50 protein-coding genes (1 of these 50 cut by a window edge) are annotated in these 57,043 nt (G+C 72.0%); 22 read left to right on the forward strand and 28 right to left on the reverse strand.

The features are described 5' to 3' along the window. Positions 1-171 precede the first annotated feature (171 nt). Positions 172-936, reverse strand: a complete 765-nt coding sequence (locus tag ACF088_RS21575; RefSeq protein ID WP_392377396.1) for a GntR family transcriptional regulator — start codon at positions 934-936, stop codon at positions 172-174. 16 nt (positions 937-952) lie between these two features. Then, entirely contained in the window at positions 953-2,311 is a 1,359-nt protein-coding gene (gene hmgA, locus ACF088_RS21580) for a homogentisate 1,2-dioxygenase (protein ID WP_392377397.1), read from the reverse strand. Positions 2,312-2,540: 229 nt separating this feature from the next. Between hmgA and ACF088_RS21585 the strand changes: the two genes are divergently transcribed. Both ACF088_RS21585 and ACF088_RS21590 read left to right on the forward strand, forming a co-directional pair. After that, complete coding sequence (locus ACF088_RS21585) at positions 2,541-3,209, forward strand: TetR family transcriptional regulator (protein WP_392377398.1); 669 nt, start codon at positions 2,541-2,543, stop codon at positions 3,207-3,209. Between the two features lie 314 nt (positions 3,210-3,523). Continuing rightward, complete coding sequence (locus ACF088_RS21590; RefSeq protein WP_392377399.1) at positions 3,524-5,005, forward strand: CitMHS family transporter; 1,482 nt, start codon at positions 3,524-3,526, stop codon at positions 5,003-5,005. A 138-nt stretch (positions 5,006-5,143) separates the two neighbouring features. Here ACF088_RS21590 and ACF088_RS21595 read toward each other — a convergent pair whose 3' ends face one another. From ACF088_RS21595 to ACF088_RS21605, 3 genes are all read right to left on the reverse strand, one after another. Then, positions 5,144-5,974 carry a DUF6801 domain-containing protein gene (locus ACF088_RS21595; protein WP_392377400.1) on the reverse strand — a complete coding sequence of 277 codons (831 nt, stop codon included), beginning with the start codon at positions 5,972-5,974 and terminating at the stop codon, positions 5,144-5,146. Positions 5,975-6,143: 169 nt separating this feature from the next. Then, positions 6,144-9,014: an NACHT domain-containing protein gene (locus ACF088_RS21600; protein ID WP_392377401.1), complete on the reverse strand. Its 2,871-nt coding sequence runs from the start codon at positions 9,012-9,014 to the stop codon at positions 6,144-6,146. After that, positions 9,011-9,310, reverse strand: coding sequence for a trypco2 family protein (locus ACF088_RS21605; protein ID WP_392377402.1), 300 nt, complete (start codon positions 9,308-9,310; stop codon positions 9,011-9,013). Before ACF088_RS21605 ends, ACF088_RS21600 begins: the two co-directional genes overlap by 4 nt. Before the next feature lie 420 nt (positions 9,311-9,730). On the opposite strand from ACF088_RS21605, the gene ACF088_RS21610 reads away from it, so the two are divergent. Further along, the gene (locus tag ACF088_RS21610) at positions 9,731-11,125 is read left to right on the forward strand and encodes an aldehyde dehydrogenase family protein (protein ID WP_392377403.1); all 1,395 of its coding nucleotides are present in this window, start codon (positions 9,731-9,733) and stop codon (positions 11,123-11,125) included. A gap of 146 nt (positions 11,126-11,271) precedes the next feature. Continuing rightward, positions 11,272-12,354 (forward strand): Zn-dependent alcohol dehydrogenase, encoded by a 1,083-nt coding sequence (locus ACF088_RS21615; protein WP_392377404.1) that lies wholly within the window; start codon positions 11,272-11,274, stop codon positions 12,352-12,354. A 67-nt stretch (positions 12,355-12,421) separates the two neighbouring features. Here the strand turns inward: ACF088_RS21615 and ACF088_RS21620 are convergent, their stop codons facing one another. Next, on the reverse strand, positions 12,422-13,357 hold the full coding sequence (locus ACF088_RS21620; protein WP_392377405.1) for an alpha/beta fold hydrolase: 936 nt from the start codon (positions 13,355-13,357) through the stop codon (positions 12,422-12,424). Between the two features lie 75 nt (positions 13,358-13,432). On the opposite strand from ACF088_RS21620, the gene ACF088_RS21625 reads away from it, so the two are divergent. Beyond that, positions 13,433-13,975, forward strand: a complete 543-nt coding sequence (locus ACF088_RS21625; RefSeq protein WP_392377406.1) for a helix-turn-helix domain-containing protein — start codon at positions 13,433-13,435, stop codon at positions 13,973-13,975. A gap of 331 nt (positions 13,976-14,306) precedes the next feature. Here the strand turns inward: ACF088_RS21625 and ACF088_RS21630 are convergent, their stop codons facing one another. Together ACF088_RS21630 and ACF088_RS21635 are read right to left on the reverse strand one after the other, a co-directional pair. Beyond that, on the reverse strand, positions 14,307-15,044 hold the full coding sequence (locus tag ACF088_RS21630; RefSeq protein WP_392377407.1) for a hypothetical protein: 738 nt from the start codon (positions 15,042-15,044) through the stop codon (positions 14,307-14,309). 163 nt (positions 15,045-15,207) lie between these two features. Then, positions 15,208-15,855: a TetR/AcrR family transcriptional regulator gene (locus ACF088_RS21635; protein ID WP_392377408.1), complete on the reverse strand. Its 648-nt coding sequence runs from the start codon at positions 15,853-15,855 to the stop codon at positions 15,208-15,210. A 161-nt stretch (positions 15,856-16,016) separates the two neighbouring features. Between ACF088_RS21635 and ACF088_RS21640 the strand changes: the two genes are divergently transcribed. Both ACF088_RS21640 and ACF088_RS21645 read left to right on the forward strand, forming a co-directional pair. After that, entirely contained in the window at positions 16,017-17,168 is a 1,152-nt protein-coding gene (locus ACF088_RS21640; protein ID WP_392377596.1) for an acyl-CoA dehydrogenase family protein, read from the forward strand. Between the two features lie 188 nt (positions 17,169-17,356). Continuing rightward, positions 17,357-17,986, forward strand: a complete 630-nt coding sequence (locus tag ACF088_RS21645) for a TetR/AcrR family transcriptional regulator (protein WP_392377409.1) — start codon at positions 17,357-17,359, stop codon at positions 17,984-17,986. 433 nt (positions 17,987-18,419) lie between these two features. On the opposite strand, the gene ACF088_RS21650 is transcribed toward ACF088_RS21645, so the two are convergent. Next, positions 18,420-18,881 carry a MaoC family dehydratase gene (locus tag ACF088_RS21650; protein WP_392377410.1) on the reverse strand — a complete coding sequence of 154 codons (462 nt, stop codon included), beginning with the start codon at positions 18,879-18,881 and terminating at the stop codon, positions 18,420-18,422. 221 nt (positions 18,882-19,102) lie between these two features. Between ACF088_RS21650 and soxR the strand changes: the two genes are divergently transcribed. Next, positions 19,103-19,669, forward strand: a complete 567-nt coding sequence (gene soxR / locus ACF088_RS21655) for a redox-sensitive transcriptional activator SoxR (RefSeq protein ID WP_392377411.1) — start codon at positions 19,103-19,105, stop codon at positions 19,667-19,669. A 117-nt stretch (positions 19,670-19,786) separates the two neighbouring features. Here soxR and ACF088_RS21660 read toward each other — a convergent pair whose 3' ends face one another. From ACF088_RS21660 to ACF088_RS21670, 3 genes are all read right to left on the reverse strand, one after another. Next, complete coding sequence (locus ACF088_RS21660) at positions 19,787-21,229, reverse strand: amidase (RefSeq protein WP_392377412.1); 1,443 nt, start codon at positions 21,227-21,229, stop codon at positions 19,787-19,789. A gap of 349 nt (positions 21,230-21,578) precedes the next feature. Beyond that, positions 21,579-22,307: a 3-keto-5-aminohexanoate cleavage protein gene (locus ACF088_RS21665; RefSeq protein ID WP_392377413.1), complete on the reverse strand. Its 729-nt coding sequence runs from the start codon at positions 22,305-22,307 to the stop codon at positions 21,579-21,581. A gap of 119 nt (positions 22,308-22,426) precedes the next feature. Continuing rightward, entirely contained in the window at positions 22,427-23,047 is a 621-nt protein-coding gene (locus ACF088_RS21670; RefSeq protein ID WP_392377414.1) for a hypothetical protein, read from the reverse strand. Between the two features lie 253 nt (positions 23,048-23,300). Here ACF088_RS21670 and ACF088_RS21675 point away from each other — a divergent pair, with 253 nt between their 5' ends. Both ACF088_RS21675 and ACF088_RS21680 read left to right on the forward strand, forming a co-directional pair. Beyond that, a complete protein-coding gene (locus ACF088_RS21675) occupies positions 23,301-26,126 on the forward strand; it encodes a penicillin acylase family protein (protein ID WP_392377415.1) in 2,826 nt (941 codons plus the stop codon). A 263-nt stretch (positions 26,127-26,389) separates the two neighbouring features. Continuing rightward, the gene (locus ACF088_RS21680) at positions 26,390-27,412 is read left to right on the forward strand and encodes a LysR family transcriptional regulator (protein ID WP_392377416.1); all 1,023 of its coding nucleotides are present in this window, start codon (positions 26,390-26,392) and stop codon (positions 27,410-27,412) included. Positions 27,413-27,433: 21 nt separating this feature from the next. On the opposite strand, the gene ACF088_RS21685 is transcribed toward ACF088_RS21680, so the two are convergent. After that, positions 27,434-28,678: an MFS transporter gene (locus tag ACF088_RS21685; protein WP_392377417.1), complete on the reverse strand. Its 1,245-nt coding sequence runs from the start codon at positions 28,676-28,678 to the stop codon at positions 27,434-27,436. A 308-nt stretch (positions 28,679-28,986) separates the two neighbouring features. Next, positions 28,987-30,264 (reverse strand): exo-beta-N-acetylmuramidase NamZ domain-containing protein, encoded by a 1,278-nt coding sequence (locus ACF088_RS21690; RefSeq protein ID WP_392377418.1) that lies wholly within the window; start codon positions 30,262-30,264, stop codon positions 28,987-28,989. Between the two features lie 239 nt (positions 30,265-30,503). On the opposite strand from ACF088_RS21690, the gene ACF088_RS21695 reads away from it, so the two are divergent. From ACF088_RS21695 to ACF088_RS21710, 4 genes are all read left to right on the forward strand, one after another. Next, positions 30,504-31,277, forward strand: a complete 774-nt coding sequence (locus tag ACF088_RS21695) for an SDR family oxidoreductase (RefSeq protein ID WP_392377419.1) — start codon at positions 30,504-30,506, stop codon at positions 31,275-31,277. A 141-nt stretch (positions 31,278-31,418) separates the two neighbouring features. After that, the gene (locus ACF088_RS21700) at positions 31,419-33,080 is read left to right on the forward strand and encodes an AMP-binding protein (protein WP_392377420.1); all 1,662 of its coding nucleotides are present in this window, start codon (positions 31,419-31,421) and stop codon (positions 33,078-33,080) included. A gap of 26 nt (positions 33,081-33,106) precedes the next feature. Then, on the forward strand, positions 33,107-33,712 hold the full coding sequence (locus ACF088_RS21705) for a TetR/AcrR family transcriptional regulator (protein ID WP_392377421.1): 606 nt from the start codon (positions 33,107-33,109) through the stop codon (positions 33,710-33,712). A 444-nt stretch (positions 33,713-34,156) separates the two neighbouring features. Further along, entirely contained in the window at positions 34,157-34,777 is a 621-nt protein-coding gene (locus ACF088_RS21710) for a class I SAM-dependent methyltransferase (protein WP_392377422.1), read from the forward strand. Here ACF088_RS21710 and ACF088_RS21715 read toward each other — a convergent pair. The 8 genes from ACF088_RS21715 to ACF088_RS21750 form a co-directional block, all read right to left on the reverse strand. Beyond that, on the reverse strand, positions 34,765-35,406 hold the full coding sequence (locus tag ACF088_RS21715; RefSeq protein WP_392377423.1) for a MerR family transcriptional regulator: 642 nt from the start codon (positions 35,404-35,406) through the stop codon (positions 34,765-34,767). The genes ACF088_RS21710 and ACF088_RS21715 overlap by 13 nt on opposite strands. Positions 35,407-35,554: 148 nt before the next feature. After that, positions 35,555-36,787, reverse strand: coding sequence for an acyl-CoA dehydrogenase family protein (locus ACF088_RS21720; protein WP_392377424.1), 1,233 nt, complete (start codon positions 36,785-36,787; stop codon positions 35,555-35,557). 7 nt (positions 36,788-36,794) lie between these two features. Beyond that, a complete protein-coding gene (locus ACF088_RS21725; RefSeq protein WP_392377425.1) occupies positions 36,795-37,853 on the reverse strand; it encodes a phosphotransferase family protein in 1,059 nt (352 codons plus the stop codon). 178 nt (positions 37,854-38,031) lie between these two features. After that, the gene (locus ACF088_RS21730) at positions 38,032-39,093 is read right to left on the reverse strand and encodes an MBL fold metallo-hydrolase (RefSeq protein WP_392377426.1); all 1,062 of its coding nucleotides are present in this window, start codon (positions 39,091-39,093) and stop codon (positions 38,032-38,034) included. Positions 39,094-39,260: 167 nt separating this feature from the next. Beyond that, positions 39,261-39,623 (reverse strand): DUF202 domain-containing protein, encoded by a 363-nt coding sequence (locus tag ACF088_RS21735; protein WP_392377427.1) that lies wholly within the window; start codon positions 39,621-39,623, stop codon positions 39,261-39,263. A gap of 3 nt (positions 39,624-39,626) precedes the next feature. After that, complete coding sequence (locus tag ACF088_RS21740) at positions 39,627-40,037, reverse strand: YidH family protein (RefSeq protein WP_392377428.1); 411 nt, start codon at positions 40,035-40,037, stop codon at positions 39,627-39,629. A 43-nt stretch (positions 40,038-40,080) separates the two neighbouring features. Further along, positions 40,081-40,614, reverse strand: coding sequence for an NUDIX hydrolase (locus ACF088_RS21745; RefSeq protein ID WP_392377429.1), 534 nt, complete (start codon positions 40,612-40,614; stop codon positions 40,081-40,083). 125 nt (positions 40,615-40,739) lie between these two features. Beyond that, complete coding sequence (locus ACF088_RS21750) at positions 40,740-41,633, reverse strand: DMT family transporter (RefSeq protein ID WP_392377430.1); 894 nt, start codon at positions 41,631-41,633, stop codon at positions 40,740-40,742. A gap of 207 nt (positions 41,634-41,840) precedes the next feature. On the opposite strand from ACF088_RS21750, the gene ACF088_RS21755 reads away from it, so the two are divergent. The 6 genes from ACF088_RS21755 (at position 41,841) to ACF088_RS21780 (ending at position 48,562) form a co-directional block, all read left to right on the forward strand. Beyond that, the gene (locus ACF088_RS21755) at positions 41,841-43,496 is read left to right on the forward strand and encodes an FAD-binding dehydrogenase (protein ID WP_392377431.1); all 1,656 of its coding nucleotides are present in this window, start codon (positions 41,841-41,843) and stop codon (positions 43,494-43,496) included. Positions 43,497-43,855: 359 nt separating this feature from the next. Beyond that, positions 43,856-44,827, forward strand: coding sequence for a hypothetical protein (locus tag ACF088_RS21760; RefSeq protein ID WP_392377597.1), 972 nt, complete (start codon positions 43,856-43,858; stop codon positions 44,825-44,827). Between the two features lie 94 nt (positions 44,828-44,921). Then, positions 44,922-45,674, forward strand: coding sequence for a molybdopterin-dependent oxidoreductase (locus ACF088_RS21765; protein ID WP_392377432.1), 753 nt, complete (start codon positions 44,922-44,924; stop codon positions 45,672-45,674). Next, complete coding sequence (locus tag ACF088_RS21770) at positions 45,658-46,332, forward strand: cytochrome b/b6 domain-containing protein (RefSeq protein ID WP_392377433.1); 675 nt, start codon at positions 45,658-45,660, stop codon at positions 46,330-46,332. Before ACF088_RS21765 ends, ACF088_RS21770 begins: the two co-directional genes overlap by 17 nt. 299 nt (positions 46,333-46,631) lie before the next feature. Next, complete coding sequence (locus tag ACF088_RS21775; protein ID WP_392377598.1) at positions 46,632-47,204, forward strand: helix-turn-helix domain-containing protein; 573 nt, start codon at positions 46,632-46,634, stop codon at positions 47,202-47,204. After that, positions 47,201-48,562: an MFS transporter gene (locus tag ACF088_RS21780; protein WP_392377434.1), complete on the forward strand. Its 1,362-nt coding sequence runs from the start codon at positions 47,201-47,203 to the stop codon at positions 48,560-48,562. Before ACF088_RS21775 ends, ACF088_RS21780 begins: the two co-directional genes overlap by 4 nt. A 117-nt stretch (positions 48,563-48,679) precedes the next feature. On the opposite strand, the gene ACF088_RS21785 is transcribed toward ACF088_RS21780, so the two are convergent. The 3 genes from ACF088_RS21785 to ACF088_RS21795 all read right to left on the reverse strand — a co-directional run bounded on the left by ACF088_RS21785 (position 48,680) and on the right by ACF088_RS21795 (position 51,267). Beyond that, the gene (locus tag ACF088_RS21785) at positions 48,680-49,816 is read right to left on the reverse strand and encodes a sensor histidine kinase (RefSeq protein WP_392377435.1); all 1,137 of its coding nucleotides are present in this window, start codon (positions 49,814-49,816) and stop codon (positions 48,680-48,682) included. Then, positions 49,813-50,616, reverse strand: a complete 804-nt coding sequence (locus tag ACF088_RS21790; RefSeq protein ID WP_392377436.1) for a response regulator transcription factor — start codon at positions 50,614-50,616, stop codon at positions 49,813-49,815. Before ACF088_RS21790 ends, ACF088_RS21785 begins: the two co-directional genes overlap by 4 nt. A 249-nt stretch (positions 50,617-50,865) precedes the next feature. Then, positions 50,866-51,267 carry a (2Fe-2S) ferredoxin domain-containing protein gene (locus tag ACF088_RS21795; protein WP_392377437.1) on the reverse strand — a complete coding sequence of 134 codons (402 nt, stop codon included), beginning with the start codon at positions 51,265-51,267 and terminating at the stop codon, positions 50,866-50,868. A 302-nt stretch (positions 51,268-51,569) separates the two neighbouring features. On the opposite strand from ACF088_RS21795, the gene ACF088_RS21800 reads away from it, so the two are divergent. Further along, the gene (locus tag ACF088_RS21800; protein WP_392377438.1) at positions 51,570-53,018 is read left to right on the forward strand and encodes a cytochrome P450; all 1,449 of its coding nucleotides are present in this window, start codon (positions 51,570-51,572) and stop codon (positions 53,016-53,018) included. Positions 53,019-53,391: 373 nt separating this feature from the next. Then, positions 53,392-55,011, forward strand: coding sequence for an ABC-F family ATP-binding cassette domain-containing protein (locus tag ACF088_RS21805; protein ID WP_392377599.1), 1,620 nt, complete (start codon positions 53,392-53,394; stop codon positions 55,009-55,011). A 136-nt stretch (positions 55,012-55,147) separates the two neighbouring features. Here ACF088_RS21805 and ACF088_RS21810 read toward each other — a convergent pair whose 3' ends face one another. From ACF088_RS21810 to ACF088_RS21820, 3 genes are all read right to left on the reverse strand, one after another. After that, entirely contained in the window at positions 55,148-55,600 is a 453-nt protein-coding gene (locus ACF088_RS21810; RefSeq protein WP_392377439.1) for an NUDIX hydrolase, read from the reverse strand. Positions 55,601-55,618: 18 nt separating this feature from the next. After that, positions 55,619-56,293 carry an HAD family hydrolase gene (locus ACF088_RS21815; RefSeq protein ID WP_392377600.1) on the reverse strand — a complete coding sequence of 225 codons (675 nt, stop codon included), beginning with the start codon at positions 56,291-56,293 and terminating at the stop codon, positions 55,619-55,621. Positions 56,294-56,437: 144 nt separating this feature from the next. Further along, positions 56,438-57,043 carry the 3' portion of a pseudouridine synthase gene (locus ACF088_RS21820; protein WP_392377440.1) on the reverse strand. 336 nt of this gene lie beyond the right edge of the window, so the window shows 606 of its 942 coding nt (coding positions 337-942); its start codon lies beyond the right edge, outside the window — the gene reads right to left on this strand; the stop codon is at positions 56,438-56,440.

The following is a 57,043-nucleotide window of genomic DNA, read 5'->3' on the forward strand; positions in this document are numbered from 1 at the left end:
GAGGGGCAGGGGTGTGGGACGTAAAGCGAAGCAGTCCCACACCCCTGCCCCGGAGGCCCGTCACCGCACCCACAGCCCCGCGCAGCGGACCCGGCCCGCCGCCAGGCGCAACGGCGAGAAACCACCCACGGCGGGAAAGCCGAAAACGTGGGAAGGCAGCCAAGCGCAGCGTCACGCCTCAAGCGTGACCGTGAAAGAGAAGCGGTCGCCGCGGTAGTGGATCCGGGCGACATCGACCGGGCGGCCGTCCTCGTCGTAGGTGATGCCCGTGTAGTGCAGGATCGGGCTGAGCAGCGGAACCTGCAGCAGCCGGGCGGTCTCCGGGTCGGCCAGCCGGGCCTCGACGCTGTCGGTGATCCGGCTGATCCGTACGCCCGCCCCGTCCCGCAGCACCTTCGTCATCGGCCAGCGCAGCAGATCCGCCGGATCGATCAGCTCGGCGACCTCGGGGCGTACGTAGTTGTGTGCGTGGTTGGTCGGCTCGCCGGTCTCCTCGTCGCTGCGCAGCCGACGGAATCCGGCCACCTCCGTCATATCCGGGAAGTACTCGGACAGTTCGGACGGTACCGGGGTGGCGCCGTGCTCCAGCAGTTCGGTGCTCATCCCGGACTGCTGGGCCACGATCGCGTCCACGGAGCCCAGCAGCCGCACCGGCGCCACACCTCCATTCCGCCGGCCGTCCGGCCCGCTCGGCTCGATGAAGGTGCCACGGCGCCGGTGCCGGCTGATCAGGCCCTCCGTCTCCAGCTCCTTGAGGGCCTGGCGCATGGTCAGCACGCTCACGCCGTAGTGCGCGGCGAGCGCGTCCTCGGTGGGCAGCCGCAGCGGCGCCTCGGGCGAGCGGCCCAGTATGGAGGCGCGCAACGACTGCGAGACCTGGTACCACAGCGGCAGCTTGCGGTTCAGGGCGAGCGAGTCGGGAGCGAAGGCGGTCACGAGGCGTTCCCCGGTGTCACAGGCGGAAATGACGTTGCAGACCCTGCCATACGTCGTCGTAGCCGCGCTGCAGATGGCCGGCGTCCCGGGCCTGTTCGGTCAGCGTCAGCGGCCAGCGGGTCTCGAACATGAAGGCCAGCCCGTCGTCGATCTTCTGCGGCCGCAGCTCGGCGGTGCTCGCCCGGTCGAAGGTCTCCCGGTCGGGCCCGTGCGCCGACATCATGTTGTGCAGGGAGCCGCCGCCCGGCACGAAACCCCCTTCTCCGGCCGTCTTGGCGTCGTAGGCGCCCTCGATCAGCCCCATGTACTCGGTCATCACATTGCGGTGGAAGTACGGCGGCCGGAAGGTGTCCTCGCCGACCAGCCAGCGCGGTGCGAAGGCCACGAAGTCCACACCCGCCAGCCCCGGGGTGTCGGAGGGGGCGGTGAGCACGGTGAAGATCGACGGGTCGGGGTGGTCGTAGCTGATCGAGCCGATGGCATTGAAGCGCCGCAGGTCGTAGACGTAGGGGACGTGGTTGCCGTGCCAGGCGACGACATCCAGCGGCGAATGGTCGTAGGTGGCCGTCCAGAGGTTGCCGCAGAACTTGTTGACCACCTCAACGGGGCCCTCGACGTCCTCGTAGGCGGCGACCGGAGCGCGGAAGTCGCGGGCGTTGGCGAGGCCGTTGGCGCCGATCGGGCCCAGGTCGGGGAGCTGGAAGGGGCGGCCGTAGTTCTCGCAGACATAGCCGCGGGCGGTCGGGCTCTGCCCGCCGTCGGGCGCGGTGTCCAGCAGCTCGACGCGGAAGCGGATGCCGCGCGGGATCAACGCCACCTCGCCCGGTTCGGCGTGCAGCAGGCCGAGTTCGGTGCGCAGCAGCAGCCCGCCGCGTTCCGGCACGATCAGCAGCTCGCCGTCCGCGTTGCCGAACACCCGCCGCTCCATGGAGGTGTTGGCGCAATAGAGGTGGACGGCCATGCCCGTGCGCTGGGTGGCATCGCCGTTGCCGCCCAGCGTCCACAGCCCGTCCAGGAAGTCGGCCGGGCCGGCGGGCTCGGGCAGCGGGTTCCAGCGCAGCCGGTTGGGGTCGGGGACGCAGTCGGTGAACGGCGCCGAGCGGACGGCGCGCTGCCCGGCGCGGACGAACGGCGGATGCGTGGCCGACGGGCGGATGCGGTAGAGCCAGGAGCGGTGGTTATGGCCGCGCGGTTCGGTGAAAGCGGACCCGCTGAGCTGCTCGGCATACAGCCCGAGCGGTGCGCGCTGGGGGGAGTTGCGGCCTATCGGGAGCGCGCCCGGGACGGCCTCCGAGCTGTGCTCGTTGCCGAAGCCGGTGGTGTACTCCAGCCCCTCGGCCGCCTTCCTCGCCTGCTCGTTGCCCGTGCCTGCCATCGCGTGCTCCCGCCGCTCAAGGAATCCTATGCAAGACCTTAGGATTGCCGTCGGGGGTCGTCAACGGAGACTCCCGGCCGCGTCGGCCGGATCGCGGCGGCTCAGCCGGCCCGCCGCGGTCGGCAGGATGGCTGTGGTCGGCGGTCGGTGACCGGCGGACGGTGACCGGTGGTCGGCCGGATCGCGGCGAGGGCACTCTGCCCGTCCGGACGGCGGGCAGGATGGACGGGTGCAGCAGCCGAACCCCCGCCCCGACCCTCCGCCCGCCTCCCTGCGTCGTGCACCCGTTCAGCAGCGCAGCGCCCAGCGCCTGGCCAGGATCCTGGATGCCTGTGCCGAAGTCCTGCAGGAGACCGGGTACGACGAGCTGAGCACCCGGGCCGTGGCCGGCCGCGCCGGTGTCCCGATCGGCTCCGTCTACCGCTTCTTCCCCAACAAGCGCGCCATGGCCGAGGCCCTCGCCCGACGCAATCTGGACGCCTACGCGGACCGCATCACCGCCCGGCTGACCGCCCCGGCCGGCCGGCCGCTCCCGTGGCGCCACGCGATGGACGTGGTGGTCGACGAATACCTCGCCATGAAGCGGACCGTGCCGGGCTTCGCCCTGGTGGAGTTCACCGTCCCCGCCCCGCGTGCCTCCCGGCAGGCCAATGACGAGGTCGCCGACCGGCTGCGCGCCCTCCTCGCAGGCCCACTCGGTCTGGACACCGCCGACGAGCGGCTGCGCACCGCCTTCCTGGTCGGTGTCGAGACGGCCGATGCGCTGCTCCAGCTCGCCTTCCGCACGGACCCGGCCGGCGATCCCGCCATCGTCACGGAGACCAAGGAACTGCTCCGGGCCTACCTGGCGCGTTATCTGGACGGGGCGGGCGCGGGTACGGGGGAGGGGGAGGGGTGATGGGGGAGGGGTGATGGGGAAGCGTGCGGGGGAGGCGGAGGCGTGAGGGGCGGCCGGGCGACGCCGACGGCCCCGCTTCCCGATGGCCCCGCTTCCCGACGGCCCCGCTTCCCGACGGCCCCGCTTCCCGGCGCCCCGGTGGGCGGCGGGCTGCCGGTTGTGCGCACGCCCGTCCGGGGAGATCCGTATTGACCTGGGGTTTTGCTCGTATTGCTCGCGCGTCAAGACCTTGTTAACAAAAGTTGGAGGGACCTACCGTCGCCTGAACTGCCACCCCCCGGCAGATGTTCAAGGGCGAACGTGAGGTACCCCTAATGCTGACAATCCTCGGATTCGTCATGATCGCCGCCTTCCTGGCGCTGATCATGATGAAGAAGATGTCACCGATGGCCGCGCTGGTGCTCATCCCCGCGCTGTTCTGCATCCTGGTCGGACAGGGCGCGCACCTGGGCGACTACGTCCTCAAGGGCATCGGCGACCTGGCCCCCACGGCCGCGATGCTGATGTTCGCCATCATCTACTTCGGGGTGATGATCGACGTCGGTCTCTTCGACCCGGTCGTCCGCGGCATCCTGAAGTTCTGCAAGGCCGATCCGGTGCGGGTGGTGATCGGCACGGCCCTGCTCGCCGCGATCGTCTCGCTCGACGGCGACGGCTCCACCACCTTCATGATCACCGTCTCGGCGCTCTACCCGCTCTACAAGCGGCTGAAGATGAGCCTCGTCGTCATGACCGGTGTCGCCGCCACGGCCAACGGCGTGATGAACACCCTCCCCTGGGGCGGCCCGACCGCCCGCGCCGCCACCGCGCTCAAGCTCGACGCCGGTGACATCTTCGTCCCGATGATCCCGGCCCTGGCCGTCGGCCTGGTCGCGGTCTTCGCCCTCGCGTACGTCCTCGGCCGGCGCGAGCGCAAGCGGCTCGGCGTGCTGACCCTCGGCGACACCCGGCTGGTGGCCGAGGCCGCGGACGAGAAGGAGACCGAACAGGTCCTGGTCGGCGCGGGCGCCGGTGGCACGGGGGGCGCGGGCCGCGGTACGCAGCGAGGCACCGGCGGCGCGGGCACCGGCACGGACGGCACCGGGACCGACGCCGACCGCGATGCGGCAACCGCCTCCGGCGGCCGGGCCGATGCCGATGCCGACGACGACGGCCTCCAGGTCCTGGACCCGCAGCGCGCCACCCTGCGCCCCAAGCTCTACTGGTTCAACGCCGCGCTCACCGTCGCGCTGCTCACCCTGCTGATCCTGCAGGCCCTGCCGATCCCGGTCCTCTTCCTCCTCGGCGCGGCCCTCGCCCTGACCGTGAACTTCCCGCAGATGAAGGACCAGAAGGCCCGCGTCGCCGCGCACGCCGAGAACGTGCTCAACGTGTCGGGAATGGTCTTCGCCGCCGCCGTCTTCACCGGCGTGCTCACCGGCACCGGCATGGTCGAGCACATGGCCCGCTGGCTGGTCAGCGGCATCCCCGACGCGCTCGGCCCGCACATGGGCATCGTCACCGGCGTCCTCAGCATCCCGCTGACCTACTTCATGTCCAACGACGGTTTCTACTTCGGCATCGTGCCGATCCTCGCCGAGGCCGGCGCCGCCCACGGCGTGGCCCCCATCGAGATCGCCCGTGCCTCCCTCGTCGGCCAGGCCCTGCACATGTCCAGCCCGTTGGTCCCCGCCGTCTACGTCCTCGTGGGCATGGCCAAGGTCGAGTTCGGCGACCACACCAAGTTCACCGTCAAGTGGGCCGCGCTGACCTCCCTGGTGGTCCTGTGCGCCGGTGTGCTCTTCGGCATCCTCTAGCTGACCGTCCCCGACCCCGCGAGGCCCGGCAGGAGTTGGCTGCTGCGCCTGGTCCTCACCTTCTCCTTCGCCCAAGGAGTGGTGAGCACGGCCAGGCCGGCCGTCTCCCACCGGGCCCTCGCGCTGGGACCGGCCGCCTCAGCTGTCGTCGGCGGCGCGGCGGCGGTTCTTCAGTCGCCGGCCGAAGGCGAAGGCGACGAAGGCCGCGAAAAGAGCGCCCACGGCCGGCAGCAGCAGGTCCCTGCTCTCCCAGCCGGTGGTCGCGGTGGTACCCGCCGCCGTACCGTGGGTCCCGGATTTCGTCGGAGCCGACCCCGCGGCGGAGTTCGCCCCAGGCATGGTGCCCGAGGCCGTCGTGCCCTTTGCGTTCGTGCCCTTGGCGTTCGTGCCCGAGGCGCCGGAGGTGTCCGAGGTACCGGAGGTGTCCGAGCCGGTCGTCGTCCCCCTCCCCGTGATCTTGAACGACCCCACGACTTTCTCCCGCCCGCCGGCCGGCGTGCACCGCAGATCGAGTGTGTGCCTGCCCGTGCCGTTCGCGACGACGTGCAGGGCGATGTCGCCGACGGCGATCCGCCCCTTGCCCGTCTTGCTGAAGGGGAGCGGGGGTGCGGCCCCGGCTGCCTTGATGTCAACGGCACCGGATGCCGGGATCCTGGTCTTGGCGATGTCGAGGGGCACGCTGATGCGCCTGTCGCCCTGCGGCGCGGCCACGACGATCTTCGCGTCCACGGTGCCCTCAACGGTCTTCACGTCGAACCTGTGGAGCCACGGTGTGAGGTCCGCGCCCACCGTCGTCCTCGCATTGATGGCGAATTTCCGGCTGTTCTCGCCGACCGCGACGGAATCCGGGATATCCGCGCCGATCTTCGCCGTGAAGGGCTGGTTGCCGATCTTCGGAACCTTGCAGGTGTATTGCAGCGTGTGCGAAACCGGTTGTGCGGCCGCGGTTCCGGCGCCGGAAACTCCCACGACTCCGACGGCGGCTCCTAATGCCGTCCCCACCGCAAGAGTGATCCTCACCCTCGACCTTTCCCTCTTGTACCTGGAATTCATATGCCACCCCCGTGAGTTGTTCCACTGTGTTGTGCATCGGTATGTGACTGTCGGGTATCCATGGAGCTTCCGGGTATCCCCGTATTCAAGACGCTGTTCCGGTCGCGGACGGTTCCGGGTCTGCCGTGTCCGGCGCACTCGATCGGTGGGAGGAGTGCTGCATCTGGAAGGCATCGGCCAGGTGGGCTTGGAGCCGAGCGTGGCGGAATTGGTAGACCGCGCCGGCCCGGCGCAACACACCTCGCTGGTGAGCGTCGTCCAGAAAAGCGATCACTGCCCAGGGCAGCCGCCCGGTCAGCGGCAACCACATACGCGACAGAGCCACCCACTGGCCCCAAGCGGTGAAACTCAGCCCATACCCGAGCCCGCCCCCGAAAGCCGCCTCAATCCCGAACACCAGCCCGGCCAGGAGCCCGCGGACAGGCCTGGACGCGAACCCGATTTCAGGCCCGGACGTGAGTGCGAAACCGATCCCCGCCGGGAGCCCGATCACGAGCATCCACACGAGCATATGGAAGATCACATTCTTGCGGTTCGTGGTCAACAGATCCGCGGCGCTGACCACGGATTTGATGTCCATGGGAGCTTCAATCCAGGCCATGATGCCGAGCACGACCCCGGTCCCGAGCCCTACTTCCAGCGGAAACAGGATCGCGCCCATGAGCCCGCCACTGAGTCCGTCGTCGAACCCGAGCGGCCCGACCACACACCTGTCCATGAACTCCAGCACCAGCGCGAACGGGACCCCGACCCCGAGCCCCAGCAGGAATCTGGAGACGGACTTGGCGCCCCTCTCCCTGCTCCCGCCGAAGATCTGTATGCGTACGTGCGACGGCTTGACCGGCGCGGCCCCGGACATCAACCCGTAGGCGAAGCCGAAGGCCAGCCCGGCGATGAGCCCGTGCAGGAGCCCGACCAGGATCCCTCGCTCGATCGCGAACGGGAGATCGCGCGACGTCCCGACCAAGTCCACGGGCAGGTTCCCGATCCCGGTCGTCACGCCGAAGGCCAGTGCGGCCACGAGCCCGACCACGAGCATGCGTGACGAACGGCGCATCGTCGTGCCCAGTTCCCACCAGGCGAGGTTGGGCGTGCCGAGTTCATTCAGGTGCGTGGCGAGGTAGCCGAGCCAGCGCTCGGCTCGGTCGGGGTGCCAATGACGGCGGTGGCCCGTACGGCGGCCGGTCGGTGAGGGGTCGTAGACGGCGGGGAGGAACGCCGCCAGGAGATGGCCGCGCAGGGCTTCGGGGGACGCGAACGCGGTGGTGTCCAGGAGTTCCGAGGGGCTGCGCCGGGGGGCATCGCTGTAGACGGTGCGGGCCAGGGCGACCATCAGCGGGGTGGTGAGCACCGCGGCGAGGTTCACCGCACCCGGGCTGCGCGGCTGTTCGCGCAGCTGGTCCAGGACCGGTCCCCACGCGGTGCGCTGCGTGCCACCCGCTGCGACCGGTCGGCTGGAGCGGTGCAGGTAGTCGGCGTAGTCGTCTACGGTGAGGCCCTCCAGCTCAATGACTGCGGCGGCCCTGAGCACGTCGGGTTCCGCGACGGCCTCGCGGTATTCCTTGGGGCGGCTGGTGAGCAGCAGCGGCGTGACGGTCCGGTCGAGCACTCGCAGCGCCGCACCGTGCAGGCCGCCTGCGATCTCGTCGAACCCGTCGAGAACGGGCAGGATCTTGCGCGCGTCGACCAGGGCGCCGGCCAGATTCCCTCCGTGCTCGGCCGGTGCTGCGAGGAAGGGGTAGTCGCGCACCAGTTGGCTGCACATCCAGTCCCGCAGCGAGGTGGTGGTCGGGTTCCACGAACTGAGGCCGAAGATCACCGGTACGGCGTCGCCGGGGGTGCGGGCGCCCAGCCAGTTGAGGACGAAGCGCAGGGTCAGGACCGACTTGCCCGAGCCGGCCTCGCCCAGGACCACCAGCCGACGGGACGGGATGGACCCGTAGACCTCCGCGATCCGGTCGAGCCGGCCGTCCAGCGGAAGGGGCCCCGAGGCCGTTCCGGGCGGGGCCTCACGGATGCTCTCCCAGTGATCGAACAGCTCCCGGGCAGGGGTGCACCGGAAGCGCACGGCGAGCGGGAACGGGTCGTGCACCCGCCGCTGCTGCTCCTCGCGACGCCATTGCGTGTCCACCTCGCGGGCGAGCCTCTTGGCCGACTCCTGCACCTGCGGCGCGTCGTTAGGCTCCGGCACATCCGGCGGCACGGGCGACGGAGGCGGGAGCTGTGTGAGCTCGTCGGCAAGGGGCGGCACGCCGATCAGATCGTTGAGTTCGCTGATCCGGTCCGGAGAGAGGTGATACCAGCGTTCCACGTTGCTTGCCACGAGCCTCCCGAGCCCGTCGGCCCGGTGATGTTCGCTGACCACCCCGATCGCATACCCGCCGCTCCACACCGCGGCCCCCGACATCCCCTCCCACGGGGAACGGCCCGGCTCGGAGTCGTACTCCGGAGGACTCACGGAGATCTCCAGCTTGCGTGTGCGCAGCCAGCCCCACGGTGTGGTCGTACCGCGCGCGTGGTGTGAATCCCGGTACCAGGTGGCAGCTTCACGGTCCGGTGACGCGGCATCGGGGCGCAGCCTGAACCTCGGGAATCCCAGAACTTCGCACTCCACGGGCTGCGTGATGCGGGCGAACCGCACCGGCGGGACCTCGACGTCGCGCAGTCCGCCGACGCCCGTATCGCCCACGATCTTGAGCACCGCGATATCCGAGGCGGAGTCCGCCCAGACGGGCTCGCCGGGTAACTCCGTAACGCCACCGTCCTCGGTGAGAAAACGCAGCTGCACCGACACTGCGTCACTCACCACATGCGCGGCGGTGAGCACCGCATCCCCGTTCACCCGGTAGCCCGACCCGCGCCGCCCCGCGCCCGCGTGCCGTGTGGTGACGACCTGGACCGTTCGCTGTGGGTCGAGGCCGTCCGGCCCGGACGCCCTGCTGTCTGCGGTATTCATTGCTCGTGCGTAACGGCGGTTCCGGAGACGAGCGGCGAGTGGCCCGACCCGGTGAGGGTCGGCTTCAGTGCCAGTGTGATGCGCTGGGTCCGGGTGGCGTTCACCGCCGCGTTCGCACCGGACTCCACCACCCAGAACCGTACCTTCGCCCCCGCGTTCCCGGTTCGCTCCAGAGCGACCGACACCTCCAGCTCGATGGTCCCCAACTCGAAGCGCAGCCGCTCACCCTCCGCCGCGACGACGGCCTGCTCCAGCTCCTCCCGCAGATCCCTGATCACGGTGGCTAACTCGATCACTTCACACCCCTTCACCGAGCCCGTCGGTCACCCAGGACTCTAGACCCGCGATGCGGTGCCGGGTGGCGTGTTCGGGGCTCGCGGCCGGCCGACTGCGAGGCGCTCGCCGACCACGCGCGTGCGCGGGCGAGCCCGGTACCGGCGGGTCCGGCACCACGACCCACCGGCCGGCCCGTCATGCGGGCACGGCCTGCCCATGACCGAGCCCATGACCCAGCCCATGACCGAGCCCGTGACCGAGCCGACGACCGAACCGAGACCGAGCCGTTGACCAACGTAAGGGCCTCTGAATCCCTTCGAAAGGGGCATCCAGGCTCGTGGCGAGCATCACCCCATCGGGTGACGGGCTACCTGGCGGCGCAAAACTACCGGCGCTAGTTTGGGGTGGACGACCAGCAGCCCGCCCGGGAGGACCACGACGTGAAGCAGCACGACGCGATGTACATCGACGGAAGCTGGCGGCCCGCCGAGGGCAGCGGCACGATCGAGGTCGTCAACCCGGCCGACGGGCAGGTCTTCGCCACCGTCCCGGCCGGCTCGGCACAGGACGTGGACGCCGCGGTCCGCGCCGCCCGCGCGGCCCTGCCGGGCTGGGCCGCCACCCCGCCCCGGGAGCGCGCGGCCCGGCTGGCCGCGCTGCGCGACCAACTCGCCGCGCGCGCCGAGGAGATCGCCGAGACCGTCACCGCCGAACTCGGCTCGCCGCCCGCCCTCAGCACGACGGTGCACGCCGGGCTGCCGCTCGCGGTCTGCGGCTCGTACGCCGAACTGGCCGGCACGTACTCCTTCGAGGAGAAGATCGGCAACTCCACCGTGCTGCACGAACCGGTGGGAGTGGTGGGTGCGATCACCCCCTGGAACTACCCCCTGCACCAGGTCGTCGCCAAGGTCGCCCCGGCGCTCGCGGCCGGCTGCACGGTGGTGCTCAAACCCGCCGAGGACACCCCGCTGGTCGCCCAGCTCTTCGCCGAGTGTGTCGATGCGGCCCGGATACCCGCCGGCGTCTTCAACCTCGTCACCGGACTCGGCCCGGTCGCCGGGCAGGCGCTCGCCGAGCACGAGGGGGTCGACCTGGTCTCCTTCACCGGCTCGACGGCCGTCGGCAAGCGGATCGGTGCCCTCGCGGGCGCCGCGGTCAAGCGGGTGGCGCTGGAGCTGGGCGGCAAGTCCGCCAATGTCATCCTGCCCAGCGCCGATCTGCCCAGGGCGGTCGCGGTGGGCGTCGCCAATGTCATGGCCAACTCCGGCCAGACCTGCAGCGCCTGGACCCGGATGCTGGTCCACCAGGACCGGTACGCCGAGGCCGTCGAGCTGGCGACGGCGGCGGCCGCCAAGTACGTCCCGGGGGAGAGGGTCGGCCCGCTGGTCAGCGCCAAGCAGCGGGACCGGGTGCGCGGCTACATCGAGCAGGGCATCGCCGAGGGCGCACGGGTCGTGGCGGGCGGTCCACAGGCGCCCGCCGGGACGGGCTACTACATCACACCGACGGTCTTCGCCGATGTCACCCCGGAGATGACCATCGCCCAGGAGGAGATCTTCGGCCCGGTCCTGTCGATCCTGAAGTACGAGGACGAGGACGACGCCGCCCGGATCGCCAATGACACCGTCTACGGGCTGGCCGGCGCGGTCTGGGCGGGCGACGACGCCGAGGCGGTCGCCTTCGCCCGCCGTCTGGACACCGGGCAGGTCGACATCAACGGGGGCCGGTTCAACCCCCTTGCCCCGTTCGGCGGTTACAAGCAGTCGGGCGTCGGCCGCGAGCTGGGCCCGCACGGACTGACCGAATACCTGCAGACCAAGTCGCTGCAGTTCTGATCCGGGGGCGGGGCCCGGCGGGGCGGGGCCCGGCCGATGCCGCACCCCGCCGCGCTGCTCGCCCTTCCTCGCCGGCCCCACCACCCCTACCACCCCCGCCAGCCCCGCACTCCGTACTCCGACTCCCCACCGAGGAGCGTCCTTCCGTGGTCCGCGCCGCCGTACTGTCCGCCGTCAACGCCCCCTTGCGGGTCACCGAGATCAACCTGCCCGAGCCCGGCCCAGGACAGGTCCGTATCCGGCTCGCCGCCGCCGGCGTCTGCCACTCCGACCTGTCCCTCTCCAACGGCACCCTGCGCCAGCCGGCCCCGGCCGTCCTCGGCCACGAGGGCGCGGGCACCGTCACCGCGGTGGGCCCCGAGGTGACCACGGTGGCCCCCGGCGACCAGGTCGTCCTCAACTGGGCGCCGTCCTGCGGCGACTGCCACTTCTGCGGGCTGGCCGAGCCCTGGCTGTGCGCCCGCTCCGGCCTCGCCGCGGACGCTCCGTACGCCACGCTCGCCGCCGACGCCACCGACCTCTACCCCGGCCTCGGCACCGCCGCGTTCGCCGAGGAGACCGTGGTGCCCGCGCGGGCCGCGCTGCCGCTGCCCGACGGGGTGCCGCTCGCCGACGCGGCGCTGCTCGGCTGCGCGGTGCTCACCGGCTGGGGCGCCGTGCACCACAACGCCCGGGTACGAGCCGGGGAGTCGGTCGCGGTCTTCGGCGTCGGCGGCGTGGGCCTGGCCACGCTGCAGGCGGCGCGGATCGCGGGCGCCGGGCAGATCGTGGCCGTGGATGTCTCGCCGGAGAAGGAGGAGCTGGCCCGCGCGGCCGGCGCCACCGAGTACGTGGTGGCCGGTGACGACACCGCCAAGCGCATCCGCAAGCTCACCTCGGGCGTGGGCGCCGATGTCGCCGTGGAGTGCGTGGGCCGCGCCGACACCATCCGTACGGCCTGGTCGGCGACCCGCCGCGGCGGCCGTACGACCGTCGTCGGCATCGGCGGGCAGGACCAGCAGGTGACCTTCTCCGCCCTGGAGCTCTTCTACTTCGGCCGGACGCTCTCCGGCTGCGTCTACGGCAACAGCGACCCCGCCCGCGACCTCCCCGTCCTCGCGGAACATGTCCGCTCCGGCGCGCTCGACCTGTCCGCACTGGTCACCGACCGGATCGGTCTGGACGACATTCCGGCCGCCTTCGACGCCATGCTGGCAGGCAAGGGCGGGCGGGCGTTGGTGGTGTTCTAAAACCGGCCCCCGGGGCAGCCCGACCTGCAAGATCCAGCCGGCCGGACAGGGTGTTGGCTTTCGGCCGTCATCTGTCGAGCAGGTCCCGGATCGCCTGCAGCACGGCATCGGGGCGGCGCCAGTGGATGGTGACGTGCCCGGCGCCCTCGATGAGGCGGTTCTCGCCGCGTGGGACCGATTTGGCCAGCGCGGTGTAGAGCCGACGCTTGCCGTCGATCTCCTCGCGGAGGAGCGACTCGGATTCGCCTGCGGACACGGCCTTCTTGAAGGCATCGATGTCCGTGGCAGTGAGGACGATCAACGGCACGTCGGGCATCGGTCCCGCGTGACGCATCTCGTCGTAGAGCTGATCGATGTTCTTCACTTCCTGGATACCGACCCGCAGCCATTCCGGGCTGACGCGGCGTTCGATGAGCGGCTCGCGGACCTCCTCCGGCCAGTCGGTCAGCTCCTGTGCGAACAGGTCGCGGTAGAGCTGGACGAGTTCGTCGGGCAGCTCGTCGGGCATCGCCTGGTCGGGGTCCCATGACTCCCACTGGTCGACCAGTTGCCGGGGCATGTAGGCGTTGTAGTCCTCGTGCGCCGGGTCCAGCAGGAGCAGGCCGGAGACTTCGTCCGGGAAACGCGTCGCATAGTGGCGCGCGTAGAGGCCGCCGAGGGAGTGGCCGACCAGCAGATAGGGGGCGGGCACACCGGCGGTGCGCAGCAGCCGGCGCAGCTCGTCGGTCACCTCGACGGAGGTGCGCGGCAGTTCGACCCGGTCGCTCCACCCCGTTCCGGCCCGGTCGTAGACCACGCTCGTGGTGAGCTCAGCGGCCCGCGACTGGACGTTCCAGTAGTCCAGCCCGGCCGTGCCGGCCCCGGGCAGGAACACCACCGACGGGCTCCCGCTGCCCGACCGGTGCACCAGTAACCGTCGGCCCCCCACCTCGTAGTACCGCCCCAGGGGCGGCGCTGCCTCGGTTGTCGTGTCGGGGCACACCTCGGACGGTCGCTCTTCCATCGCTGACTCCCTCATGTCGGTGGGGGGCTGCATTCCCAGTTTTGGGAAAGGTACCAGATGTGGGATTGTGGGGTGGTGGACACGCTTGATCTCCTCCTGCATCCGGTGCGGGTGCGCATCGTGCACGCCATGTCCGGCGGGCGCACGCGCACCACCTCCGACCTGTGCGCGAGTCTGCCCGACGTCCCCAAAACCACGCTGTACCGGCACGTCGGCCTGCTGGCCGGGGCGGGAGTGCTGGAAGTCGTCGGCGAACAGCGGGTGCACGGCGCCGTCGAACGTCGCTACCGCCTGCGCCGCGAGCGGGCGACGATCGACGCGGAAGCGGCCGCGTCGATGTCACTGGAAGACCACCGTCACGGGTTCACGGCTGCCCTGGCCGCCCTGCACGCCGAATTCAACGCCTACCTGGACCGGGATCATGCAGACCCGACCGCCGACTCGGTGGGCTACCTGCAGATTCCGCTCTGGCTCGACCAGGACGAACTCGCCGATCTCATCGGCGAGTTGCGCAGTGTCCTCGCATCCAGGATGGGCAACGCACCCGCGGCGGATCGCAGCCTTCACATGCTGAGCCCGATCGTGTTCCCGATGGGGGAGCGACCGCAGCAGGACTGACCAGCGGGACTGGACTGACCAGCGGGACTGACCAGCGGGACTGACCGGCGGGACTGATCAGCAGGACTGGCCAGAGGGACTGGCCAGTAGGACGACCGCTGCCGGCGAGACGGCGCGCGGCGGCGGCGTCACCCCCTCATCCGCCGGCCTCGGGCGGACTGCGGTGACGACTCCGACCGTGCGACCGACGCGCCCTTTGCGGCCAAAGGCTTCGACACCGTCCCCACTCGGCGAAGAGGGGGCGCTTGCGGCCTCGCTTTGCGGCGGCCGTCGATGCTCTGGCGCAGGGGACGCCCCGGTATCTGCACAACGGGTCTACGGCGCCGTAGAACTACGGCTGCGTTCGCGCCAGTTCTTCCAGTCCTTGGTGGCCCACGTCCGGGGCGCTCATGGCCAGCCAGCCGTGGCCGTGTATCTCGGCGTCGGCGTCCACCGGGCCCGGATGCACGGACAAGTACTCGCACGCTTCCATGGCGCCGGCTGTGCCCTCGTGGGGCTCGGTCTCGTCGAACTCCGGGTCGAAGTCCTCGTCGTCCACGGCCCGCGTTTCCCACGGCAGGGGCTCGCCCACCCATTCGGGATTGCTCTCCAGCGCGTACCGGCGCCGGATGCGGCCGGCTTCGGCGACCGCCCAGATATCCGCTCCGCCCGCGAAGTCTTCATAGAACATCTGGGCCTCGCCGCAGTGGGCGCTCAGTCGCTCCAGGGCCCCCGTCATGTCGTCCCAGCCCCGGCCGATGACACTGTCGAGGTTGCCGCATATCAGGCGCCAGCCGTCGATTTCCGGGGTGACGAAGACGGGGTCGGCGGTCGGCCGGGCCGGCAGGTCGGCCACGTCGAGCCCCTCACGGAAGGTGACCGGGACCCGGTCATGGAGGTCCAGTGCCGCGAACAAGCCCTCGTGGTACGCACCGGGCACCACGTACCACCAACAGGTCGGGAGGTGGAACGGCGGCTTCTCGCCGGCGGCCTTGAGCAGGGCGCGGCGCGCCAGCAGCTTCTTGTCCCGCTCTCCCAGCCGGTCGGTGAATCCGGCCCTCAGCAGGGCACCCAGTCGGTTCTCGCTCATGATCGAGGAGCCTACGGCGCACCGCTGACACCCTCCGCAGCAGTCAGCAGTCAGCAGTCAGCAGTCAGCGGTCAGCAGAGGGCAGGAGTCGCGGGCCGGGGTGATGGGAGGCGCGCCCCGGCCCGCGCGGCGGCGGTCGTGCGCCGGGAGCCGGGCCGCGCGCTCAGCGGCCGTTCGGCGGCAGGAGTTCCGGATGCTGCAGCGCCAGGCCGTCCACCAGTGCCTGCAGCCCGGTCTCGAAGGCGCCCTCGTCGACCTGGCGCTGATGCTCCGCCAGGAGGTGGGCCTGGCCAAGGTGCGGGTAGTCGGCGGGGTCGTAGGCGCTCGGGTCGTCCACGAAGCCGCGGGCGAACGAGCCCAGCGCGGAGCCCGCCACGAAGTAACGGACCATCGCGCAGACCCTGGTGGCCTGGGCGGGCGGCCATCCCGCCTCGACCATCCCGCCGAACGCCGCATCGGCCATCTTCAGTCCGGCGGGGCGGCGGCCGGGTCCTTGGGCGAGGAACGGCACGATCTGCGGATGTGCGGAGAGTGCCGCGCGGTAGGAGCGGGCCCAGGCGAGCAGCCCGGCGCGCCAGTCCGCGCCCGTCCCGAAGCCCGACACGTCGACCTGCGCGATGACCGTGTCGGCCACCGCGTCGAGGATCTCGTCCTTGGTCGTGAAGTGGTTGTAGAGGGACGGCCCGCTCACGCCCAGCTCCGCCGCCAGGCGCCGGGTGGAGAGCGCCGGCAGCCCCTCGGAGTCGATGAGTGCCAGCGCCGTGGAGACGATGCGCTCGCGGCTCAGCAGGGGCTTGCGGGGTCGGGCCATGACCCACATAGTAGGGGCTGCCCACCAAAAACTAGCAGTGCTAATTAATTGGTGTTGTTGTTCATGTTCTCGTCCACGTGCTCGTCCACGTGCTCGTCCACGTGCTCGTCCACTTACTTGTCTACGTACTCGTCTACGTTCTCTTCCATAAGGGGTCCGAGATGAACCTGGAGCTCAGCGCGGAGCAGGCCGCGGTACGGCAGCTCGCCAAGGACTTCGCGGACCGCGAGATCACCCCGTACGCCACCGCCTGGGACCGTGCGGAGCAGGTCGACCGGAGCATCGTGACGAAGCTGGGCGGCCTCGGCTTCCTCGGGCTCACCGTCCCCGAGGAGTACGGCGGCTCCGGCGGCGACCACCTCTCCTATGTCCTGGTCACCGAGGAGTTGGGCCGCGCCGACTCCTCGGTGCGCGGCATCGTCTCGGTCTCCCTGGGGCTGGTGGCCAAGACTCTCGCCTCCTGGGGCGACGAGGAGCAGAAGCGGACGTGGCTGCCGCGGCTCACCTCCGGAGAGGCGGTCGGCTGCTTCGGTCTGACCGAGCCGGGTACCGGCTCCGACGCCGCGAACCTCGCCACCCGGGCGGTCCGCGACGGGGACTCGTACGTCATCGACGGCACCAAGATGTTCATCACCAACGGCACCTGGGCCGATGTCGTGCTGCTCTTCGCCCGCACCGGCGGCGCTCCGGGGCATCAGGGCATCAGCGCCTTCCTCGTCCCGGCGGACAGCCCCGGCCTGGAGCGCCGGGAGATCCACGGCAAGCTGGGGCTGCGCGGCCAGGCCACCGCGGAACTGGTCCTGAAGGGCGTACGGGTCCCGGCCGCCGCCATGCTCGGTCCCGAGGGCAAGGGGTTCTCGGTTGCGATGTCCGCGCTGGCCAAGGGCCGGATGTCGGTGGCCGCCGGCTGTGTGGGCATCGCCCAGGCCGCCCTGGACGCCGCCCTCGGCTACGCGGGCGAGCGCGAGCAGTTCGGCAAGCCCCTCGCCCGGCACCAGCTGGTGCAGGAGCTGATCAGCGATATCGCCGTGGACGTCGACGCCGCGCGCCTGCTGACCTGGCGGGTGGCCGATCTGATCGAGCGCGGCGAGCCGTTCGTCACCGCCGCGTCGAAGGCCAAGCTGTTCGCCTCCGAGGCCGCGGTGCGGGCTGCCAACAACGCCCTCCAGGTCTTCGGCGGCTACGGCTACATCGACGAGTACCCGGTCGGCAAGCTGCTGCGGGACGCCCGGGTGATGACCCTGTACGAGGGCACCAGCCAGATACAGAAACTGGTCATCGGCCGTGCGCTGACCGGGGTCTCCGCCTTCTGACCGGTGTGCCCGCGGGTGCTCGCCGGTCCGTCCACGGGTGCTCGCCGGTCCGTCCGCGGGCGCTGACCGGTCGGTTCGCGGGCGTCCCGGCTGCCTGCCGTCAGACCCTAAGCGCTTGCTCAGCGGCGCGATATGGTGTTCGATCCGTCAGAGGAGGGTCCCTGGCGGATCGAGGAGCGGGGTACGCGATGGGTGCGGCGGCGAAGCGGGCCGAAGAGGAGAACCAGGAGTGGGCCGGGGTGACCCCGGACGCCGCGCGGCGCCTGGTCAGCGCCGCCGTCGAGGCCTTCGCCGAGCGTGGCTACCACGCCACCACCACCCGTGACATCGCCGGCCGCGCCGGTATGAGCCCGGCCGCCCTCTACATCCACTACAAGACCAAGGAAGAGCTGCTGTACCGCATCAGCGGCATCGGCCACGAGAAGGCGCTGCGCATCATGGAGGCCGCCGCCGAGGCCGAGGGCAGTGCCGCCGAGCGCCTTCGCGACGCCGTGCGGACCTTCGCCTGCTGGCATGCCGAGCACCACACCACCGCCCGGGTCATCCAGTACGAGCTCCAGGCGCTGAGCCCCGAGCACTACACCGAGATCACCGGTCTGCGGCGCCGTACGGACCGGGTGCTGCGGCAGATCATCCAGGACGGTGCGGACAGTGGGGAGTTCCAGGCCGACGACGTGCCGGGCACCACCCTCGCGGTGCTGTCGCTGTGCGTGGACGTCGCCCGCTGGTTCACGGCCCGGGGCCCGCGGACGCCCGACGAGGTCGGCACCCTCTACGCCGACCTCGTACTGCGCATGGTGGGTGCGCCGGTCGCCTGAAGCGCGTGGTAGCCGGTTTGACGTGCAACCCCTGCCGGCATGCCCCGGTGAGCGGCTTTTGCCGGTCTTCCCCGGGCATCAGCGCCTCTCGGCCGACGGCACCCCTTGCTTCTTGAAGCTCTTCGCCCATTTCCGGGAGGTGGAGGCGCCCATCGCCAAGATCCCCACTCCCATGCATAACCACCAAATGGACCACAAGGTCGCCCCGACACCGGTCTCCCGGAAGCGCAGCCCGCTGCCGATCCAGGACTCGACCACGTCGCGCTTCTCGCCGGCCGGATAGTCCTCCGCGTTCTCCAGCCTTCCGCTCCACCCGTCGTGGCGCTTCGCCGCCGTGGTCGGCGCGCGGTCAGGGCATCTTCCCGGCGGGCGGCCCCGCCGCGTCAGGCCCCGCGACGGGTGCGCGCGCCCGACGCCGCGCCCCGGCGCCCGGCTACAGGTAGAAGCGGCTGACCGACTCCGCGACACAGACCGGCTTGTCGCCGCCCTCGCGCTCGATGGTCACGACCGTGGCGAGCTGGACGCCGCCGGGCACCTCGGTCACCTCCGCGATCCTGGCGGTGGCGCGCAGCCGTGAGCCGACCGGGACGGTGGCGGGGAAACGGACCTTGTTGGTGCCGTAGTTGATGCCCATCTTCACGTTGTCGACCCGCATCAGCTGCGGTACGAAGGCGGGCAGCAGCGACAGCGTCAGGTAGCCGTGCGCGATGGTGGTGCCGAAGGGGCCGCTCGCGGCCTTCTCCTGGTCCACATGGATCCACTGGTGATCGCCGGTGGCCTCCGCGAACAGGTCGATCCGCTTCTGGTCGATCTCCAGCCAGTCGCTGGTGCCCAGCTCCGCACCGACTGCGTCGCGCAGTTCGTCGAGCGATCCGAACACTCGGGGCTGTGCCATTTTCGTCCGCCTCTCGGGATCCATCCGCCGCCGTGGTGCACCGGCCGACGCTTACTAAGCGCTTGCTCAGCATGCTGAGTGCGGGTGCCCGATGTCAACGGTCCGGCGAGCCCCGGAGGACAGGGGGTCTCCCCGGTCTTGGTGGGCAAGGCCGGCGGTGCCGGATGCCGCAGGCTCGCGGAGACCGGGAAGGCACCCCAAGGGTCGCCTAGGGTTGAACCGTGCCCCAGCTTCCGTACAAGGTTCACGAGCTCACCGTCGGCCAGCTTTCCGCGCGCAGCGGCGCCGCGGTCTCCGCGCTGCACTTCTACGAGTCCAAGGGGCTGATCAGCAGCACCCGGACGGCGGGCAACCAGCGTCGCTACACCCGTGACGCGCTGCGCCGGGTGGCGTTCGTGCGGGCGGCGCAGCGGGTGGGGATCCCGCTTGCGGTGATCCGTGACGCACTGGCCGAGCTGCCCGACGAACGCACGCCCAACCGCGCCGACTGGGCCCGGCTCTCCGCGGTCTGGCGTGCCGAGCTGGACGAGCGGATCGGTCAACTCGTCGAGCTGCGCGACCGGTTGTCGGACTGCATCGGCTGTGGCTGCCTCTCACTGGAGACCTGCGCGCTGTCCAACCCGTACGACAGCCTCGGTGAGCAGGGGCCCGGCGCGCGACGGCTGCGGGTCGACCGGAGCGTCGAGGACCCGGAGGGGGCGCAGCAGCGCGCGGGCGGCGAGCAGCGGCCTACGCGGGTTCGGTCCGGCGAGCGGGACGAGCAAGGGTGCTGTACGGACGAGCCGTGAGCGCGGGTGCGCCCGCCCCTTGGTACGGGTGCGCCCGCCCCACAGCGCGGACGCGCCTGCCCTGTCACGCGGGTGCGCCCGCCCCATGACGGGGCGGGCGCGGGTGTTCCGGCTCCGTCACCACATGGACGGGGTGCGGCCCGCCCACGGGCGGGCCTGCTCCAGCTGCGCCGACAGCGCGATCAAGGTGGCCTCGTCGCCGTACCGCCCGGCCAGCATCACCCCGATCGGCAGGCCCTCGGCGTTCCACTGCAGCGGGACGCTCACCGCGGGCTGGCCCGTGGCGTTGTAGAGCGCGGTGAAGGGGGCGAAGGCGCCGATGGCGGCGAACTCGGCCTGAGGATCGGCGTCGTTGCGCAGCCCGCCGACCGGCACCGGAGGCGCGGCCACCGTGGGCGAGAGGATCACGTCATAGCCGGTGCCCGGCGGCATCAGGCCGTCCGCGACGGACTGGGCGAGAATCCGGAACGCGTACATCGAGCGTGCGAAGTCCGTTCCGGAGACCTCGGCGCCGCGGGCGCGCAGATGGCGGGTGAGCGGCATCAGCAGCTCCTCGCGCTCCGGCGGTACGGGGCGGCTCGCGGCGAGCACCGACCAGACTCGGGTGAAGGCGAGCAGGATGCCGTCGTCGGCCGGCAGGGACAACTCCTCGACCTCGTGGCCGAGCCCGGTCAGCAGGGCGGCGGTGTCGGTGGTGGCGGTGCGGCAGTCGGAGTGGACCTCGATGCCGGGGACGGGCGCCTCGGTGAGGCAGGCGATCCGCAGCCGTCCGGGGTCGCGGCGGGCGTGTGCGGCGAAGGTCTCCCCGGGCGCCAGTGACGGCGCGGCGAACGGGTCGCCGGGCATCGCGCCCGCCATGACGTCCAGCAGGGTGGCCGCGTCCGCGACCGTACGGGCCAGTGGTCCCGAGGTGGCCAGGCCGGAGATGTCGTGCAGCAGCGGGCCGCCGCTGATCCGGCCGCGGCTGGGTTTGATGCCGAACAGTCCGCAGACGGAGGCCGGGATACGGACCGAGCCGCCGCCGTCGCTGGCGTGCGCGAGCGGTGCCAGGCCGCCGGCCACGGCCGCGGCCGCCCCGCCGCTGGAGCCGCCCGCCGAGAGATCCAGGTCCCACGGGGTGCGGGCGGGCGGTGCCAAGTCGTTCTCGGTGTAGCACGGCAGCCCGAATTCGGGGGTGTTGGTCTTGCCGAGCAGGATCGTGCCGCCCGCCCGCAGCTTGTGGACGACATGGTCGTCGACGGTCGGCACCTGCCCGGCCAGCGCCCGGGAACCCATCGTGCAGCGCACCCCGGCGACCTGATTGAGGTCCTTCACGGGGACGGGGACGCCGTGCAGCGGCGGGAGCGCACGGCCCTCCCGGCGGGCCGCGGCGGCCTCGCTCTCGGCGTCCGAGGCCTGCTTACGGGCTGTCTCCGGGGTGCGGGTGAGGAAGGCACCGAGGGAGTCGTCGAGCCGCTCGATCCGTGTCAGGTAGTGCTCGGTGAGTTCCACGGGGGAGAGCTCACCCGACCGGATTCCTTCGGCCTGTTCGAGCGCGGTCAGATCGTGCAGTTCGGCCATGGACGTCCACCCTCTCCTACGGGTGCCCGTACGGCCCTGTGCCGTACGGGCGGGAGGGCCGACGACACCAGGCGGGCGCGATGCCGGTATGGGTGGTCAGCCCGTGAACAGTTGTTTCAGCTTGAGGGGCGGCTCGTAAAGGCCGCAGCGGAACGGGATGCCGACCCGGAGCCGGACGAGGGCGGGCAGGAGGGCGTGGTGGGCGGGACGAGCCGGCGGCTCCACCCCGGAGGGGCGACGATGCGGGAGCCGGCGAGCGCGATCATGCGGCGGAACGCACCTCGCCGGTCATCGCCGGAACGTACCTCGCCGGTCATCGCCGGAACGCACCTCGCCGGTCATCCGCCGGTCATCCGCCGGGAAGGCCGCTCAGCAAGGTCGCTGCAGCGGACACCAGTTGGGCATTGGCGGTAGCCGGCCGGCCGTCGGGCAGCAGCAGGGTGTCCTCGATGCCGATCCGGGTGGACAGGCCCAGCTCGCCGGCCAGCCGCAGCACGGGCCAGGCCCCGCCGTCCATCCCGTGCAGCAGCACCGGGCGGCCGGGCGCGGCGCCGGCCACGGCGGTCAGCAGCTCACGCGCGAGGGGCGGCGCGGACCCGGCGTCGGTGTCCATCACTTCGGCCAGCACCCGCAGCACCCGCGGCGCGAGCGGTGAGCGGGCGAACGACTCCGCGGCGTCCGTGCCCGACCAGATGCCGGCCTCGATGCCTATGCCGCGCTCCAGCAGGGCGGCGGCGACGGCTTCGGCGCCCGGCTCGTGCCAGTTCACCGAGGCGTGGTCGGGCAGTACCGTCCAGGAGCGGACCCGCTCCGCGCGGACTGCGGGATCCGGCTCGCACCAGGCGCCGGTCGTCACCCCGACCGGGACATCCACCACCGCCCGGACGGCTTCCAGGGCGGCGGCCACCACTTGCGGCGCAAGGGAGTCCTCGCCGCACGGGGTCTTGGGGTGGACATGGACATCGCAGGCACCGGCCGCCACCGCCTGCTGCGCGGCCTCGGCGAGGGCGGCCGGTGACACCGGAACCGCCGCGGAATCGGCCGCCGTACGGGGGCCGTTGAGACAGACCTGAAGCATGCCCCGATGATGACAGCAGGGTATGACAGTGGCACTGATTCCGGCCGTTCCGGTGTCACCGGCCGTACGGCGGCGCTAGGTGTCTTGCGCTGTGAGCTGAGGGGACGCGGCCTGGCGCCTCAGGCCGCCGCGAACGCCTCCGCTTCGTGCATCCGCGCCCGGCCCGCCGCGGCCAGCGCCTCGTGCGTCAGCACGGACAGCGGGGCCAGCACCCCGCACTGCCGGCAGGCCGGCCCGGCTGCCGGTGCGTCCACCGAGTCCGGGATCCAGGCGAAGCGGGTGCCGCCGCACACCGGGCAGTCGCGGCGCTGCCGCCCGGCTTCCATCGCCACGATCATGCGGTGCAGCACCACCGCGAGGCGGGCCGCGGGGTGGCGCTGCGGTGACTCGCACGGCACGATGTCGCAGCCGCCCCAGGTCCGCCGGTGCCATTCGTCGATCGCGCCGGGCTGCCGGATGCCGTCGTGCTTCTCCTTGCGGCGCCGGGCGGCGAACTCTTCCTCGTACGCGAGCCAGAGCGTGCGGGCCTCTTCCAGCTCGGCGAGCGCGGCCATCAGCCGCTCCGGATCGGGGTCGCGGTCCTGGGTCGCGATACCGGCCCGGGTGCACAGATGGTGCCAGGTCGCCCGATGCCCGTAAGGGGCAAAGCGTTCAAGGCACTTGCGCAGGGCCGTGCGCCGCTGAGCCGCGACGAGTCGTGGATTGCGGACCTGTTCTGCGAGGGCTCTGAAACCGGCCATTTCATCCCACCTCCGTGGGGAGGATCCGACTGAACGGAGATGGGACGTAGCGGATCGCCAACTGGATCCATCGAACTTTCTTGCGGTTTCGGGGGGCGATGTTCCGAGGTGCCGGGGGCGCCGGCGGAAACTCCCGCCGGAAGGGGAAAAGTTGACTGTTGTTCATCTTCCGGTCGGGGATAACCGGCGGTAACGTCCCGCCCGCCCTCCCCCGCGCCCGTGACGGGCAGGGGACCCCCAGCGAGGAGCAGGAATGCGACGACGTACCGGAAGGCTCAGGACCGCCGCCGCGGTGGCCCTGTTCGCCCTGGGTGCCACGTTCTTGGCACCGCCCCCCACCGCGGCCGCGGCCGCCGCACCCGATGACGCCCACGACTACTGCCAGGGCCAGTGCGCCGACATCCTGCCGCCCGGCGCCACCGGCAACGCCACCCTGGTGGAGATCCTCGGCAACAAGCTGTTCGGCACCCATCCCGAGCACTCCGCCGACCAACTCGGCCCGTACGGCGCGCTGGCGAGCGGCTATCAGTCGCTCACCGACGACACCCTCACCCAGTTCTTCAACGATGCCTCCTTCGGCGTCCCCCAGGACCAGGTCGGCAAGGTCACCACGCCCCGCAACGACGTGACCATCACCCGGGACAAGAAGACCGGGGTGCCGCACATCAAGGGCACCACCCGTTACGGCACCGAGTTCGGCGCCGGCTACGCCGCGGGCCAGGACCGGCTCTGGCTGATGGACCTCTTCCGCCACATCGGCCGCGGCGAACTGACCTCCTTCGCCGGCGGCGCGCTCGCCAACCAGGGCCTGGAGCAGCAGTTCTGGCCGCAGGCGCCCTACACCGAAGCCGATCTCCAGGCCCAGGTCGACACCATCCGCGACTCCAACGGCGAGCGCGGCAAACTGGCCATGGAAGACGCCCAGGCCTATATCGACGGCATCAACGCCTACCGCGAACAGTCCAAGAACGGCCGCTACTTCCCCGGCGAGTACGTCCTCACCGGGCATGTCGACGCGATCACCAACGCCGGTGAGATCCAGCCCTTCAAGCTCACCGATCTGATAGCCCTCGCCTCCGTCGTCGGCGGCCTCTTCGGCAACGGCGGAGGCGGTGAGGTCCCCTCGGCCCTCGCGCTGCTCTCCGCCCAGCAGAAGTACGGCGTCGAGAAGGGCACCGAGGTCTGGGAGTCCTTCCGGGAGCGCAACGACCCCGAGGCCGCCAAGACCCTGCACGACGGCAGCAGTTTCCCGTACGCGGTCAAGCCGGCCAAGGCCAAGGGCACCGCACTGCCCGACCCCGGCTCGGTCACCCCCGAGCCGCTGGTCCACGACCGCACCGGCGCGGCCACCGTCAAGAGCGGGACACCGCCGCGGGACCCGGTCAAGGCGCCCAAGAAGTACAAGAAGCTGGAAGGTCTCTTCAAGGACGGGGTGCTGCCCAAGGGGAGCTTCGACCCCACCCAGCACCGCGGGATGTCCAACGCCCTGCTGGTCTCCGGCAAGCACTCCGCCAGCGGCCACCCGGTCGCCGTCTTCGGCCCGCAGACCGGCTACTTCGCGCCGCAGCTCCTGATGCTCCAGGAGATCCAGGGGCCCGGCATCAGCGCCCGCGGCGCCTCCTTCGCGGGCGTGGGGATGTACGTCCAGCTCGGCCGCGGCCAGGACTACGCCTGGAGCGCCACCTCCGCCGGCCAGGACATCACCGACACCTACGCCGTGGAGCTCTGCAACGCGGACGGCTCCGCGCCCACCAAGGACTCCGCCTCCTACCGCTACCGCGGCGCCTGCGTCCCCATGGAGAAGCTGGAGCGCACCAACTCCTGGAAGCCCACCGTCGCCGACCCGACGGCGGCCGGCTCCTACCGGATGCAGGTCTTCCGGACGAAGTACGGGACCGTCACCCACCGCGCCACCGTCGACGGCAAGCCCGTCGCCTACACCGCACAGCGCTCCACCTACCGCCACGAGGCCGACTCGATCATCGGCTTCCAGATGTTCAACGACCCGTCCTACGTCCGCGACGCCCAGACCTTCCAGAAGGCCGCCGAGCACATCGGCTACGCCTTCAACTGGTTCTACGCCGACTCCCGTGACATCGCGTACTACAACAGCGGTCTCAACCCGGTCCGCAACCCCGAGGTCGACCCCTCACTGCCCATCAAGGCGGAGGACGCCTACGAGTGGAAGGGCTACGACCCGGCCACCAACACCACCGACTACACCCCGCCCGCCCAGCATCCGCAGTCCGTCGGCCAGGACTACTACATCTCGTGGAACAACAAGCAGGCCAAGGACTACGACTCGGCCGGCTTCGGCAACGGGTCGGTGCACCGCGGCAACCTGCTGGACGACCGGGTGCGCGCACTGACCGAGGACGGCGGGGTGACCCGGGCGTCGCTGACCCGCGCCATGTCCGAGGCCGCCGTCACCGACCTGCGCGGCGAGGACGTGCTGCCCGAACTCCTGCGGGTCCTGCAGAGCAAGCCCGTCACCGATCCGAAGCTGAAGACCGCGGTCCAGCAGCTGGAGGCCTGGCGCAAGGACGGCGCCCAGCGCCGGGAGACCGCCGCGGGCTCGCACACCTACACCCACCCCGACGCCGTACGCCTCATGGACGCCTGGTGGCCGCTGATGATCGACGCGGTCTTCAAGCCGGGGCTGGGCGGCGACCTCTATGACGCGCTGCGGGCCAACCTCGGGATCGACGAATCCCCGTCGGCAGGCCACGGCCCGACCGGGGCGCACGCCGGATCGGCCTTCCAGTACGGCTGGTGGAGCTACGCGGACAAGGATCTGCGGTCGGTGCTCGGTGACAAGGTGGCGGGCCCGCTCGCGCAGCCGTACTGCGGGAACGGTGAACTGTCCGCCTGCCGCGACACCTTGCTGGCCACACTCCAGCAGGCGAGCGGGAAGACGGCCGAGCAGGTCTACCCCGGCGACGACAGCTGCAAGGCCGGCGACCAGTGGTGCGCGGACGCGATCATCCACCGCGCGGTGGGCGGTCTGACCCACGACACCATCAGCTGGCAGAACCGGCCGACCTACCAGCAGGTCGTGGAGTTCCCGGCACACCGGTAGCGGCACCGCGGGACCGGCGGACGGTCCCACGGCACCAACGGAACGGACGCACCATCAGCAGGCCCCGGGCGCACGCCCGGGGCCTGTGCGCCGTGCTTTCCGGAGGCGGAGATCCCGTGCGGGACGGGCCATTTCACGGGTACCGCGAACGCATCCGGCGCATTCCGGAGTAAATCCCCGGAGAGCCCCGGCTGCTCCCGGGCGGAATTTCCGCGGGGGTTATGCTGCAGGGTTCTGAACTCCAGGGGATGGGAAAGCGAGGCATGGCCTTGTCAGGTCCGCAGCAGTACCCGACGGAGCTGCTGGATACCACCATGGACCAGCTGCGCACGCTGATCGTCGTCCACGAGGCGGGTACCGCGCTGGGCGCCGCGCGGCGGCTGGGCCGCGAACAGTCCAGTGTGCAAAAGCAGCTGGACACCATGAACCGCACCTTTGCCGCGCTGTGCGGCGAGGAGCTGGTCCTCAAACAAGGGCGGGGCAGGGACGCCCTGTTCACCGCGACCGGCGAGGCGCTGGTCGAGCTGGCGCGGCGCACGCTGGGGGAGTGGTCGGACGGGGTGCGCGACGCCCGCCGCCGGCTCGGCCGGACGCTGTCCGTCGGCACCACCCGCTACACCCTCGGCTTTCTGCTGGACGCGGTGGAACGCGTCGCCGAGGACTATGAGCGCGACGACGTCGACCTGAAGGTCACCCATGTCCGCACCGGCGACCTCTTCGCCAAGTTGCGCTCCAAGGAACTCGATCTGGTCTGCGGCAGCGTCGTGGTCACCGAAGGCGACGAAGCGGAAGTACTGGCTCCGTACGAGGTCATGGAATGGCGGCGCAGCGGGCTCTCCCTGCTGACGAACCTGCCGCCGGAACGGCTCCCCGGCACCTCCTTCGGCGCCCACGACCTGCCCCGGCTCCCGCTGGTCGTCTCGACGCGCGGCCTGATCAGCCGATTCCTGACCTCCTGGTACGGCCCCGACTACCGGCACAAGCTGTCCGTGGCCGCCGAGATCGAGGCCGCGCACTACGGCTTCGAACTGCTGCGGTCGGGAGTGGTCAGCGGGGCGATGCTGGTCACCCGGGGCATCGGGGAGGCCGCCGCGGACGGCCGTCTCCCGGAAGCCGGCGGCCTGCGCACCCTGGAGATCGTCGGGGAGGTGGGCCCCAGGACCGAGGTGCTGGTCGGCGTCTTCACCCGCCGCGGCGAGCGGGACTCCTACGCCCCCGGCCACCCCCTCAACCTCCTGTGGGACGCGCTGTCCAGGGAGAGCGGGCGATGGTGGCTGAGCTCGTGAGCGCCCGGCGGCACCGGCACCTCAGACCAGATCCCGCTCCCGGGTCTCCGGCAGCGCCAGCACGCACAGCAGCGAGACGACCGCCATCGCGCTGACGTACCAGCCCACCGAGGCCGACCCGTACGCCGACTGGAGCCGGGTGGCGACCAGCGGGGCCACCGCGCCGCCGAGGACGCCGCCCAGGTTGTAGGCCAGCGAGGCGCCCGAGTACCGCACCCGTGCACCGAACAGCTCCGGCAGATAGGCGCCCATCGGGCCGTACACCACGCCCATGCAGAACAGCGCGCCGCCGATGCCGAGGGCGATCAGCACCGGCGCCCCGGTGTCCAGCAGCGGGAAGAGCACCAGCCCCCACACCAGCGCGAGGGCGCTCCCGGCCAGGATCAGCTTGCGGCGCCCGGCGCCGTCGGAACGGGTGGCGGCGAGCCAGGTACCGGCGGCCAGGAAGAGGCAGGCGACGAGGGAGAGCCCCAGCATGGTGTTGCGGGAGATGCCGAGGGTGGCGGTGGCGTAGGACAGGCAGTAGGTCGTCGCGGTGTAGAAGAGGCCGTACGCGACGATCATGCCGCCCGCGCCCAGCAGCAGTTCGCGCGGATGACGGCGCAGCACCTCGACGGCGGGAACCTTGCTCGCTTCCCGGGCGTCCAGCACCTTTGCGAACACCGGCGTCTCACTGATCTTCAGCCGTACGAACAGCCCCACGCCGACCAGCAGGAACGACAGCAGAAACGGCACCCGCCAGCCCCACGAGCGGAACGCCGCATCATCGAGCACGGACGACAACAGCCAGAACACCCCGGTCGCTGCGAAGAACCCCACGGACGGGCCGAGTTGCGGGAAGGCCGCATACAGCCCACGACGCCTGCGCGGTGCATGCTCGACCGCGAGCAGTGCGGCCCCGCCCCACTCGCCGCCCAGGCCGATGCCCTGCAGGAAGCGCAGCACCAGCAGCAGCAACGGCGCCCAGACGCCCCAGGTGCCATAGCCCGGGAGCAGCCCGACGCACGCCGTCGAGAGCCCCATCAGCAGCAGCGAGGCGACCAGGACGGACTTACGGCCCACCCGGTCACCGAAGTGGCCGAAGAGCACTGAGCCCAGCGGCCGCGCGGCGAACGCCACCGCGTAGGTGGAGAAGGACGCGAGGGTGGCGTTGACCGGGTTGAGCGTCGGAAAGAACGCCTGGTTGAGGACGAGCGCGGCGGCCGTGCCGTAGATGTAGAAGTCGTAGAACTCGATCGCCGTCCCGATGAAGGAGGCCACCGCCACCCGGCGCAGGCTCTCACCGCCGCCGGCATCCCCTCTCGTCTCCGGGGGAGAATCTGTTGTTGCCTGCGTCGTTGCCTGCGTCGTTGCCTGCGTTGTTGTCTGCGCTGATGTCGCGTCACTACTCACCAGCGCACTTTCCGGCTCGGTGTAGGGGGCAGTCAATAGGCGAAATGGGCTGTCTCGGTTCTTGAGACCGGGGCAGGGCGGGACCGGGGGCAGGACGGGACCGGGGCCGGCCCGGATCGTGACCGGTCCGGATCGTGACCGGCCCGTGCCGTGACCGGCCCGACGCCCTTGTCGGGTGGCGCTTACGGGTACCGCAGATACCGCCGCCGCACCGCTCGGAAGTGCTTCAGGCCCTCCTGCCAGGCGGCCACGATCTCGTCCGGACCCGCGCCCGCGTCGATCATCTTCCGGACGGTGGACGAGCCGGTCAGCCGGTCGATGCCGTTGTCAGGACGCCAGGCGAAGCCGCTCCAGACCCGCTTCGCGGTCACCAGGAGGCCGACGCCGGTGCGTACCGGGTCGAACGCCTCGCGGTCGTGGACGTGCAGTTGGACGCCGCCGATCGTCTTGCCCTGGAACTTGGAGAAGGTGGGGGCGAAGTAGGCCTCCCGGAAGTGGACGCCGGGCAGGCCCAGTCCGGTGGCGGCCGCGGCCCAGCGCCGGTCGATGCCGTCCGCACCCAGCAGCTCGAAGGGGCGGGTGGTGCCGCGTCCCTCGGAGAGGTTGGTGCCCTCGAAGAGGCAGGTGCCGGAGTAGACCAGGGCGGTATCGGGCGTGGGCATGTTGGGGCTCGGCGGCACCCAGGGCAGGCCGGTGGCGTCGAAGAATTCGGTGCGCCGCCAGCCGGTCATCCGCACGGTCTCCAGCTCCACCGGGCGCCCGGCCGCCTGCGGCACGAACTCGCCGTTGAACAGCAGCGCCAGCTCCGTCACCGTCATCCCGTGTGCCTGTGTGATCGGCTCCCGGCCGACGAAGGAGGCGTACGCCTTGTCGAGCACCGGGCCGGTGGGCGAGCGGCCGGTGACCGGATTGGGCCGGTCGAGGACGACGAAGCGCTTGCCGGCGAGTGCCGCCGCCACCATGCAGTCGTACAGCGTCCAGATGTAGGTGTAGAACCGCGCGCCCACGTCCTGGATGTCGAAGACGACGGTGTCCACACCGGAGGCGCCGAAGATGTCGGCGAGTTCCCTGCCGCTCTTGTTGTACGTGTCGTAGACGGGCAGTCCGGTGGCGGGATCGTCGTAGCGGCCCTCGGAACCGCCGGCCTGTGCGGTGCCGCGGAAGCCGTGCTCGGGGCCGAAGACGGCGGTCAGCCGCACCCGGTCGTCGGCGTGCATCACATCCACGATGTGCCGCAGATCCCGGGTGACGCCGGTGGGGTTGGTGACGATGCCGACCCGGTGGCCGTCCAGGAGGCGGTAGCCGTCGGCGGACAGCCGCTCGAAGCCGGTGTGAACCCGCCGCCCGCCGCCGTGCTCGGGGCGCGCCGCCTGCGCGGGTCCCGCGCCCGCGGCCAGTGCCGCACCGGCCGCTCCGGTCGCCGCCAGCCGCCCGAGCAGAACGCGTCTCGACAGAGCCATCCGCACACCTCCGTGATCAGGGAATCAACCGGGCACGTGTCGTGTGCACGCTAGCCCGGTCCGGGGCGTGGCGGAACGGACCCGGCGGGTGCGGCACGGACTCTTCCGTAGGGGACCCGTCCGGTGGCAAGGACTCCTCCGCACGGACCCATCCGGTACGGCAGGGGCTCTTCCGCCGGGACATACCGACTGGTTAGTCTGCCCCTCAGCCGAATCGACACGACCGAGGGAGACCCAGCGTGGAAGCCGTACGGGACAAGACCGTTGTCGTGACCGGGGCGGGCGGGGGGATCGGCGCCGCGCTGGCCCGCCGGTTCGCCGCCGAGGGCGCCCGGGTCGTGGTCAACGATCTGGACGAGGCCAAGGCGGCGAAGACCGCCGGGGAGATCGGGGCGATCGCGGTCCCCGGCGATGCCTCCGCCGTCGTCCCGGCCGCACGGGCGGCGCTCGGCGGCGGTATCGACATCTTCTGCGCCAACGCCGGGGTGGGCACCGGCGGCGGGCCCGAGGCGTCCGAGGAGGACTGGACGCTGGCCTGGGACGTCAACGTCATGGCCCACGTCCGGGCCGCGCGGGAGCTGTTGCCCGAGTGGCTGGAGCGCGGCAGCGGTCGCTTCATCTCCACGGTCTCCGCCGCGGGCCTGCTCACCATGGTCGCCGCCGCCCCGTACAGCGTCACCAAGCACGGCGCCTACGCCTTCGCGGAGTGGCTCTCGCTGACCTACCGGCACCGCGGCATCGACGTCCACGCCATCTGCCCGCAGGGCGTCCGCACCGACATGCTGGCCGCCACCGGTGTCGCCGGGGACCTGGTCCTGACGCCCACGGCCGTGGAACCCGAGGATGTCGCCGAGGCGCTCTTCGCGGCGATGGCGGCGGGCCGCTTCCTGGTCCTGCCGCATCCGGAGGTCGCGGACTACTACACCGCGCGGGCGGCCGACCCCGACCGCTGGCTCGGCGGTATGAACCACCTCCAGCGGAAGTTGGAGGAGACCGAGGGCGGCCGCTCCTAGGGCCTGGCGACGACACCGCAGCCCGGACGCGCCCGGCAGGGCCCGGTGACAGGCCGGCCGGGCCCATGCGTCACCCCACGTCACCCAGGTGTCTCCCCCGCAGGGATGATCAGGCGATCAGGAAGAAAGGGCCGCACCCCGATGACCTCCTACCAGGACATGCCGTGGCTGGCACAGCTCACCGACGCCCAGCGCGCCCCCGTCCAGCCGCCCCCCTCGATGCTGCACGCCTTCCGGGCCGCGGTGGGCCGCGTCCCCGACCGCACGGCGCTCGCCTACTTCGACGGCCGGCTGTCCTACGCCGAGACCGATGCGCTCTCCGACGGCATCGCCGCCCACCTCGCCGAGCGCGGCTTCCGGCGCGGCGACCGGGCCGCGCTCATGCTGCAGAACACCCCGCACTTCGTGCTCGCCCTGCTCGGCGTGTGGAAGGCCGGCGGTGTGGTGGTGCCGGTCAACCCCATGTACAAGTCCGCCGAAATGCGGCACATCCTGGACGATGCCGAGGTCACCGCCGTCATCTGCGCCGACCGCGCCTGGGACGGCTTTCTGCGTGCCACCGCCGCCGAGGCGCCGTCCGTACGGCTCGCGCTCACCGTCCGGGAGCGGGACCTGCAGACCCGTGACGACCCGCGGGTGCTGCGCGGTGAGCCGCTCGGACCGCAGGAGGGCGCCGACGATCTGCTGACCGTCGCCCGCACCGCGGGGAGGATCCGCGCGGTGCCCGCCGACCCGGAGCTCACCGCCGACGACCTCGCGCTGATCAGCTACACCTCCGGCACCAGCGGCACCCCCAAGGGCGCCACCAACACCCACGGCAACATCACCTACAACGCCGAACGCCAGCGCACCGGCCTGGCCCTGCCCGAAGGCGCCACCTACTTCGCGCTCGCCCCGCTCTTCCACATCACCGGCATGGTCTGCGAACTGGCCGCCTGCGTCGCCAACTCCGGCACCCTGGCGCTCGCCTACCGCTTCGACGCCGGCGTCGTCCTGGACGCCTTCCTGGAGCACCGCCCCGCCTACACGGTCGGGCCCTCCACCGCCTACATGGCGCTGATGGCCCATCCCGGCGTCACCCGCGACCACTTCGCGTCCTTCCGGACCATGTCCTCGGGCGGTGCGCCGTTGCCGCCCGCCCTCGTCGAGAAGTTCCGCACCGACTTCGGGCCGTACCTCCACAACGGCTACGGCCTGACCGAGTGCACCGCCCCGTGTGCCAGCGTCCCGCCCGGCAGGCAGGCACCGGTCGACAAGGTCTCCGGCACGCTCGCCGTGGGCGTCCCCGGCCCCGACACCGTCGTCCGGATCACCGACGAGAGGGGCCGGGACCTGCCGTTCGGCGAGCAGGGCGAGATAACGGTCCGCGGCCCCCAGGTCGTCCCCGGCTACTGGCGCCGCCCCGACGCCACCGCCGAGGCCATCCCGGACGGCGAGCTGCGGACCGGCGACATCGGTTTCATGGACGCCGGCGGCTGGCTGTACGTCGTCGACCGCAAGAAGGACATGATCAACGCCTCCGGCTTCAAGGTGTGGCCGCGCGAGGTCGAGGACGTCCTCTACAGCCACCCGGCGGTGCGCGAGGCGGCGGTCGTCGGGGTGCCCGACGCCTACCGCGGCGAGTCGGTCAAGGCCTATGTCAGCCTGCGCCCCGGGACGTCCCCGGAGCCGGCCGAGCTGGCCGCTTACTGCAAGGAACGGCTCGCGGCGTACAAATATCCCCGTGCGGTGGAGATCCTGGCCGAGCTTCCGAAGACCACGAGTGGCAAGATCCTCCGACGGGAGCTGCGCCACCGCGCATGACTAAGCACGAAGGACAGGTGAGGGCGATGGCCGGCACGAAGGACGGCAACGGCAACGGCGGTGCGAAGCCGGTGGCCCAGCGGCTGCTGGCGACCGCTACCAAGCTCTTCGCGGAGCAGGGCTACGACCGCACCTCCGTCCAGGAGATCGTCGATACGGCGGGCGTCACCAAGGGCGCCCTCTACCACTACTTCGGCTCCAAGGAGGATCTGCTCCACGAGGTCTACGGCCGGGTCCTGCGACTCCAGCAGGAGCGGCTCGACCACTTCGCCGGCGCCGACGCGCCGGTGGAGAAGAGACTGCGGGACGCCGCCGCCGATGTGGTCGTCACCACCATCGAGAACCTCGACGACACCAAGATCTTCTTCCGCTCGATGCACCAGCTCAGCCCGGAGAAGGACAAGCAGGTACGCGCCGAACGCCGCCGCTACCACGAACGGTTCCGGGCCCTGGTCGAGGAGGGCCAGCGCACCGGTGTGTTCGCCGCCGACATCCCCGCCGACCTGGTCGTGGACTACCACTTCGGCTCCGTGCACCACCTGGGCACGTGGTACCGCGAGGAGGGACCGCTCAGCCCGCAGCAGGTCGCCGATCACCTGGCGGATCTGCTGCTGCGTGCCCTGCGGCCGTAGGCGCGCACCGGGCACCGCACGCCGTGGCCCGTGGCCCGTGGCCCGTGGCCATGGTCCGGAGGCCCGGCCCGGGGCGGAGGACCGGGCCCGCCCGGCCACGCCGTGCGAGCCCGGGCGTGGCGCCGGGAGGTCCGCCGCCCGCACCGCCCGGCCGTGGTGTTCTTTTGGCCACATTTGCGTGTGTGGCGTTCCTCACACACTCTCACCCTGCGTATCGGACCGGCCACATCGGGGCGAGCCGGGCCGCCTCCCGGCGGGCCCCGGAGGGCCTTCACCGCATCTCCTGGAATTTGTTGGATTGCGCGCAAGGCCTGTGGGAATGCGCTCCCGGGTAGCCACACTCCAGGGGTGGCCACGGCTCGGGGCTGTCCTCATCCGCCGTCCGTAACTTACGGTATCGATAGTTCTGCTATCACTACCGATGTGGGTGGCCTTGTGGCTGAAGTGACGCTGTTTCTCCGGGAGTACGCACGGACGCGCCGGGAGGTGGGCGCGATTGCTCCGAGCAGTCCCCGGCTCGGCAGGGCCCTGACCCGCTATCTGGTCCCCAGTCCCGGCCGCTCCCGCGCGGTCCTGGAGGTGGGTCCTGGCACCGGCGCGGTGACCCGCCATATCGCCGATGCGCTCGGCCGGGAGGACACCCTCGACCTGGTCGAGGCCAACCCGCGCTTCGTCGACATCCTGCACGGCGCCTACGGCGGCGACCCCCGGCTGCAGTTCCTCACCGGCCTGGTGCAGGAGCACGAACTCGGCACCTACGACACGATCGTCTGCGGCCTGCCGTTCGCGAACTTCGACGCCCCCACCACGACGGACATCTTCGACCGGCTGCTCGGCGCCCTGCGGCCCGGCGGCACCCTCTCCTTCTTCGGCTACGTCGGCGGGGCGACGGTCCGCCGTACGTTCAGTGGCGGAGCCGCCCGGGTCCATGCCCTCGACGGCCAGAACGCGCTGCGCCGCATACTCGACCGGCACACCTTCCGTACCGAACTGGTGCTGGGCAACCTGCCGCCGGCCCGGGTGCATCACCTCGTGCCGGCCGGCGACCCCGTTCACCCGGTCTGAGGCCGCGCCTGCGCCCGCCGGGCCCCGTCCTCCTGGGCGATACGCCGTAGTGCGGCCATCGCCGCGTCGCCCAGCACCGTCCCGAGCACCGCACCCTCGATCTGGGCGTCGAGGCTCGGGACCCCGTCGAACGCCGCCAGCTCGGCGGCGGCCAGGGAGCCGGCGGCCTGTGCGTACCGGTCGAGCAGGCCGAGCAGCTCGCTCTGGTCGAGCTCGTGGTAGGCGACCACGACCTGCACCAGCGTCCGCCACCCCGGATTCTCCGGCCGTACCGCCCAGTCGTGCCGCCGCACCAGCTCCGCGACCTCTTGCTCGGCGCGCTCCCACATCTCCTCGGTGCCCCGCTCGGCGGCCACCTTGCTGACCGCCGACTGCGCGGTCCCGAGCATGCCGTGCGGGGTGGTGCCCGGAGAGTCGATGCCGGCCAGTACCTCGGCGGCGGCCGCGATGGACAAGCCGCCCACTTCGGTCAGTGCCCGGATCAGCTTCAGCCGCCGGATGTGCGAATCGGCGTACCGGACCTGGTTCGGACTGATGCGCTCGCCCGGGGGCAACATGCCTTCCCGGGTGTAGTACTTGATCGACGGAACCGGCACCCCGGTCCGCCGCGCCAGTTCTCCGATACGCATCCCCCGAGGATAACGGCGGGGGCATCGCGGCCGGGGCCCGCTCCGACCGGTGGACAGGGGGCCCGCTCGCGCCGTGAGCAGGCCGTGCCCGAGGTCCCCACCCCCTCGGGCACGGCTGCGTACCGGGGCGGCCCCGGGCCGGCAGGCCCTACAGGTAGCGCTTCAATTCACGGCGTGCCAGCGACCGTTGGTGCACCTCGTCGGGGCCGTCCGCCAGCTGGAGCGTACGGGCGCCGGCCCACAGCTCGGCCAGGGGGAAGTCCTGGCTGACGCCGCCCGCACCGTGCAGCTGTACCGCCTTGTCGAGGATGTCCACGACGGTGCGCGGAGTGGCGATCTTGATGGACTGGATCTCGGTGTGGGCGCCCTTGTTGCCGACGGTGTCCATCAGCCAGGCGGTCTTCAGTACCAGCAGCCGCAGTTGCTCCACCGCCACCCGGGCGTCCGCGATCCACTCCTGCACCACGCCCTGCTGGGCCAGCGGCTTGCCGAAGGCCGTACGGGTCACCGCACGGCGGCACATCAGCTCGATGGCGCGCTCGGCCATGCCGATCAGCCGCATGCAGTGGTGGATCCGGCCGGGGCCGAGTCGCGCCTGGGCGATGCCGAAGCCGCCGCCCTCCTCGCCGATCAGGTTGGCCGCCGGTACCCGGACGTCGTGGAAGACCACCTCGGCATGGCCGCCGTGGTAGTGGTCCTCGTAGCCGTAGACCTGCATGGCGCGCTTGACCTCCACGCCGGGGGTGTCCCGCGGGACCAGGATCATCGACTGCTGGCGGCGGAGGTCCGCGCCGTCCGGGTCGGTCTTGCCCATCACGATGAAGATCTGGCACAGCGGGTTCATCGCGCCGGAGATGTACCACTTGCGGCCGTTGATGACGTACTCGTCGCCCTCGCGCGCGATATGCGTCTCGATGTTGGTGGCGTCCGACGAGGCCACCTCCGGCTCGGTCATCGCGAACGCCGACCGGATCTCACCGGCCAGCAGCGGCGCCAGCCACTGCTTCTGCTGCGCCGCGTTGCCGAACTGTGCCAGTACCTCCATGTTGCCGGTGTCCGGCGCCGCGCAGTTCAGTGCGGTGGGCGCCAACTGGGGGCTGCGGCCGGTGATTTCGGCCAGCGGAGCATACTGGAGATTCGTCAGCCCGGCGCCGTGCTCCGCGTCGGGCAGGCTGTGCTGATCCACGAAGAACAGGTTCCACAGGCCTTGCTTGCGGGCCTCGGCCTTGAGCTCCTCGACGATCGCCGGGGTGTCCCAGGGAGAGGCGAGCGCGGCCCGCTGCTCGTGGGCGGTCTGCTCGGCCGGGTAGACATGCTCGTCCATGAACGTCAGGAGCTTCTCGCGCAGCTCCTCGGTGCGGGCGTCGAATGCGAAGTCCATGGGTGTCTCAGCCTTCCTTGAGGGTGGTGAGTCCGTGGTCGATGAAGACGGGGACGAGCTCGCCGATCCGGTCGAACCCGGCGCCGACGGTCTGGCCGAGCGTGAAGCGGTAGTGGATGCCTTCGAGGATCACGGCGAGCTTGAACCAGGCGAACGCCGTGTACCAGGCGATGGCGGAGGTGTCCCGGCCGGAGCGGGCGGCATAACGCTCGATCAGCTCGGCCGGCGAGGGGTGGCCGGGGGCGCCGCTGGTGGTGCTGACCGGCGACTGCGGCAGGCCCAGGTCCGAGCTGTACATCGCCAGCAGGCCGAGGTCGGTCAGCGGATCGCCGAGCGTGGACATCTCCCAGTCCAGGACGGCCTTGAGGGTGTCGTCGGCCCCGATCAGGACGTTGTCGAGGCGGTAGTCGCCGTGGACGACGGACGGGGCGGGCGAGGTGGGCAGCGCCCGGCCCAGCGCCTGGTGCAGCTCGTCGATCCCCGGCAGGTCGCGGTTCCTCGACGCGCTCAACTGTTTGCCCCAGCGGCGCAGTTGGCGCTCAAGGAAGCCTTCGGGGCGGCCGAAGTCGCCGAGTCCGACCGCCTCCGGGTCCACCGCGTGCAGGTCCACGAGGGTGTCGACCAGGGAAAGCACCACGGCCCGGGTGCGCTCGGGCCCGAGCGGGGCCAGCTGGCCGGCCGTGCGGTACGGCACGCCCTCGACCAGCTCCATCACATAGAAGGGTGCGCCGATGACCGACTCGTCCTCGCACAGCAGCAGCGCCTCGGGCACCGGCACCGGTGTCTCGTGCAGGGCACTGATGACCCGGTGCTCACGCCGCATGTCGTGCGCGGTGGCCAGTACATGGCCGAGCGGCGGCCGGCGGACGACCCAGGAGGCGGCGCCGTCGGTGACGCGGTAGGTGAGGTTGGACCGCCCGCCCTCGATCAGCCGGGCCCGCAGCGGGCCGCCGGCCAGCCCCGGCCGCTCCCGGCCCAGATGCTCGCGCAATCGCTCCAGGTCGAGGCCGGGAGGTCCGTCGTCCTCCCGGTCCTGGCCCTGCGGGGGAGGGGTGCCCTTGCTCATCGTGCTCCTCCGTACGGAGTGGACGGTCGATCGGTCGCAGCACGATCATGCCGACTAGTCGGTATGGAGTCCAGTGCCGGGGCATGGGGCGTGGGTCACGCGAGGATTTTCCGCCACACCGGCGGCTCTGCCCCGGCCGCCCCGCCCTCCCCTCAGGCCTCCGGCACCACGGCCGTGGTCAGGCGTGGCACGCCATCGGCACCCCGCCGTTCATCACCGTCATATCGCCGAACCCGGCGACCACGTCGAGCGGGGCGCCCGGCGCGGTGCCCGCCAGCTCCGCGTATGCCCGGTGCAGATTCGCCACCAGCCGCTCGCTCTCGGCCAACCCGGCGAACGGGCCGAGATCCGTCTCCCGGGCCACCTCCAGCGGTGTACGCCCGGCCGCCCGGCCCTCCTGCGCCAGCCGGCCGACGAACCGCAGATAGCGCTCGATGCCGTCGTACACCTCGGGGCCGGTCACCGGACCGTGCCCGGGGACGACGGTGACCGCGTCCAGGGTGCGCAGCAGCTCCAGCGCCCGCAGCGATCCGGCCAGCGAACCCATGAAGACGAACGGGGTACCGCCGTGGAAGACCAGATCGCCGGCGAAGACGATGCGCTGCCGGGGCAGCCAGACGAGGGTGTCGCCGGTGGTGTGTGCCACGCCCGGGTGGATCAGCCGCACCTCGATGTCCCCGACGTGCAGGGCCAGCTCGTCGGTGTAGGTGACCTCGGGCGCCGTCAGGCGGATGTCGCCGTACTCCACCTCGGGCCACACCGCGTGCAACTGCTCTCCGGCGGCCAGCAGTTCACGGCGGCAGGAAGCATGCCCGAAGACCGTCGCCTCGGGCGCGAAGACGCAGTTGCCGTAGGTGTGGTCGCCGTGGTGGTGGGTGTTGACCAGCATGCGGGGCGTGGGCGCGCCGCTCTCGGCGATCCGGCGGCGCAGCAGGCGTGCCCGGCGCTCGGTGGCGGCGGTGTCCACGACCAGGGTGGCGTCCCCGTCGGTGACGAAGCCCGCGTTGTTCAGGCACCAGCCGCCGTCCGGCTGGATGAAGGCGTGGACCCCGGCGGCCAGTTCGGTGAGGTAGGGCTCGGGGACGGGGGCCTCGGTCGCGGGTGGTGCGTCCGCGGGCGTCGTGGCGCCGGGCGATTGCGCCGCGTCCGGCCGGGGGGCGCCGGGCCCGGGGGCCCCTGCCGCCGAGGTGTGCGCTGCCGGGGTCTGTGCCGGTGTGTTCCGTGCTGCCGAGTCGCCCATGCGGGTGTGTCCCCTCGTCCGGTGGTCCTTCATTCCCCGCTGCCGGGACGGGAGTCGGTCCGACCCGGGACGGCAGGGGTCGCGTCACCGTACCTCCGCCGCCCGCCGCGGTGGCGCCGCGCCCCGGCTCGGTGGCCCGGCTCGGTGGCCCGGCTCAGTGCCCCGGCTCAGTGCCCCGGCCGTACCAGGATCACCGCGCCGCACAGCGCCAGCGCGAGGGTGCAGCCGACCAGCAGCAGAGCCGTCCGCGGGGGCAGGCCCGGCGGGCGGCCGGTGACCATGGCCCGCATCCGGTGGTGCGCGAGCGCCACGAACGCGATCCACAACAGGCCCGTCAGCGCCGCCAGAACCACCTCCACCGGCCCCGGGGCGGCGTTCCGCAGCAGCTGACGGGCGGCCAGCGCCGCCATCGCCGTGGCGGACAGCGTCGTACGCCGCCACGCCAGCCTGGTCCGCTCCGGCTGCAGCCCGGGGTCCCGTTCGGGGGCCGGCCGCGGCATCCCCGCCTCCGGCCCCGCTCCGTCCGCCATCGGCTAGGTGGTCCGGCCCAGGAGGACCAGCACGACCACCGCCACCGCCAGTACGCCGACGCTCAGCGCCAGCGCCGTGGGGAAGCGGGTGACCGGCAGGTCCTCGCCGCGCCGCATCGCGCGCTCGCAGCGCACCCAGTGATTGACCGCCCGCAGCGCACACAGCGCCCCGCCCACCAGCAGGACGACGGTGAAGGTCACCCGCAGCCCCTGGTGCAGCCGGGGCAGGAACTGGTCCACCGCGAAACCGCCGCCGATCAGCGCCAGCCCGGTGCGCAGCCAGGCGAGGAAGGTGCGCTCGTTGGCGAGCGAGAAGCGGTAGTCGGGGGTCGTGCCCTCTTCGCGGACCCGCGCGGGCGAGAACCACAGCCGTACCGCGGCGCCGGCCGACCGCAGTCCCTCAGTGAGGATCATGGCCGAAACCCTATCGGCCGGCCGGTGCCCTGCCCGGATCGCCTCAGAATTCCCCCGCCTCCCGCCGGGCCAGCAGCTGCCGGTACGCGGCGAGCCCGTCCGGCGTCCACGGCCACTCGTCGAGCCGCCGGGTCAGCTCCTCCTCGGTCAGGAAAGCGGACCAGTCGATCTCCGACTCCTGCGGGGCGACCGGCAGGGTGCAGCGCACCTGGTAGACCGCGGACCACCAGGTGTGCTCGGCCGTCTCGTAGAGGAACTTGAACAGCGGCTCCGGCGGCTCCAGACCCCGGACGCCCAGCTCCTCCTCCGCCTCGCGCAGCGCCGCCTGGTCGTAGGTCTCGCCGGTGCCGACCACCCCTCCCACGAACATGTCGTAGTGCGAGGGGAAGACGAGCTTGCGCGGGGTGCGGCGGTGGACGAAGATCCGGTCCACCTCGTCCCGGGCGAGGACGAAGGCGCAGCGGGTGCGCATCCTGCGGGCGTAGGTCTCACCGCGTGGGGCCTGCCCCACGACCTGATCGTTCTCATCGACGACGTCGAGGATCTCGTCCGCATTGAGCGGTTGCTGATCGGTCATGGCAGCCATGCAACCACCCGGGCCCCGGGCGCAGTCCACCGGGCGGCGGTCTCCGCGGGCGGTCGCCACCGCGGGGGAGCGGTCCGGACGGCCTCCTCAGCGCGGCTGCAGCTCGGACGGCCTCCTCAGCGCGGCTGCAGCTCCCGTACGCTCTCCCGCCGGCCGGACCCCGGCGGCATCGCCGGATGGCTGCCGATCAGCACGATGCCCGCGACGACGGCCACGATCCCGGCCACCTCCCACGCCAGCGCCCCGGGCGTCACCCGCAGCTGGTCGCCGAGGAACCCCACCCCGCAGAGGATGCCGGCCAGCGGCTGGGCGGCGGTCAGCGCGGGCAGTGAGAGCCGCAGCGGCGCCGACTCGAAGGCGCTCTGTACGAGCACCAGCGCCAGCACACCGAGCACCACGATGGCGTACGGCTGCCAGCTGGTGACCAGGGCCGACCAGCCGCCCTGGCTGAAGTGCTCACCGCTGATCCGGGTCAGCGCGTCCTGCAGCCCGTAGATCAGGCCCGCCGCGATGCCCAGCAGGGCGGCCTCCAGGCTCACATGCACCCGCTCCCGCTTGGCGACCGCCGCCAGCAGCAACGCGGTGCCCAGCACCATGCCCATGATCAGCCACTGCCACAGATGATCCGCGCTGCGCTGCCCGCCCTGGGGGCGCCCGGCCACGATGAAGGCCGTCACCCCGCCCGCCAGCAGCCACAGCCCGGCCCAGCCGCTCCGGCCGAGCCGCTGCCGGGTCAGTCGCCGCGACAGCGCCATCGCGAACAGCAGATTGGTCGCCAGCAGGGGCTCCACCAGAGTGATGTCGCCCATCCCCAACGCCACTGCGCCGAGCGCCATCCCGACCACCATCAGACCGATACCGGCCAGCCACAGCGGCATCCGCACCAGGTCGAGCAGCAGACGTACCGACAGGTAGTCCTTCATCGGGGCGTGCTGCGCCGCGGCCTGCTGAAACACGAAACCGAGTCCCAGACAGCAGGCCGCTCCAAGGGCGAGCAGTATCACCGTCACGTCGCACCTCGTATCGGGGGGCGGGGGATGCGCCTGAGGATAGTCACCAGGCGGCGGGCGTGGGGTGGCCCTCGTCACCCACCATTCTCCCGCGCGCCCCTGTGTACTGCGCGGTAACCAGGTGGTTGACGCGGCAGTCGGGTGCGCTGAGGATCGTTCCACCAGGCGGCCGGGGCGCCCGGCGTGCCCCGTTGAGGAGTGGCTGAGATGGCGTACGACGCTGATGTGATCGTGATCGGAGCGGGGCTCGCGGGCCTGGCGGCCACCGCGGAACTGGTGGACGCCGGACGGAAGGTGATCCTCCTCGACCAGGAGCCCGAGCAGTCCTTCGGCGGACAGGCCCACTGGTCCTTCGGCGGCCTCTTCCTGGTGGACTCCCCCGAACAGCGCCGCCTGCGCATCCGCGACAGCCACGAGCTGGCCTGGCAGGACTGGCTGGGCACGGCCGGCTTCGACCGGCCCGAGGACCGCTGGCCGCGCGCCTGGGCCGAGGCCTACGTCGATTTCGCGGCCGGCGAGAAACGCTCCTGGCTGCACCGCCAGGGCGTACGGCTCTTCCCCGTCGTCGGCTGGGCCGAGCGCGGTGGCTATGACGCGACCGGGCACGGCAACTCCGTCCCCCGCTTCCACATCACCTGGGGCACCGGCCCCGGGCTGGTGGCCCCGTTCGAGCGCCGGGTGCGGGCCGGGGCCGCCCGCGGCCTGGTGGAGCTGCGCTTCCGCCACCGGGTGACCGGGCTGTCGCGCACCGCGGGGAGCGTGGACACCGTCAGCGGCGAGGTCCTGGAGCCCTCGGACGCCGAGCGCGGTCGGCCCAGCAGCCGTGAGGTGGCCGGCGCCTTCGAGCTCAAGGCCCAGGCCGTGATCGTCACCTCGGGCGGTATCGGCGGCAACCACGAGCTGGTGCGCGCCAACTGGCCCGAACGGCTCGGCAAGCCCCCGCGCCGGATGCTGTCCGGGGTGCCCGCGCATGTGGACGGCAAGATGCTGGGCATCGCCGAGGCGGCCGGCGGCCGGATCATCAACCGCGACCGGATGTGGCACTACACCGAGGGCATCGACAACTGGGACCCGATCTGGCCGCAGCACGGCATCCGGATCCTGTCCGGGCCGTCGCCGCTGTGGCTCGATGCGTACGGCAAGCGGCTGCCGGTGCCGCTCTTCCCCGGCTTCGACACCCTCGGCACCCTCGAACACATCATGCGGACCGGCCATGACCACACCTGGTTCGTGCTCACCCAGAAGATCATCGAGAAGGAGTTCACCCTCTCCGGCTCCGAGCAGAACCCCGATCTGACGGGCAAGAGCATCCGCGGCGTGCTGGGCCGGGCCAGGGCCGGCGCACCGGGGCCGGTGCAGGCGTTCATGGACCGTGGCGCGGACTTCGTCGTCGAGCGTTCGCTGACCGATCTGGTGCGGCGGATGAACGAGCTGACCAAGGAGCCGCTGATAGCGGAGGATGCGCTGCGCGGCGCGATCGTGGCGCGGGACCGGGAGATCGCCCACTCCTTCACCAAGGACCTCCAGGTGACCGCGATCCGCGGGGCCCGCAGCTACCTCGGGGACCGCCTGATCCGCACCGCGGCGCCGCACCGGCTGCTCGACCCCAAGGCCGGCCCGCTGATCGCCGTACGGCTGAACATCCTCACCCGTAAGACGCTCGGCGGTCTGGAGACCGACCTCTCCTCGCGGGTGCTGACCGACGGTGGCGCGCCCCTGCCCGGCGTGTATGCGGCAGGCGAGGCCGCCGGGTTCGGCGGCGGCGGGGTGCACGGCTACCGCTCGCTGGAGGGCACCTTCCTCGGCGGTTGCCTCTTCTCCGGGCGGACGGCGGGACGGGCGGCGGCGCGGGCGGTGTCCTGACGGGGCGGCGCGGGCGGTGTCCTGACGGGCGGGGCGGGCTGGCGCGGGGGAGCGTGATGCCGGAGGGGCCCGGCCGCAGGGCGGTGCGGGCCGGGCCCGGGGGTGTCGCCCCCTCCGGCCGGGTCCGGTGGCCGGCCGCTCCCTTCCGTATACGAAGAGAGAGGGGGCGGATCCGGCCATTCCCCTTCCCGTCTTGACGCGGAGCTCTGCGGGCCGCTTTGCTGTGCGTGATGACTGGTGCGGACCAAGCCATCACCCTCTGTAGAGGTGCGCGCATCCGGTCGCCGCCCACCGAGGACGACTCGGTGCGGTGAGACGGCCGGTGCAGCGCGCCATGGAGTCCCTGACCCGTGATTTCGATGTCGCCACCGATGCCGCCACCCCTCCGACGCGCCCGCTGCCCCGGCACCCCGGTTCTCACCCCGGCCCTGGACGACGCCCAACTGGCCCTCACGGCAGATGCGTTGTCGCTCGGCCAGTGGTGCCGGGTACGTACCCTGCTCGCCGGGACCGGTGCGGACTGGGATCTGCGCGGCCACCGGTTAACCGTCCTGGCCACCTGCCCCGGCAGCGCCGCCTGGGCCGGCGACTGGCAGCTCGCCGAACCGGACAGCGGTGACGCCGCCACCCTTCTGGCCCTCGCCACCGTCCATCTCGCCCTGCGCGGCGAGACAGTCGCCGAGGCCGCCGCCGAAGCCTGTGCCACCGCGGCCCGGATGCTGCCCGACGACCCCACCCCCTGGCTCGGCGCGCTGATCCTCGCCCGCCGTGCCGGCACCCCGGACCAGCGGGCCCACGCCTTCCATCAGGTGCGCGCCCGCCACCGCGACCACCATCACGCACACCACCTCATGACCGCCTCCCTGGCCGAGCAGCTGCCGGGCGCCACCGACGACCCGCGGCACCCGGCCCATGTCTTCGCGGCCCGCGCGGCCGAACGCGCCCCCGCCGACTCCCCGCTCGCCCTCCTCCCGGTCGTGGCGCACGCCGAGCGCTACCGCGTCCTCGCCGCCGCGGGCCTGGCACCTCCCGACCCCGCGGACTGGGGCCACTGGTCCACCCGGCGCGCCCGGCAGGTGCTGCAGGCCGCCGTCGACTGGTGGCTGGAGTGGGAGGGTGAGGAGCACCCGCGCCGCAAGATCGATCTCAACTTCCTCGCCCATGCCGCCTTCCACCAAGGGAGGGTCGCCGAGGCCGCCACGCTGTTCCAGCGGATCGGACCGCACGCCACGCGCGCACCGTGGTCGTACCCGGGGCGCGACGGCGCGGGCGCGTTCCGGGCCGCACGGGCCACCGCACTGTGCCGCGCCCGGGACGCCGCCGCCCCCTGACCCCGCGGCGCTGATGACGGACGTCTGATGACGAAAGTCTGACGCCGGGGCCGGGACGCTGGCCCCGGCCCCCGCCGGGTGTTCGAATCGAAGGGTGACCAAGGACGCGAAGAGGCCCCGCCCGGCGGACGGCGGCGAGGACGGGCAGGGCACCCCCGTGGGCCGCCGTGTGGTGCTCGGCATGCTCGCCGCCGGGGCCGCCGGCGTCGCCGCGGCCCCCTTCCTGCAGAGCGCCTACGACAGCACCCTCGGGGCCGCCGCACAGCAGGACCCCACCGGCCTGACCGGGCTGCTCCCGGGCGGCGGCGGCTTCCGCTACTACTCCGTGACCGGCTCCGTACCGGCCAAGGACGAACGCAGCTACCGCCTCACCGTCGACGGCCTGGTCCGCCACCGCACCGGCTACCGCCTCGCCGATCTGCGCCGGCTGCCGCAGACCCGGCTCGTGCGCGACGTCCAGTGCGTCACCGGCTGGCGGGTGCCCACCACCCCTTTCGAGGGCGTACGCCTCTCCGCCCTCCTCGACGCCGCGGGCGTCCGCCCCGAGGCCAAGGCCGTCCGCTTCACCTGCTTCGACGGCACCTACAGCGAATCCCTCACCCTCGAACAGGCCCGCCGCGACGACGTCCTGGTCGCCCTGCGGATGCAGGACAAGCCGCTCGCCCACGCCCACGGCGGTCCGGTGCGCCTCTACGTCGGGCCCATGTACTTCTACAAGTCGGCGAAGTGGCTCTCCGGGATCACCGTCACCGACCATGTCCAGCCCGGATACTGGGAGAACCTCGGATATGACATCGACGCCTGGGTCGGCCGGTCGAACGGACGCGACGATGCCCCCACCACCTGAGAGCCGGTCCGACTCCACCACGGCGCGCCCCCGTGTCCTCCGCTTCGCCCCCGCCGAGCACCGGGTGCACCGCGCCACCGCCACCTTGATGGCCGTCTGCGTCCTCACCGCGGGCTGTCTCTACCTCCCCTTCCTCGCCGAACTCGTCGGCCGCCGCCACCTGATGGTCACCGTCCACGAGTGGTCCGGCATCCTGCTGCCCGTCCCCCTGCTGCTGGGCCTCGGCTCCCGCGCCCTGCGCGCCGACCTCACCCGCCTCAACCGCTACGGCCCGCACGACCGCCAGTGGCTGCGCGCCGCACTGCGCCGCCGCGGGGGCCGCCCGGCCGGCAAGTTCAATGCCGGCCAGAAGCTCTACGCCGCCTGGATCGCCGGTGCGGTCCTGGTGATGCTCGGCACCGGCCTGCTGATGTGGTTCACCGGTCTCGCGCCCCTGGTCTGGCGCACCGGCGCCACCTTCGTCCACGACTGGCTCGCGCTCGCCGTGGTCATGGTGATCGCCGGCCATGTCGGGAAGGCGTTCGGCGATCCCGAGTCACGCCGCGGTCTGCGCACCGGCTCCGTCGACGCGCAATGGGCACGGCGCGAGCATCCGTTGTGGGTGCACGAGGAGGGCGACGGGGGCGACAGGGGCGAGGGCGCCGGGGGCGACGCCTAGGAGCTTTCCGGGGCGGCTGTTGCCGCGGCCGGGAGCCGTCCCGCGAGCCACTCGGCCTGGATCGTCCGTGGATCTGCCGTGGATCTGCCGTGGATCGGCTCTGCCTCTGCCGTCACGGTCAGTCCCCGCCCCGCCCGTTGCAGGGAATGCGTTGCAGAGACTGCTTTGCAGAGAACTCTATGCAGAGAAGTCTCTGCAACTCTAGGCTGCCGTCCATGACCGACTCCTGCGAGACCGACTCCTCCGAACGACAGCAACCGCCCCGGCCGATGCCGCCGGCCGCGCCCCCGACCCGCCGGATGGACGCCCGCAGTCTGCGCGGGGTCGCCCATCCCTTGCGGATGCGCATCCTGGAGCTGCTGCGGCTCGACGGGCCGGACACCGCCACCGGGCTCGGGCGCCGTCTGGGGGAGAACACCGGTACGGTCAGCTGGCATCTGCGTCACCTCGCCGAACACGGCTTCATCGAGGAGGAGACCGGCCGCGGCACCAAGCGCGAGCGCTGGTGGCGGGCGGTCCGGGTCGCCCACCGGCTCGACACCACCGAATTCCGCGACGATCCGGACACCCGCGGCGCGCTGTCGCTCTATGTGCACGAAATCGTCCAGCAGCACTTCAACCGCGTCGTCAGCTACCTCACCGAGGACTGGGCCCCCGAATGGCGGGATGCCGGCACCCTCTCCCAGTGGCACGATCTGCGCTTGACGCCCACACAACTCGCCGCACTGAACGAGGAGATGGAGCAGGTTGTCGCACGGCACCGGGCGGCGGCCCAGAGCGGAGCCGACGAGGGCACCCCGGCACCGCCCGAGGAGCGGCCCGTCGTCGTCCAGTTGCAGTCCTTCCCGCGCAAGGAGCGTCACGAGCGGTGAGCGGACTGCTGCGCCGCCATCGTGACTTCCGGCTGTTGTGGTGCGGTGAGACGGCAGGGAAGTTCGGGGCGGCGGTCACCACCGTGGCGATGCCGCTGGTAGCGGTGTCCACCCTGCACGCCTCCACCTTCGCGGTCGGACTGCTCAGCGCGTGCGGCTGGCTGCCCTGGCTGCTCATCGGCCTCCCGGTGGGCGTCTGGGTGGACCGGACGCGCCGCCGCCCCCTGATGCTGGGCGCGGCCGGCCTGTCGCTGGTGCTGTTCGCCGCCGTACCGGTCCTCGCCCGGTACGGCGGGCTCAGCCTCGGCCTGCTGATCGCCGTGGCCCTGCTGGCCGGTGCGGCGGCGGTGGTCTTCCAGACCGCCTACAGCGCCTATCTCCCCGGCCTGCTCGCACCGGCCGACCAGGCCGAGGGCAATGCCAAGCTGCACGGCAGCGCCTCGGCGGCCCAGATCGGGGGCCAGGGGGCGGGCGGCTCCCTCGCCCAACTGGCGGGCGCCGTCCACGCGTTGTCCGCCCAGGCGGCCACCTTCCTGGTGGCCCTGCTGTGCCTGCTCGGCATCCGGCACCGCGAACCACGCCCGGACGCCCGCGACCGCGCACCACGGTCCCTGGTCGCGGACATCGCCGAGGGGCTGCGGCTGGTCACCGGTGATGTCTGGTTCCGCACCCTGACGCTCTTCGGCGCCACCTCCAACCTCGCGCTCATGGGGTACCAGTCCATCGCGACGGTCTTCCTGGTCCGCGAGGTCGGTCTGCCGCCCGGCGCGGTCGGCGGGCTGCTGGCGCTGGCCAGTACGGGCGGTGTCGCGGGCGCCTTCCTGGCGCGCCGGGCCGCCGACCGGTTCGGTACGGCCCGTGCCATGCTGCTGTGCGAACTGGGCCTCTCCGGCACCGCGTTGCTCATCCCCCTCGCCGCCCACGGCGCCGGGGCGCTGCTCTACGTCGCGGGCAGCTTCGGGGTCTGTGCGGGCGCGGTGGGCGGAAACACCCTCAAGGTGGGCTTCCAACAGCGCTACTGCCCGCCGGCCCTGCTCGGCCGGCTGATTGCGGGCAGCTCCTTCCTCAACTACGGCACGCTGCCCCTGGGCGCGGTGCTCGGTGGTGCGCTCGGCTCCGCCCTCGGCCTCCGCGCGGCGATGTGGATCATGACCGCCGGTGTGCCGCTGGCCGCCCTGATCCTTCTCTTCTCGCCGGTCGGAGCCGTCCGCGACCTGCCGGTGGGCCGGATGGGGGACGAGCGCCGGGAGGAGTGTCGGGACGAGAGCCGGGACGAGAGCCGGGGAGAGCGCCGGGACGAGCCCGGAGAACGCGGCCCGGATCGGGAGGGCAGGGGCGGGGCGGCGGCACGGCGCTGAGGCGTGCTAGGGCACCGAGGCGTGCCGGGGCACCGAGGCGTGCCGGGTTGCCCGTACGCCCACGCCGCGGACGGGCTCGGCCCGCGGGTCCGTCCGCCGCCCCGTCCGCTGCCCCTTCTACGGTTCCACCGGCACGTCCGCCGACGGCAGTTCGACCTCGAAGCGGCAGCCCGCCCCGGTATTCCGTACCGTCGCCCGGCCCTCGTGGGCCTCCACGATCCCGCGGACGATCGCCAGGCCCAGCCCGGCGCCGCCCTTGCCGTCCGCGCGCGGGGTGCGTGCGGCACCGCCGCGCCAGCCGGTGTCGAAGACCCGGGCCAGATCCTCCGGCGGGATGCCCCCGCAGCCGTCCTCGACCGCGAGCACCACCCGGCCCTTCTCGTGCCGGGCGCTGACCGCGACGGTGCCGTCCGACGGTGTCGCACGAATCGCATTGACCAGCAGATTGCCCAGGACGCGGGTGATCAGCTGGGCGTCCACCCGCACCGGCAGCGGCACCACCCCGCCGTCCACCAGCCGCACCCCGCCGGCCCGCGCCAGTGGCCCGGCCCCGGCGAGGGCATCGTCCACCAGGTCGTACACCGACACCCGCGACAGCGTCAGGGCCAGCGCGCCGGCCTGGATACGGGACAGTTCGAAGAGATCGTCGACCATGGCGGCCAGCCGGTCGACCTCGACCCGCATCCGTGCGTGGTAGCGCGCGGTGTCCTCGGCGACCCCGTCCTCCAGCGCCTCGGCCATCGCCCGCAGCCCGGCGAGCGGGGTGCGCAGGTCGTGCGAGATCCCGGCGATCAGATCGCGCCGGGAGGCATCCAGTGCCCGCTCCCGCTCCCGTGCCTCGGCGAGCCGCCCGCTGGTCTCCTCCAACGCCCGGGACAGTGCGGCCAGTTCGGCGGTGGGCGGCTCGGCCGGTGCCATGAAGCCGCCCTCGCTGCCGACCGTGCGGGCCGAGCGTGCCAGCTCCCGGCTGCCCGCCGCGATCCGGCGTCCAAAGAGCAGCGCGGCCGCCAGCGACACCACCCCGGAGACGGCCACCACCGCCATCACCACGCCCAGGTCGTGCCCGGACAGGAACATCGCCTGGGCGACCGCCACCGTGCCCGCCGCCATCGCGGCCACCGCCAGCACCGCCACCGCGAACAGCGACAGTGCGACCGAGCGCCGCCGCAGCACCCGTACCGCGGGCGCGGCGAGCAAGCCCGCCAGCGCCGCACCCAGCGCCGCCAGCGCCACGATGACCAGGAAGTCCGTCATGAGAGCGGATCGCCTCCCAGGAGCGGTGCGGGCTCCGGCGGGGGCTCGTCCTCCACGGGGTCGAAGCGGTAGCCCGCGCCCCAGACCGTCGTCACCAGCCGTGGCGCGGCCGGGTCCTCCTCGATCTTCTCGCGCAGCCGCCGCACATGCACGGTCACCGTGGACAGATCACCGAACTCCCAGCCCCAGACCCGGTGCAGCAGCTCTTCCCGGGAAAAGACCTGCCCGGGGTGGCGCAGCAGAAAGACCAAGAGGTCGAACTCGCGGGCGGTGAGGGAGAGTTCCCGTCCCGCGCGGTCGGCGCGCCGGCCGCCGGGGTCGGCACGGAGGTCCCCGGCACACAGGACGGCCGGCGGCGCCGCGGCCGGCGGCGCGGACTCCGCGCGGCGCAGCACCGAGCCGATCCGCAGCACCAGCTCCCGCGGGCTGAAGGGTTTGGTCACATAGTCGTCCGCACCCAGCTCCAGCCCCAGGATGCGGTCCGCCTCCTCGCCACGCGCCGTCAGCATCACCACCGGGACCGCCGGGCCGTCGTCGGCGCGGCGCAGCCGGCGGCACACCTCCAGACCGTCGATGCCGGGCAGCATCAGATCGAGCACCACGAGATGCGGACGGAACTCCGCGGCCCGGTCGAGGGCGGCGAAACCGTCGGCGGCGTGCTCGGTGGTGTAGCCGGCGCGGGAGAGGTAGCCGGTGACGACCTCCGCGACGGTCGGATCGTCCTCGACGACCAGGACACGGCGCGGCGGCCCGTGCAGAGGAACGGGCGGGGGCGTGGAGGGCGGCGTTGCGCGGTGCACGGGCTCAGCGTGCCCTTCTGGAGAGATGCATCATGCTCCCAGCCAACACCAGCACGCGCGGTGGCGGGGCGGGCCGGCCTGCTGCCGTAAGACTCCGGTAACCCGCACCCGGTGACCGGGGGCAGTGAATCGGTCACGGTGTCCTTCACCGGAGCCGACGGGCGCTTGGATGCGGGACGCGTTGGACGCGGGCCGCGGCGCGGTCGCGGCGCCGTCGTGGAGTCTCAGCCGTCCAGCCGTCCAGCCGCCTCAGCCCTCCAGCCCCTCCCGTACCCGTCGCGACACCGTGATCGCATAGAGGTCGAGCACGCCCGGCGGTTCAGCCAGGCCGGGCCCGCCGGCCCGGATCCACGCGGCGATGTCGGCGAGCGCGTCGTCGTCGTTGACCAGCCCCAGCCACACGGGGCGCCCGCCGGCCGCCCGGCCCGCGGGCGACGGCTGGACCACGACCACATTCGCCTGGTCACAGACGTCCAGACACTCCGAGGCCCGTACCGGCGCCGCGCCGTCGAGCGCCGCGCGCAACCGGGGTATCTGCCCGGCGTGGTCGACACCCGGGATCTTGGCTGCATCGCCGCAGCAGCAGCCGCGGCACACGGTGACCCGGCACGGGGCCACGGTGGCTGCCCGTCCGGCACGCTTGTCGATCATCCGGCTCATGCTACGGGCCGGCGCCACGCTGCCCCCGTGCGGGGAGGGCCACCGTAAGGGGAAGGCCCGTGCGGGAAGGCCCTTGCGCGGGCAGCGCCCCCCCGTGCGGGAGGGCTCCGTGGGGGGAAGGCTCCGTGCAGGTGGGCCCCGGGATACGACCCCGGAATGCGACCCCGGAATGCGACCCCGGAATGCGACCCCGCGATGACGGCCGGGATACGACGCCATGACGGCCGAAGGACGCGGAAGACCAACCCGGGCCTGCGGGGTAGGAACCCGGGCCCGCGGGATAGACATCCGGCATGCCCCTCACCGACTCCCACCCGCAACCCCACCCCCACCCCGGCCCCGCGCCGGAGAGCGAGATACCCGGCCCGGCCGGGCTGCCCGTGCTCGGCTCGATGCTCGACCTCCGGCGCGACTCCCTCACCACGTTCCTCAACGCGCGGCGTGCGCACGGCGATGTGGTGCGGCTGGCGGCCGGACCGCCCGGTCTGCGCAGTGTGTTCCATGCGGTCTTCGCGCCCGAGGGCGTACAGCAGATCCTCGCCTCCCGGGCCGCCAACTTCCGTAAGGACCACCCGCTCTACGAGGAGGTCCGTCAGGCCTTCGGCAACGGCCTGCTCACCAGCCAGGACTCCGACTACCTCAGGCAGCGGCGGCTGGTGCAGCCGCTGTTCACCAAGCGCCGGGTCGACAGCTATGCCGCGGCGATCACGACCGAGGCCGGCACCCTCGCCGAGCGCTGGCGCACCGCCGAGGGCAACACCGCCGAGGGCAACACCGTCGACCTGGTCCCCGAGATGAACCGGCTGGCCCTGCGCACCGTCGCCCGGATCCTGTTCGGCCTGGACGCGGCGGCGGCCGAGGACGCCTTCCACCGGTGCGCCCCGGTCATCAACGCCTATGTCGTACGGCGTGCCTACGTACCCGTGAAGGTCCCGCGGGAGTGGCCCACCCCAGCGAACCTGCGGGCCCGGGCCGCCACCGACGAGCTGAACGCCCTGTGCGACCGCATCATCGCGGACCGGCGGGCGGCGAGCGGGGCGGCCACGGAAGCGGCGGACGAGGGTGACGACCTGCTGTCCCTGCTGGCCGCGGCCGGCAACGACGAGGACGGCTCCCTCGATGCGACCGAGGTCCGCGAACAGGTCCTGATCTTCCTGCTGGCGGGGCACGAAACCACCGCGACCTCCCTCGCCTTCACCCTCCACCTCCTCGCCCGGCACCCCGAGGAGCAGCAAAGGGTGCGCGAGGAGATCGACCGGGTGCTGGGCGAGCGCACCCCCACGGCCGCCGACCTGGACCGTCTGCCGTATCTGACCCAGGCGCTCAAGGAGTCCATGCGGCTGTATCCGGCGGCACCGGTGGTCAGCCGCCGGGCCGTGGCCGCAACGGAGATCGGCGGATATCGCATCCCGGCCGGTGCCGATGTGGTCGTCGCGCCCTGGGTCACCCACCGCAGCCCGGAGCTGTGGGAGGACCCGGAACGTTTCGACCCGCGGCGCTTTGCACCCGAGCGGGAGGCGGAACGGCACCGCTACGCCTGGTTCCCGTTCGGCGGCGGGCCGCGCGCCTGTATCGGGCAGCACTTCTCGATGCTGGAGTCCGTGCTGGCGCTGGCCGTGCTGCTGCGGGCGTACGAACTCGAAGCCGTGGACCGGGAGGTGCCGGTCGCCGCCGGGATCACCCTCCAGGCCACCGGCCCGGCGCGGGTGCGCCTGCGCCCGCGCCACGGAGCCGGGGAGTAGGGGAGTAGAGGGCTCCCCCGGGGCCCGGGGACGCCGCACGCGCACAGCGGAACAACGCAAACGCAACGGAAATAGCGTTTGCCTTTCGGTGGCGTCCCCCGTATCGTCGATCTCGGTCCCATTGCCGCCGATCGGAGAAGGCCGTTGCTCGTCTGAGGTCCACAGGCACCGCGCCCGCGACGGTGATCCGCCCTGCGCTTCCGGTATCCGGAGCGGCGGATCATGCCTCGCGCGGCCCGTCCGCGACCTCGGCGTACGTACGGCGTACCCGACGCACCCCGGCGTTTTGACGACGCGCCGATGACGCGGTGTCTCCCAGCGCATTCCCCGCATTCCCCGCCCTCGCCTTCGCGCCCAGGAGACCCCTGTGTCCATGCCACCCACCTCCGCGTCCTCCGCGGCCATCGTCTGCACCGGCCTCGGCTTCAGCTGGCCCGACGGCAGCCCCGTCCTGGAAAATCTCCCGCTGGCCGTCGGCCCCGGCCGTACGGGCCTCATCGGCTCCAACGGGGCCGGAAAGTCCACCCTGTTGAAGCTGATCGCGGGCGAGCTTCCCCCGACCGCCGGCAGCATCAAGGTCGCCGGCGAGGTCGGCTACCTCCCGCAGCACGCTCCGCTCGACACACACCTGCGGGTCGACGAAGCGCTCGGCATCGCCGCCGCGCGCGCCGCCCTGCACGCCATCGAGGGCGGCGACCCGAGCGAGGAGCACTTCACCGCCATCGGCGACGACTGGGACGTCGAGGAACGCGCCCGCGCCACCCTCGACCAGCTCGGACTGCCCGGTCTCGACCTCGACCGCACCATCGGCGAGGTGTCCGGCGGCGAGGGCGTCCTGCTGCGGCTGGCGGCCCTGTTGCTGCGCCGGCCGGACGTCCTGCTGCTCGACGAGCCCACCAACAACCTCGACCGGCCGGCCCGGCAGCGGCTGTACGACGCGGTCACCGGCTGGTCCGGCGTGCTCGTCGTGGTCAGCCACGATCGTGAACTCCTCGAACTCGTCGACCGGATCGCCGACCTCCGCGACGGCGAGATCCACTGGTACGGCGGCAACTTCAGCGCCTACGAACACGCCCTGGCCGTCGAACAGGAAGCGGCCGAGCGGACGGTGCGGGCCGCCGAGGCCGATGTCCAGCGACAGAAACGCGAACTGGCCGACGCCCAGGTCAAATTGGCGCGCAGGGTCCGCTACGGCAACAAGATGAACGCCAACAAGCGCGAGCCGAAGATCGTCATGAACGAGCGCAAGAGGGAGGCCCAGGTATCCGCGGGCAAGCACCGCATCCTGCACACCGAACGCCTCAAGGAGGCCAGGGAGCGCCTCGACGAGGCGGCCGAAGCGGTCCGGGACGACGACGAGATCCGTATCGACCTGCCGCACACCGCCGTACCGCCGGGCCGCACGGTACTCACCCTGCACGCCCTGCGCACCCGTTTCGGTGCCCATGCCGAGCTGGAGGTACGCGGCCCCGAACGCATCGCGCTGACCGGCCGCAACGGCTCCGGCAAGACCACCCTGCTGCGGACCCTCGCCGGTGAGATCCCACCGCAGGAGGGTGCCGCACGGACCCATGTCCCCTACCGCTTCCTGCCGCAGCGGCTGGATGTCCTCGACCCCGCGCTGACCGTGGCCGAGAACGTCGCCCGCTTCGCCCCGGACGCCACCAACAACCGCATCCGGGCCCGGCTCGCGCGCTTCCTGTTCAAGGGCGCCCGGGCCGACCAGCAGGCCGGCACGCTCTCCGGCGGCGAACGCTTCCGCGCCTCGCTCGCCGCGCTGATGCTGGCCGAGCCGGCCCCGCAGCTGCTGATGCTCGACGAGCCGACCAACAATCTCGACCTTGCGTCGGTCCGCCGGCTGGTCACCGCCCTGGAGTCCTACGAGGGCGCGCTCCTCGTCGTCAGCCACGATCCGGCGTTCCTCCGGGACATCGGCATCACGCGCCGGCTCGCCCTGGAGGACGGTGAACTGACCGATATCGCACCGCTGTAGACGGAGGGGCAGGCGAGCGGACGGTCCGTGGCGGGGGCGCCCGCCCGCCACGGACGGCCCGGGGCGGGCGGGGACGCCCCCTCGGCTCCCTCGGCCCCCCGGCCCCGCCCGCCCACCGCCCCGCGACGTCGGGCGTTCAGCCCGTGCCCGGCCGACCGACCCGCCGGGCACGGGCCCCCGCGCCGAACAGCTCCAGAGCCGCCCCGCACTGGGAATGCAGCGGCACCGGCAGCTCATGGGGAGCGCACCAGGCGAGCGCATCGAACTTGTGCGGTTCGCCGATCGTCACCTCGGCCGGCTCCACCCGTACGGCGAAGACCACCGCGACCCAGTGCGAGTCGACCGGGTCACCGCGCAGCACATTGCGCACCCCGATCTGCTCGATGCCGAGCGGCCGCACGCCGTACTCCTCGTGCACCTCCCGTGCCACGGCCGTCTCGAAGGACTCACCGAACTCCAGCGCCCCGGCGCCGCAGTCCCATGTCCCCGGCTCATCCCTGGCCCCCGCGCTCCGCCGGGCCAACAACACCCGCCCGGCGCCGTCATGGCACACGAACACACAGGACACCCCGGGCCCCGTCACCGTCATGTCTCCCGGTCCGTCCTCTCAGAAATGCCGCAGCAACGCGCCGAAGGACGGCAGCCGCAGGATCTTTTCGTCGGCGGGGTCCAGCTCCCCGTGCTCCAGGACCCAGGTGCGGTCGTGCGGGATGAACACCGCGTTCAGGCCCGCGGAACGGGCCGGCAGGATGTCCGACCTGGGGGAGTTCCCGATCATCCACGCCGAGCCCGGCTCCAGGTCGTAGGCGCGGGTCAGCTCCTCGTAGGTGGCGGTGTTCTTCTCCGCCACGATGTGGACGCCCCGGAAGTGCCGGACCAGCCCGGAGGCCGCGATCTTCCGCTGCTGCTCCTCGGTGTCGCCCTTCGTCAGCAGCAAAAGGTCGTGCCGCCGGGCGAGTTCGGCCAGGGTCTCGGCGACCCCGGGGATCAGCTCCACGCGGTCCCCGTCGAAGGCCGCGGCCCACCCGGAGATCCGCGCCGCCTCCTCGTCCGTCGCGGCCCGGCCCCGCAGCCGCGCCACGCACTCCCCGAGGCTGTGCAGGAAGACCTTGCTGCCGTACCCGAGGGTCACCGCGTTCGCCGCCTCGATCCCGTCGAGCACGGCCCGCACCCCACCCCGGTCGAGTCCGGGGTGGGTCATCCACTCCAGGAACTCGTCGATGACCCGCTCGAAGACCACGTTGTTCTCCCACAAGGTGTCATCCGCATCGAAGATCAGCATGCGCCGCCAGTCCCTCTCCCTCTCCCACTCCACCGACCGGCGCACCTTAGACACACCCGGCGGCCGTCCGCACCGCACATTCCGTGCGGGGCATCGTCGGCCCCCGGACGCGGCATGGTGGCACCCCGCCCCAGGTCCCCCCGATCACGCCATCGGGGCCGGGTCCCACGCCGCCAGCCGCCGCCCGCTCTCGAACCGCCGGGCCCGGCCGTCCACCGGATCGGTGAACTCCAGTACCGTGGCGAGCAGTTGAAGCGGAGCGGTGAAGTCGTCGGGGTCCGGGTCCCCGACCACCGGGTAGACCGGATCGTGGAGGATCGGCAGCCCGAGGCCGTTCATATGGACCCGCAGCTGATGGGTACGGCCGGTCGCGGGCAGCAGCCGGTACCGGCCCAGCCCGCCCCGCCGCTCCACCAGCTCGATCCGGCTCTCCGCATTGGCCGCACCGGCCTCCTCGCGCGCGGCGATCACCCCGCGTTCCTTCACGATCCGGCTGCGCACGGTCACCGGCAGCGCCACCGCCCCGTCGTAGGGCGCCACCGCCTCGTACTCCTTGCGCACCCGCCGCCCGCCGAACAGATTCTGGTAGGCGCCCCGGTCCTCGGGTCGTACGACGAACAGCGCCAGCCCCGCCGTCAGCCGGTCGAGCCGGTGCGCGGGCTGCAGCGCGGGCAGTTCCAGCTCGCGCCGCAGCCGGGCCAGCGCGGTCTCGGTGATGTGCCGCCCGCGCGGAGTCGTGGCGAGAAAGTG

The organism is Streptomyces sp. NPDC015125, from assembly GCF_043080045.1.
Lineage (GTDB): Bacteria > Actinomycetota > Actinomycetes > Streptomycetales > Streptomycetaceae > Streptomyces.

Excerpts from the sequence above, each read along its gene's own strand:
- hmgA (WP_392377397.1), bottom strand. The coding sequence starts at position 2,311 with ATGGCAGGCACGGGCAACGAGCAGGCGAGGAAGGCGGCCGAGGGGCTG.
- ACF088_RS21590 (WP_392377399.1), top strand. The coding sequence starts at position 3,524 with ATGCTGACAATCCTCGGATTCGTCATGATCGCCGCCTTCCTGGCGCTG.
- ACF088_RS21600 (WP_392377401.1), bottom strand. The coding sequence starts at position 9,014 with ATGAATACCGCAGACAGCAGGGCGTCCGGGCCGGACGGCCTCGACCCA.
- ACF088_RS21620 (WP_392377405.1), bottom strand. The coding sequence starts at position 13,357 with ATGGAAGAGCGACCGTCCGAGGTGTGCCCCGACACGACAACCGAGGCA.
- ACF088_RS21630 (WP_392377407.1), bottom strand. The coding sequence starts at position 15,044 with ATGAGCGAGAACCGACTGGGTGCCCTGCTGAGGGCCGGATTCACCGAC.
- ACF088_RS21635 (WP_392377408.1), bottom strand. The coding sequence starts at position 15,855 with ATGGCCCGACCCCGCAAGCCCCTGCTGAGCCGCGAGCGCATCGTCTCC.
- ACF088_RS21640 (WP_392377596.1), top strand. The coding sequence starts at position 16,017 with ATGAACCTGGAGCTCAGCGCGGAGCAGGCCGCGGTACGGCAGCTCGCC.
- ACF088_RS21645 (WP_392377409.1), top strand. The coding sequence starts at position 17,357 with ATGGGTGCGGCGGCGAAGCGGGCCGAAGAGGAGAACCAGGAGTGGGCC.
- ACF088_RS21650 (WP_392377410.1), bottom strand. The coding sequence starts at position 18,881 with ATGGCACAGCCCCGAGTGTTCGGATCGCTCGACGAACTGCGCGACGCA.
- ACF088_RS21660 (WP_392377412.1), bottom strand. The coding sequence starts at position 21,229 with ATGGCCGAACTGCACGATCTGACCGCGCTCGAACAGGCCGAAGGAATC.
- ACF088_RS21665 (WP_392377413.1), bottom strand. The coding sequence starts at position 22,307 with ATGCTTCAGGTCTGTCTCAACGGCCCCCGTACGGCGGCCGATTCCGCG.
- ACF088_RS21670 (WP_392377414.1), bottom strand. The coding sequence starts at position 23,047 with ATGGCCGGTTTCAGAGCCCTCGCAGAACAGGTCCGCAATCCACGACTC.
- ACF088_RS21675 (WP_392377415.1), top strand. The coding sequence starts at position 23,301 with ATGCGACGACGTACCGGAAGGCTCAGGACCGCCGCCGCGGTGGCCCTG.
- ACF088_RS21680 (WP_392377416.1), top strand. The coding sequence starts at position 26,390 with ATGGCCTTGTCAGGTCCGCAGCAGTACCCGACGGAGCTGCTGGATACC.
- ACF088_RS21690 (WP_392377418.1), bottom strand. The coding sequence starts at position 30,264 with ATGGCTCTGTCGAGACGCGTTCTGCTCGGGCGGCTGGCGGCGACCGGA.
- ACF088_RS21700 (WP_392377420.1), top strand. The coding sequence starts at position 31,419 with ATGACCTCCTACCAGGACATGCCGTGGCTGGCACAGCTCACCGACGCC.
- ACF088_RS21705 (WP_392377421.1), top strand. The coding sequence starts at position 33,107 with ATGGCCGGCACGAAGGACGGCAACGGCAACGGCGGTGCGAAGCCGGTG.
- ACF088_RS21715 (WP_392377423.1), bottom strand. The coding sequence starts at position 35,406 with ATGCGTATCGGAGAACTGGCGCGGCGGACCGGGGTGCCGGTTCCGTCG.
- ACF088_RS21720 (WP_392377424.1), bottom strand. The coding sequence starts at position 36,787 with ATGGACTTCGCATTCGACGCCCGCACCGAGGAGCTGCGCGAGAAGCTC.
- ACF088_RS21725 (WP_392377425.1), bottom strand. The coding sequence starts at position 37,853 with ATGAGCAAGGGCACCCCTCCCCCGCAGGGCCAGGACCGGGAGGACGAC.
- ACF088_RS21730 (WP_392377426.1), bottom strand. The coding sequence starts at position 39,093 with ATGGGCGACTCGGCAGCACGGAACACACCGGCACAGACCCCGGCAGCG.
- ACF088_RS21735 (WP_392377427.1), bottom strand. The coding sequence starts at position 39,623 with ATGGCGGACGGAGCGGGGCCGGAGGCGGGGATGCCGCGGCCGGCCCCC.
- ACF088_RS21740 (WP_392377428.1), bottom strand. The coding sequence starts at position 40,037 with ATGATCCTCACTGAGGGACTGCGGTCGGCCGGCGCCGCGGTACGGCTG.
- ACF088_RS21745 (WP_392377429.1), bottom strand. The coding sequence starts at position 40,614 with ATGACCGATCAGCAACCGCTCAATGCGGACGAGATCCTCGACGTCGTC.
- ACF088_RS21755 (WP_392377431.1), top strand. The coding sequence starts at position 41,841 with ATGGCGTACGACGCTGATGTGATCGTGATCGGAGCGGGGCTCGCGGGC.
- ACF088_RS21760 (WP_392377597.1), top strand. The coding sequence starts at position 43,856 with ATGTCGCCACCGATGCCGCCACCCCTCCGACGCGCCCGCTGCCCCGGC.
- ACF088_RS21770 (WP_392377433.1), top strand. The coding sequence starts at position 45,658 with ATGCCCCCACCACCTGAGAGCCGGTCCGACTCCACCACGGCGCGCCCC.
- ACF088_RS21775 (WP_392377598.1), top strand. The coding sequence starts at position 46,632 with ATGGACGCCCGCAGTCTGCGCGGGGTCGCCCATCCCTTGCGGATGCGC.
- ACF088_RS21785 (WP_392377435.1), bottom strand. The coding sequence starts at position 49,816 with ATGACGGACTTCCTGGTCATCGTGGCGCTGGCGGCGCTGGGTGCGGCG.
- ACF088_RS21795 (WP_392377437.1), bottom strand. The coding sequence starts at position 51,267 with ATGATCGACAAGCGTGCCGGACGGGCAGCCACCGTGGCCCCGTGCCGG.
- ACF088_RS21800 (WP_392377438.1), top strand. The coding sequence starts at position 51,570 with ATGCCCCTCACCGACTCCCACCCGCAACCCCACCCCCACCCCGGCCCC.
- ACF088_RS21805 (WP_392377599.1), top strand. The coding sequence starts at position 53,392 with ATGCCACCCACCTCCGCGTCCTCCGCGGCCATCGTCTGCACCGGCCTC.
- ACF088_RS21810 (WP_392377439.1), bottom strand. The coding sequence starts at position 55,600 with ATGACGGTGACGGGGCCCGGGGTGTCCTGTGTGTTCGTGTGCCATGAC.
- ACF088_RS21815 (WP_392377600.1), bottom strand. The coding sequence starts at position 56,293 with ATGCTGATCTTCGATGCGGATGACACCTTGTGGGAGAACAACGTGGTC.